At 62.4% G+C, this 43,245-nt stretch carries 34 protein-coding genes and 2 tRNA genes; 18 read left to right on the top strand and 18 right to left on the bottom strand.

The genetic code is table 11. From position 1 onward, the window contains the following. Positions 1 to 142: 142 nt before the first annotated feature. Entirely contained in the window at positions 143 to 1,807 is a 1,665-nt protein-coding gene (locus AC0L3N_RS07150) for an ABC transporter substrate-binding protein (protein WP_473546647.1), read from the bottom strand. A gap of 294 nt (positions 1,808 to 2,101) precedes the next feature. Here AC0L3N_RS07150 and AC0L3N_RS07145 point away from each other — a divergent pair, with 294 nt between their 5' ends. The 3 genes from AC0L3N_RS07145 (at position 2,102) to rbsK (ending at position 4,643) form a co-directional block, all read left to right on the top strand. After that, positions 2,102 to 3,160, top strand: coding sequence for an ABC transporter ATP-binding protein (locus tag AC0L3N_RS07145; RefSeq protein WP_123150056.1), 1,059 nt, complete (start codon positions 2,102 to 2,104; stop codon positions 3,158 to 3,160). A gap of 99 nt (positions 3,161 to 3,259) precedes the next feature. Then, entirely contained in the window at positions 3,260 to 3,712 is a 453-nt protein-coding gene (locus AC0L3N_RS07140) for an RbsD/FucU family protein (RefSeq protein ID WP_473488889.1), read from the top strand. Positions 3,713 to 3,716: 4 nt separating this feature from the next. After that, on the top strand, positions 3,717 to 4,643 hold the full coding sequence (rbsK, locus tag AC0L3N_RS07135) for a ribokinase (RefSeq protein ID WP_473546645.1): 927 nt from the start codon (positions 3,717 to 3,719) through the stop codon (positions 4,641 to 4,643). Between the two features lie 310 nt (positions 4,644 to 4,953). On the opposite strand, the gene AC0L3N_RS07130 is transcribed toward rbsK, so the two are convergent. Further along, on the bottom strand, positions 4,954 to 5,739 hold the full coding sequence (locus AC0L3N_RS07130; protein WP_473546643.1) for an ion transporter: 786 nt from the start codon (positions 5,737 to 5,739) through the stop codon (positions 4,954 to 4,956). Between the two features lie 328 nt (positions 5,740 to 6,067). Here AC0L3N_RS07130 and AC0L3N_RS07125 point away from each other — a divergent pair, with 328 nt between their 5' ends. Beyond that, positions 6,068 to 6,607, top strand: coding sequence for an EF-hand domain-containing protein (locus AC0L3N_RS07125; protein ID WP_473546641.1), 540 nt, complete (start codon positions 6,068 to 6,070; stop codon positions 6,605 to 6,607). Between the two features lie 361 nt (positions 6,608 to 6,968). Here the strand turns inward: AC0L3N_RS07125 and AC0L3N_RS07120 are convergent. Continuing rightward, positions 6,969 to 7,045 (bottom strand) — tRNA-Asp (locus AC0L3N_RS07120). Between the two features lie 215 nt (positions 7,046 to 7,260). On the opposite strand from AC0L3N_RS07120, the gene AC0L3N_RS07115 reads away from it, so the two are divergent. After that, positions 7,261 to 7,336 (top strand) — tRNA-Val (locus AC0L3N_RS07115). A 95-nt stretch (positions 7,337 to 7,431) separates the two neighbouring features. On the opposite strand, the gene AC0L3N_RS07110 is transcribed toward AC0L3N_RS07115, so the two are convergent. After that, entirely contained in the window at positions 7,432 to 8,079 is a 648-nt protein-coding gene (locus AC0L3N_RS07110; protein WP_473546639.1) for a pentapeptide repeat-containing protein, read from the bottom strand. A gap of 647 nt (positions 8,080 to 8,726) precedes the next feature. Between AC0L3N_RS07110 and asnB the strand changes: the two genes are divergently transcribed. The 5 genes from asnB (at position 8,727) to AC0L3N_RS07085 (ending at position 14,966) form a co-directional block, all read left to right on the top strand. Continuing rightward, positions 8,727 to 10,664 carry an asparagine synthase (glutamine-hydrolyzing) gene (gene asnB / locus AC0L3N_RS07105; RefSeq protein ID WP_473546637.1) on the top strand — a complete coding sequence of 646 codons (1,938 nt, stop codon included), beginning with the start codon at positions 8,727 to 8,729 and terminating at the stop codon, positions 10,662 to 10,664. A gap of 20 nt (positions 10,665 to 10,684) precedes the next feature. Next, a complete protein-coding gene (locus tag AC0L3N_RS07100; protein ID WP_123150041.1) occupies positions 10,685 to 10,948 on the top strand; it encodes an acyl carrier protein in 264 nt (87 codons plus the stop codon). 22 nt (positions 10,949 to 10,970) lie between these two features. Continuing rightward, complete coding sequence (locus AC0L3N_RS07095) at positions 10,971 to 12,512, top strand: class I adenylate-forming enzyme family protein (protein WP_473546635.1); 1,542 nt, start codon at positions 10,971 to 10,973, stop codon at positions 12,510 to 12,512. Further along, the gene (gene nadE, locus AC0L3N_RS07090; protein ID WP_473546633.1) at positions 12,509 to 13,516 is read left to right on the top strand and encodes an NAD(+) synthase; all 1,008 of its coding nucleotides are present in this window, start codon (positions 12,509 to 12,511) and stop codon (positions 13,514 to 13,516) included. Before AC0L3N_RS07095 ends, nadE begins: the two co-directional genes overlap by 4 nt. A 211-nt stretch (positions 13,517 to 13,727) precedes the next feature. Beyond that, positions 13,728 to 14,966, top strand: a complete 1,239-nt coding sequence (locus tag AC0L3N_RS07085) for a flavin-containing monooxygenase (protein WP_473546631.1) — start codon at positions 13,728 to 13,730, stop codon at positions 14,964 to 14,966. A gap of 150 nt (positions 14,967 to 15,116) precedes the next feature. Here the strand turns inward: AC0L3N_RS07085 and AC0L3N_RS07080 are convergent, their stop codons facing one another. The 9 genes from AC0L3N_RS07080 to AC0L3N_RS07040 all read right to left on the bottom strand — a co-directional run bounded on the left by AC0L3N_RS07080 (position 15,117) and on the right by AC0L3N_RS07040 (position 23,735). After that, positions 15,117 to 16,232 (bottom strand): hypothetical protein, encoded by a 1,116-nt coding sequence (locus tag AC0L3N_RS07080; RefSeq protein ID WP_473546629.1) that lies wholly within the window; start codon positions 16,230 to 16,232, stop codon positions 15,117 to 15,119. A gap of 317 nt (positions 16,233 to 16,549) precedes the next feature. Continuing rightward, positions 16,550 to 16,687 carry a hypothetical protein gene (locus AC0L3N_RS07075; protein WP_473546627.1) on the bottom strand — a complete coding sequence of 46 codons (138 nt, stop codon included), beginning with the start codon at positions 16,685 to 16,687 and terminating at the stop codon, positions 16,550 to 16,552. After that, positions 16,684 to 17,454, bottom strand: a complete 771-nt coding sequence (locus AC0L3N_RS07070; RefSeq protein WP_473546625.1) for an SDR family oxidoreductase — start codon at positions 17,452 to 17,454, stop codon at positions 16,684 to 16,686. Before AC0L3N_RS07070 ends, AC0L3N_RS07075 begins: the two co-directional genes overlap by 4 nt. Then, positions 17,451 to 18,446 (bottom strand): ABC transporter permease, encoded by a 996-nt coding sequence (locus AC0L3N_RS07065; RefSeq protein WP_473546623.1) that lies wholly within the window; start codon positions 18,444 to 18,446, stop codon positions 17,451 to 17,453. The genes AC0L3N_RS07070 and AC0L3N_RS07065 overlap by 4 nt, the downstream gene beginning before the upstream one ends. Before the next feature lie 137 nt (positions 18,447 to 18,583). After that, positions 18,584 to 19,624, bottom strand: coding sequence for a sugar ABC transporter substrate-binding protein (locus AC0L3N_RS07060; RefSeq protein ID WP_258117658.1), 1,041 nt, complete (start codon positions 19,622 to 19,624; stop codon positions 18,584 to 18,586). 39 nt (positions 19,625 to 19,663) lie between these two features. After that, on the bottom strand, positions 19,664 to 20,428 hold the full coding sequence (locus tag AC0L3N_RS07055) for an ATP-binding cassette domain-containing protein (RefSeq protein WP_473546621.1): 765 nt from the start codon (positions 20,426 to 20,428) through the stop codon (positions 19,664 to 19,666). 17 nt (positions 20,429 to 20,445) lie between these two features. Beyond that, complete coding sequence (locus AC0L3N_RS07050) at positions 20,446 to 21,612, bottom strand: ROK family transcriptional regulator (RefSeq protein ID WP_473546619.1); 1,167 nt, start codon at positions 21,610 to 21,612, stop codon at positions 20,446 to 20,448. Positions 21,613 to 21,791: 179 nt separating this feature from the next. Continuing rightward, a complete protein-coding gene (locus AC0L3N_RS07045; protein ID WP_473546617.1) occupies positions 21,792 to 23,081 on the bottom strand; it encodes a M23 family metallopeptidase in 1,290 nt (429 codons plus the stop codon). A 186-nt stretch (positions 23,082 to 23,267) separates the two neighbouring features. Further along, positions 23,268 to 23,735, bottom strand: a complete 468-nt coding sequence (locus tag AC0L3N_RS07040; RefSeq protein ID WP_473546615.1) for a peroxiredoxin — start codon at positions 23,733 to 23,735, stop codon at positions 23,268 to 23,270. A gap of 96 nt (positions 23,736 to 23,831) precedes the next feature. On the opposite strand from AC0L3N_RS07040, the gene AC0L3N_RS07035 reads away from it, so the two are divergent. Then, positions 23,832 to 27,215, top strand: a complete 3,384-nt coding sequence (locus AC0L3N_RS07035; RefSeq protein WP_473546613.1) for a hypothetical protein — start codon at positions 23,832 to 23,834, stop codon at positions 27,213 to 27,215. A 180-nt stretch (positions 27,216 to 27,395) separates the two neighbouring features. Here AC0L3N_RS07035 and AC0L3N_RS07030 read toward each other — a convergent pair whose 3' ends face one another. Then, positions 27,396 to 29,126, bottom strand: coding sequence for an adenylate/guanylate cyclase domain-containing protein (locus AC0L3N_RS07030; protein ID WP_473546805.1), 1,731 nt, complete (start codon positions 29,124 to 29,126; stop codon positions 27,396 to 27,398). Between the two features lie 593 nt (positions 29,127 to 29,719). Between AC0L3N_RS07030 and AC0L3N_RS07025 the strand changes: the two genes are divergently transcribed. Together AC0L3N_RS07025 and AC0L3N_RS07020 are read left to right on the top strand one after the other, a co-directional pair. Further along, a complete protein-coding gene (locus tag AC0L3N_RS07025) occupies positions 29,720 to 30,169 on the top strand; it encodes a hypothetical protein (protein ID WP_473546611.1) in 450 nt (149 codons plus the stop codon). A gap of 42 nt (positions 30,170 to 30,211) precedes the next feature. Further along, positions 30,212 to 32,638: a hypothetical protein gene (locus tag AC0L3N_RS07020; protein WP_473546609.1), complete on the top strand. Its 2,427-nt coding sequence runs from the start codon at positions 30,212 to 30,214 to the stop codon at positions 32,636 to 32,638. Between the two features lie 489 nt (positions 32,639 to 33,127). Here the strand turns inward: AC0L3N_RS07020 and AC0L3N_RS07015 are convergent, their stop codons facing one another. Then, positions 33,128 to 34,873: an adenylate/guanylate cyclase domain-containing protein gene (locus AC0L3N_RS07015; RefSeq protein WP_473546607.1), complete on the bottom strand. Its 1,746-nt coding sequence runs from the start codon at positions 34,871 to 34,873 to the stop codon at positions 33,128 to 33,130. A gap of 642 nt (positions 34,874 to 35,515) precedes the next feature. Between AC0L3N_RS07015 and AC0L3N_RS07010 the strand changes: the two genes are divergently transcribed. The 3 genes from AC0L3N_RS07010 to AC0L3N_RS07000 are packed head-to-tail and all read left to right on the top strand — an operon-like array spanning position 35,516 to position 38,210. Beyond that, a complete protein-coding gene (locus AC0L3N_RS07010) occupies positions 35,516 to 36,094 on the top strand; it encodes a Spy/CpxP family protein refolding chaperone (RefSeq protein WP_473546605.1) in 579 nt (192 codons plus the stop codon). Positions 36,095 to 36,137: 43 nt separating this feature from the next. After that, positions 36,138 to 36,839 carry a response regulator gene (locus tag AC0L3N_RS07005; protein WP_473546603.1) on the top strand — a complete coding sequence of 234 codons (702 nt, stop codon included), beginning with the start codon at positions 36,138 to 36,140 and terminating at the stop codon, positions 36,837 to 36,839. A gap of 3 nt (positions 36,840 to 36,842) precedes the next feature. Next, the gene (locus tag AC0L3N_RS07000; RefSeq protein ID WP_473546601.1) at positions 36,843 to 38,210 is read left to right on the top strand and encodes a sensor histidine kinase; all 1,368 of its coding nucleotides are present in this window, start codon (positions 36,843 to 36,845) and stop codon (positions 38,208 to 38,210) included. A 533-nt stretch (positions 38,211 to 38,743) separates the two neighbouring features. Here the strand turns inward: AC0L3N_RS07000 and tyrS are convergent. Then, positions 38,744 to 39,997, bottom strand: coding sequence for a tyrosine--tRNA ligase (gene tyrS, locus AC0L3N_RS06995; RefSeq protein ID WP_473546599.1), 1,254 nt, complete (start codon positions 39,995 to 39,997; stop codon positions 38,744 to 38,746). 320 nt (positions 39,998 to 40,317) lie between these two features. Here tyrS and AC0L3N_RS06990 point away from each other — a divergent pair, with 320 nt between their 5' ends. Both AC0L3N_RS06990 and AC0L3N_RS06985 read left to right on the top strand, forming a co-directional pair. Continuing rightward, positions 40,318 to 41,046, top strand: a complete 729-nt coding sequence (locus AC0L3N_RS06990; RefSeq protein ID WP_473546597.1) for a glycosyltransferase family 2 protein — start codon at positions 40,318 to 40,320, stop codon at positions 41,044 to 41,046. Then, positions 41,039 to 41,371 carry a lipid-A-disaccharide synthase N-terminal domain-containing protein gene (locus AC0L3N_RS06985; RefSeq protein WP_095490814.1) on the top strand — a complete coding sequence of 111 codons (333 nt, stop codon included), beginning with the start codon at positions 41,039 to 41,041 and terminating at the stop codon, positions 41,369 to 41,371. Before AC0L3N_RS06990 ends, AC0L3N_RS06985 begins: the two co-directional genes overlap by 8 nt. A gap of 114 nt (positions 41,372 to 41,485) precedes the next feature. Here AC0L3N_RS06985 and AC0L3N_RS06980 read toward each other — a convergent pair whose 3' ends face one another. Further along, the gene (locus AC0L3N_RS06980) at positions 41,486 to 42,178 is read right to left on the bottom strand and encodes an FMN-binding negative transcriptional regulator (RefSeq protein ID WP_473546594.1); all 693 of its coding nucleotides are present in this window, start codon (positions 42,176 to 42,178) and stop codon (positions 41,486 to 41,488) included. After that, positions 42,141 to 42,815: an alpha/beta hydrolase gene (locus AC0L3N_RS06975; protein ID WP_473546592.1), complete on the bottom strand. Its 675-nt coding sequence runs from the start codon at positions 42,813 to 42,815 to the stop codon at positions 42,141 to 42,143. Before AC0L3N_RS06975 ends, AC0L3N_RS06980 begins: the two co-directional genes overlap by 38 nt. Positions 42,816 to 43,245: the final 430 nt, after the last annotated feature.

Below are 43,245 nucleotides of genomic sequence, written 5' to 3'. Positions count from 1 at the left end.
GTCGGCGGCCCTCGTTTTGGGGCCAACTGTGTGGTCTCCCGCGTTGGTGGCCGTTTCACTCTGTTTTTTTTCGCCGGGGGGGGGGTTGGGGGGGGGGGGGGGGGTGTGGGGGGCCCCGCCCCACGGTTCCTAGAATCTCAGCCTACATGCCAAGCGAGGCCTTGTAGAGCTTGATCTGGTTTTCGCGGCCGATCTGGTCGGTCAGCTTCTCCCAGGCGGCCGCAATGGCGTCGGCGCCTTCCTGCGCCGTCATCTTGCCGGCAAATGTGTTGGCCAGGATGTCCTCGGCGGCACTGTAATATTGGAAGATGCCGGGGATGCGCGGCTCGATCGCGGCGTTCGGATGGTTGTAGCTGTCGGCCTCCGACTTCAGATACGAGGTGATGAAAGCCTCGTCGTAACCGGCCGCCACCCATTCCGGAATGTCGAAATGGGAGTTGCGGTAGGGCTGGAATCCGGACGGATATGCCGCGCACCAGAGAGACAGGTCCTTGCCGCCGAGATGGGCCGCGGCCGACCATGCCGCCTTCTTCTTCTTTTCGTCGCTGTCGACCCGGGCCATGACGTAGACGCCCCAGCCGAGATAGGCGCAGTTCGGCGCATGGTTCGGGCCGCTGGCCAGCTTGTCCCACTGGCCGGTCTTGGAATTATAGACGTCGTCCGAGCCTGGCAGGATCGAGAAGCCGGTGACGTCGCCTACGACCGAACTGTCGTTGGTCTTGACGTTGGAGCCGACGTCGCCCCACCAGGTGACCATCGAACCGGTGCCGGCCAGGAATTGCTGGAAGGCGGTGGTATTCGGGTCGGCGTTGATCTGGTCGGCGGGCTCGGAAGGCAGTGCGTCGATCACGTCCTGGATCGCCCGCACCCAGGCCGGATTGTTGATGCGCGGCTTCATCGTATCGGCATCGAACAGCCAAGCCTTGTCGTCAGGATGCTTGGCATAGGCGCTGGCGCGGCTGCCGAGGAAGTAGAAGCCGAAGCCGCCCCACGCCTTGGGCGCGTCGAGATAGCCGAAGACATCCTGGCCCTGGAACTGCTTGCCCTTGAGGAACTTGGTCACCGCCTGCACCTGCTGCCAGGTCTTCGGCACGCCCCATTCGCCCCCGCCGCCGCCTTCCTGCCACGCCTTGGCGAGGTCGGCATCGGCAAACACGTCGGTGCGGTAGTTGAAGTTGTGCGCGTCGCCGTCGACGGTCACGCGGTATTGCTTGCCGTCCCAGGTGCCGACCGGTGGCTGCAGATAGGCCACGACGTCCTTCATGTCGATCTGGTCCTTGACCCAGTCCGGCATTTCGGAAGTGAGACCCTTGCCGCAGACGTCGCCTTCGAACGGCGCGCCCATCTCGATGATGTCGAAATCGACGGTGCCGGTGGCAATCGACTGCTGCAGCCGGGCGTTGTAGTCCGCCTGCGCCAGGTCGATCCAGTTGATCTTGGCGCCGGTATAGGTCTCCCACGGCTTCAAGAAGCCGCGAAACAGCACATTGTGCAGGTTCTGGTTGTTGAGCCCCATGAAGGTGAGCTGGACGCCGGCGAATTCGCCTTCCTTGACGCTGGCCTTGGTCGCCTCCAGGCAGAGCTCGCCGACCTGTTGGAAGTCGGCATCGGTCGGCTGGCCCTTACCGACACCGGGGATCTGCAGGATCTGCGCGCGCAGCTCACCTGCGGCGGAAGCAGGGCGCGTCAGTGCACCAAGCCCGGCGCCGGATACCGCTGCGATCGCGGCCATGCTGGCCGCGCCCTTGAGGACATCGCGGCGAGTGGCTCCCGCGCGCATAAACTGGTTGTAAAGGCTGACTTTCATTTCGTTCCTCCCAGAATCTAAATGGTGATTGTTTCGGGTGTATGGAGCGCTGGACGTGTTCCCCAACAACAGCGACTCCTGGAAATAGGGCCCAATTTTTCCTCCCGCGACACTTCGATTTCCGTAGTCCGAACTAGTGTGCCGGCGCGCCCGGAACAGGGTCAAAACCCGAGCCCTTTCACTATTCTCACAACCAAGTGCCGTGTCAACGAGGATGGGGTTTTTTATCTATAAAAGACTGACTTGCCCTAGCCGTTTGCGTTGTTTAGCTTCACCGCAACGAAAGGGGGGCCGATGGCTCAAGTCGCGATCAGCAATGTGGCCAAGGCGTTCGGAACCGTCAAGGTCCTGCACGATGTCAGCGTCGACATCGCCGACGGGCAGTTCGTGGTGCTGGTTGGCCCTTCGGGGTGCGGCAAGTCCACGCTGCTCAGGATGGTGGCCGGGCTGGAGACCGTTTCCGGCGGCACGATCGCCATCGGCGATCGTGTCGTCAATCATCTGCCGCCGGCCAAGCGCGACATCGCCATGGTGTTCCAGAACTACGCGCTCTATCCGCACAAGACGGTCGAGCAGAACATGGCCTTTGCGCTGAAGCTGCGGAAGACCGATCCGGCTGATGTCGCCGAGCGGGTCAAGCGCGCCGCCGATATCCTCGACCTCAATCCCTATCTCAAGCGCTATCCGCGCCAGCTCTCGGGCGGCCAGCGCCAGCGCGTCGCCATGGGCCGCGCCATCGTGCGCAACCCGCAGGTGTTCCTGTTCGACGAGCCACTGTCTAACCTCGACGCAAAGCTGCGCGTCCAGATGCGCACCGAGATCAAGGAACTGCACCAGCGGCTGAAGACCACCACCATCTATGTCACGCACGACCAGATCGAGGCCATGACCATGGCCGACAAGATCGTGGTGATGCGCGACGGCCGCATCGAGCAGGTCGGCGCGCCGCTGGAACTGTTCGACCGGCCGGCCAATCTGTTCGTCGCCGGCTTCATCGGCTCGCCGTCGATGAACCTGCTCAAGGGCGTGGTGCGCAAGGGCGACAAGCCTGTCGTCGAGATCGCCGGGACGCCGTTTCCAATTGCTGCGAACAGCGCCGTGGAGGATGGGCGCAAGGTGGTCTACGGCGTACGGCCCGAGCATCTCGAAATCCACCCCGACGGCGTGCCGGCGAAGATTTCCGTCGTCGAGCCGACCGGTTCCGAAACGCTGGTCTTCTTGCGCTTCGGCGAGGGCGAGATGGTGGCGCTGTTCCGTGAGCGCCACGATTTCAAGCCGGGCGACACGCTGCATCTGAAACCCCGGCTCGACCAGGTCCATCTCTTCGACTCAGAGACCGGCCGTCGTCTTTAACACTTTGAATTTGCGCATGATCTTATCCGAAAACCGCGAACACTTTTCGGGATCATGCGCCAGGCTTCGCATCAAAAAAAGCCCGTTCGGGAGGGAACTATGCTCAAAGGGATCAATCCGCTGCTCAATGCCGACGTGCTCCAGGCGCTGCGTGCGATGGGCCATGGCGACGATTTGATCATCGCCGACACCAACTTCCCCTCCGATTCGGTGGCGCGCCAGACCGTGCTCGGCCGGCTGCTGCGTATCGATGCGCCGGCCGCGGACGTGGTCAAGGCGGTGCTGTCGCTCTATCCGCTGGACAATTTCGTCGACGACGCGGCCGCCCGCATGGAGATCGTCGGCAAGCCGGACGAGATTCCCGCAGTGCAGACGGAAGTGCAAAGAGAGATCGACGCGGCGGAGGGCAAGGGCTGGCCGATGATCCCGGTCGAGCGCTACGCCTTCTACGAACGTGCCAAGAAAGCCTATTGCGTCATCCAGACCGGCGAGCGCCGCTTCTATGGCTGTTTCGCCTTCCGCAAGGGCGTCGTGCCGCCGGATGCGGAGTAGCAGGATGCCAGGCAAGCCTGTCGTCATATTGGGGGTCTTCGTCGCCGACACCGCTTACCGCGCCGCGCGCCAGCCGCGCATGGGCGAGACGCTCCTTGGCACATCCTTCACGCTTGGCCCGGGCGGCAAGGGCTCCAACCAGGCGGTTGCGGCCGGCCGTCTCGGTGCCGACATCACCTTCCTGACGCGCCTCGGCGTCGATCCCTTTGCCGACATGGCCAGGCAAACCTGGGCGCAGGCCGACGTGAAGAGCGCCGTCATCGACACGCCGGAAAGCTACACGGGTGCGGCTTATATCTTCGTCGAGGAGACGACCGGCAACAACGCCATCATCGTCAGCCCGGGTGCGGCCATGCTGATTTCGCCCGACGACATCGAGGCTAACGCCGGCCTGATCCGCTCGGCCGGCGTCTTCGTCACCCAGCTCGAACAGCCGATCGAGGCGGCGCTGCGGGCGCTGGAGATCGCGCGCGGGGCAGGGGTGACGACCATCCTCAATCCGGCGCCCGCGGCAAGCCTGCCCGAGCGCATCTACACGCTCTGCGACTATGTCACGCCCAATGAGACCGAGGCAGAGGAACTGACCGGCATCAAGGTGTCCTCCATCGACGACGCCCGCCGCGCCGCCGACGGTCTGCTCCAGAAGGGCGTCGGCGCCGTTATCGTGACGCTCGGTGAAAATGGCGCGCTGTTGCACACGGCCAGCCGCTCCGACCATGTCGGCGCGATCAATGCCGGCCCTGTGGTCGAGACCACCGGAGCAGGCGACGCCTTCAATGGCGGCCTGGCCGCAGCACTTGCGAGAGGGGTGGAGCCGCTGCAAGCGGTCCGCTTCGCCTGCGCCGTCGCCGGCATCTCGGTCACCCGGCCCGGCACGGCGCCGTCGATGCCGACGCTGCAGGAGGTCGAGGCATTGCCCGCCAAGGGGTGAGGCCGCGCAGCCTCGCCGGCGCTCTCGACTTTAGTCCGTTCCGACCACGGTGACATATTAGTCACAGTTAATGTAAATCGGAAAACCCATCTTGCGTCATTGGCAGAGGTGTCCCGTAATGGGTCACTGGGTCTGGCGCCGCAATTGCACGGTCAGCGATGCCGGGGGGCAATCTTGACCTGGCAAGGGGGGGTGATTGGGGGGCCCCGCCGCTTCGCAAATGGAGCGGCGGGGTCTTTCACGGCACCACACCATCACAAGCCGCCGACGGATAGGAATGGCTGTGTTTTGCAATGCTCGCGGAGGCGATCTAGCCGTGAACGCCAGACAATTCGCGGACCTCTGCCCGCAGCGCCCGTAACTCCGCGAGGATGATGGCCTGATCGCTGTGCAGCGTTGCCCTGTCGGCCGATTCTACGGCCTCATGCTCGGCCTCCATCGCCGAAACAATCACGCCGATGAACAGATTGAGCACGGTGAACGAGGTCGCGATGATGAATGGGATGAAGAACAGCCAGGCGGTCGGATAGACCTCCATGACCGGACGCACCACGCCGTCCGACCAGCCTTCGAGAGTCATAACCTGGAAAAGCGTGAAGAGCGATTCCGGTATGCCGCCGAACAGTTCGGGAAAGGACGAGCCGTAGAGCTTCGTCGCCATCACCGCAAAGACGTAGAACACCAGCCCGAGCAACAGCATGATCGAGCCCATGCCGGGCAAGGCGGTGATGAAGCCGGTGACGACACGGCGCAGCGACGGAACGATGCTGATCAGGCGCAGGACCCGCAGGATGCGCAGCGCCCTTAACACGGAGAGCGAACCGGTCGCGGGGATAAGCGCGAAACCGACGACCAAGAGGTCGAAGATGCGCCATGGATCGCGGAAGAAATGCGTTCTGTAGACGACCACCCGGATCGCGAGTTCGAGCACGAAGACGCCGAGGATCGCGCGGTCGATGGCCGTTAGAAGCGGACCAAAAACAGCAATCGCATCGGGCGAGGTTTCGAGGCCGAGCGTGACGGCGTTGATCAGGATCAGGACCATGATCGTGAGGTCGAAATGGCGCGATTCGATGAGCGATTTCAGGGCGTCCAAGGCTTCTTCTCCGTTAGAGCATCGGACCCAATGTGGGAACCGGGTTCGGGAAAATCCAATGCTCAAACGCATATGACAGGCTTGGAACGCAACAAATACAAAAAGTTGAAACTCTCAGGAATCCGAAAGTCGAAACTTTTTGTATTAAGGAACCAAGGCCATCCGCGACCTCCAGCGTGACAGGCCCCGGTCGGAAAATGGCCTCTGGCCCGCTGTCAAAGCTAATCACTGCTCTATGTCGCTGTAGGGACTGCGCGAAGGATGAACCGGCACACAGCGATCATCTACCAAGTCGCCAGGAACCATGCGGGGGAGCAGCGGGTTTGGCTTGGATGCCGACACGTTCGGTCCACCATTCTCCAAGGAGAATACGATGACATTAGCAAGCAAGACCACAGCACTTGCCGCGGCGTTGGCTATGCTGGCCTCGCCGGCACTATCCCAGACGAGCTCACCTGCGCCCGCCGCACCTGCGCCAGATCGTGGCTCAGAGCCAGCGCCGAGCGGGCCAACCGAAGACTCCATGCGCAATATGATGCGTGAGATGATGACTGAGATGCTCGAGGAGAGAATGCAGGAGCATCGCCGCCCCCGAGCAGAACGACGAGGTGGCGATCGTTGGCATCGCGATTTCCGAAGAGGTCCGCATGACGGGCGCCGAATGGGAGGCGGGATGATGCATGGCGCACGGATGCGAATGATGTTCGCCATAGTGGACGCCGACGGCGATGGTGCGCTTTCTCAAACCGAGGTGCAGGATTTCATCGGGCGGATATTCAACGCCGTCGACGAGAACGGCGATGACAGCGTCGACAGGGAGGAAATCCGATCCTTCTTCCACGGAGGTGCCGACGAAACGGGTGAATAAATCACTGCAAGTCTTGCGCGTTCCTGGACGAAAATTCGGGAAAGGAATTCGGAAATGGCTGGTCTCGTTGGCAAGTTTGTCGGGAAAACCCGGCGCCTCGCCTGCTCAACGAGCATGAAACCACACGACTGATCGAAACCGCCCTGACGGAGCGTTTGAAGGTACCGACGCCGGCAGATGACGAACTGCCCCAGCTAGCTCAGAACGTCGATCCGCAAGCGGTGATGAGCCAAATCGAACAGGTTTCTGAAAATCAGACCAAGCGCTAGAATTTATCGGGTGCCCAGGGCGACCCAAATTTCTGAATTGCCGGTCCGGCATTCAGAGTTTTTTCATTTCCAATCAGCTAAGTGATTGAAAATGGCGCGAGTGACGGGGCTCGAACCCGCGACCTCCGGCGTGACAGGCCGGCACTCTAACCAACTGAGCTACACCCGCGCAAGACGAGCACGGTCAGCCGTGTTCGTCGTTGGGGCGGTGGATAAGGCGTAAGCCACCGGGTGTCAAGCGGAGCGCGACAGCATAACAGCAAACAGGAGAAGGTTTTTTGACAAGCCGAATTTTGTTGCCGAAAACGACCAGCGGCGAGGGCGTTGTGCGCTCATTTGGCCTTGCGAACCCCGTCCTAACTGCTTAAAGGTCCGGCCCGGAGCGGGCGATTAGCTCAGTTGGTAGAGCGCTTCGTTTACACCGAAGATGTCGGCGGTTCGAGCCCGTCATCGCCCACCATAAAATCAATAACTTCCGCCCAGAAGACGAACTTCCGGGTTCATTGAACTCGGAGGCAATTCAAAACGGCATCCCCTCTCCATCAAATGCCGGGACTAGCAGCCTCTGTTATCTATGAGGCCGTCTGGCATTGTTGTGTTGCAAAGTTTCGCGTCCACAAGCAGCGCCGCGTCTAAGTTTAGCACCAAATGCAAGTTTGCTCCCTCCAGGTTTGCGCCCGACAGCCGCGCTTGCGCAAGGCGCGCGCCCCTTAGGCTTGCGCCAGTCAAGACCGCCCCTGACAGGCTCGCATTTGACAGGTTTGCGCCAGAAAGGCTCGCCTTCGACAGGTTCGCATTCGACAGATTCGCGCCTGACAAATTCGCGTAATTCAGGCTGGCGCCAGATAGTTCCGCGCCGGAAAGATTCGCACCGCTAAGGTCCGCACCATTCATGTTTGCTTCCTTAAGGTCGGCGCCCGTTAGGTTCGCATTGGTCAGGATCGCGCCGGGCAGATACCTCCCCGTCATGCTGGCGCCCGATAGGTCGCAGTCTGCGCATGTTGGCTTGGACCTGAGACGCTCGACCGCATCCAAATCGAACGCAGTCGAGTAAGAAGTGCCCAGCCCAACGGCCAGCACAGTGAAAACTGTCAGTTGTTTTATCCGCCATCCCAACATGTTTGCGGCTCTATTTGGAAAAATGCGACCTGCGGTTGTAATGCCGCAGATCGCCCAGCGTCTTGGCGTCGTTCCTAATGTCACGCCATCTGTCAACGGTGCCTAGAAGCTAGGCGGCGCGCCCAGTCGGTCAACGCGATAGACCACAGGCCATGCCGCCGAATGGTATCACGGGGACCGGCTACCAAACACGATCTCAGGGTTGTTGCGGGCTCTAAACGCGGAACAGATCAGGGGCCGGACGGCGTTAGGCCGCACTGGGATCCCCGAATGACCCCTCCGGGTTCCAGTTGAGCCGGCGGAAATGCCCCTCGGTTCCCTCCGGGACATCTCGCCAGTTCATTCGACTATCAGCGCTTTCAAGGTTGCACGTGAGCAGAGCGACACGCGCTCGCTGACTTCGGGCAGACTGAGGCCTTTTTGGTTTCCGCACGTTTCTCGGGTTAGAGCGGGGCGGCTCGGGATTGCAAAATCCATCGAGCGAACAAGCGATCTGTGACGGCCCCACTGAGCCGGACATGGGCGGCAACACGACTGCGCCACCGTTGCTCGAACAAAAGTTGCGTTTAGCGTTGAAATATACTTCTCTATCTGGACAAGATAATAGAACTAAAAAGTATCATTGTTGTTTAATTATTGTTAACCATGTGTTAGCCGAAATTATCCGGTTAACGCTTGAGGCAACTATTGAGGTTATGTTTCGTACATCGCTGATACATGAGTCGTAGGTAATGTGCGGATTCGGGGGCTATTTCGGTTCGATCCGGGATGCGGAAGCTTTGCTTACGCGCATGATAGCTGCGATCGCCCATCGCGGGCCGGATGAGCAAGGGAAATTTGTAGCACCCGACGCCGGGCTCGGGCATGCGCGGCTGTCCGTGATCGGGATCGGTGATGGCCAGCAGCCGATGTCCGACGTGTCAGGCGATTTGACGATTGCGTTCAACGGCGAGATTTTCAACTACCTGGAACTGCGCGAAGGGCTGATAGCCAAGGGCCGGCGCTTCCGTACGTCGAGCGACACCGAGGTCATCCTGCAGCTGTATGATGAGATGGGCGAAGACTGCCTGTCGCTTCTGAACGGCGATTTCGCCTTCGCGATATGGGATAACAGGCGTCGGCGTATGGTGCTTGCACGAGACCGGATGGGTGTCCGGCCGCTGTTCTACACGAGCAAGGACGGCGTGCTTTACTTCGCGTCGGAGATCAAAGCCCTGCTGAAGGTCCCCGGCGTCTCGGCCGAGATCGATCCGATAGCACTCGACCAGATTTTTACGCTGTGGGCGCCGATCGCTCCCCGTACGGCTTTCCGGAACATCCACGAGCTGGAGCCGGCAAGCGTGATGATCGCGACACCGGGGCAAGTCACGGTCAAACGATATTGGCACCTCGACTATCCGCATCGGGATACGCCGTCTAAGGTCACGAACGAGGACGATGCGGCCGAGGAACTGCAGGCCCTTTTGACCGATGCGGTGAGGCTTCGCATGCGTGCCGACGTGCCGGTCGGTTCTTATCTTTCGGGCGGGCTCGATTCATCCCTTGTCTCGGCGCTTGCCGCCGGCATGACCCCTCTCAAACTGCAGACATTTTCCGTGACGTTCGACAGCGCCGAGCACGACGAAAGCGCCTTCCAGACCGAGATGGCTTCAGCACTTGGCGCCCAGCATCGAACCATTGCCTGCCATCCCGGCGATATCGCCGGCGTCTTCCCCGAAGTCATCCGCTTTGCCGAGCGGCCGATAATCCGCACCGCACCGGCACCCCTCTATCAATTGTCCGGCCTCGTTCGCCAGGCCGGCTTGAAAGTGGTGCTGACTGGCGAGGGAGCCGACGAGGTCTTCGCTGGGTACGATGTCTTTAGGGAAGCGCGTGTTCGGCGGTTCTGCGGACGGCAGCCGGCATCGCGCATGAGGCCGCAGCTGTTCCGCAGGCTTTATCCCTATCTGCCGGGTCTGCAGCAGCAGTCCGTGGAGTACCTGGCTGCGTTCTTCGGCGCCGGCAACACTGCGCTCGACGATCCGCTGTTCTCGCATCGGCCGCGCTTCAAGACCACGGCGGCGGCAAAGATTTTCTTTTCCGGCGACCTGCGTGCGACGTTGAAGGGCTATGACGCGGCCGAGGAACTGGTCAGCCGGTTGCCCCAGGCATTTTCCCTGTGGCACCCGCTGCATCAGGCGCAATATCTCGAAACCCGCTTCCTTCTGCCGGGCTATATCCTGTCCAGCCAAGGCGATCGGATGGCCATGGCGCATGGTATCGAAGGACGTTTCCCTTTCCTCGATCCTCGTTTGGTGGAGTTCGCAGGCAGACTTCCGCCGGAAATGAAGCTGAAGGGATTGGTCGAAAAGCACATACTGCGCAAGGCAGCCAAGCACCTGCTTCCCAGCGCGATCCGGGAGCGCACCAAACAGCCTTACCGAGCCCCGGACGCCAGCTCCTTCGTTGGAGCCGGAGAACTGGACTATGTCCGCGACTTGCTGAGTGAAGCGAGCATCGCTGCCGGCGGACTGTTCAACGCCAAGGCGGTGGCGAACCTTCATGAGAAATGCCGCACGCAGCCGGCGTCCGGGTTCCGCGACAACGCGGCCTTCGTCGGCATCCTATCGACCCAACTGTGGCAGAAGAATTTCACCAGCCAAGAAGTCAGCGCAGCACGAGCGGCCTGAGAAATCCAGGGAAGGAAAAAATGATGATAACAATCAAGGACAAGGTCAGAGCCTTTATCGTTGACAACTTCTTGTTCGGCGACACGTCGTACGAACTTGCAGATACAGCCTCGCTGATCGAGAACGACATCATCGACTCGACGGCGGTGGTGGAACTCGTGGCCTTCATAGAGGACAATTTCGGTATTGTGATGGTCGATTCCGACATTGTGCCGGCCAACCTGGATTCGCTTGACCGTATTTCGTCCTTCATCAAGGCGAAAGCGGGAACGCCGGTAGTCTAGGCGCGATCGGCGAGGAGCGTCCGTGCGGATCGAACATTTTCTGGCCGCAAAGGCCGCTGCCCATCCCGCCAAAACGGCATTGATCACCACGCATAAAAGGCTGTGCTACGAAGAACTGGACGATCTTTCGAGCCGTCTTGCCGCTGCCCTTTTCTTGAACGGCGTCAGGCGCGATGACCGTGTCCTCGTTTTCATGGACAATTGCTGGGAGGCCGCGGTTTCGATTTTCGCCGTCCTCAAGGCAGGGGCGACCTTCATCCCGGTCAACCCATCCACCAAGGCCGACAAGCTTGCCTACATCATTGCCGATTGCGACGCTGCGGCGATCCTCACGCAAGCAAAACTGATGCCCGTGGTCGCTGAAGCGTGCGGCGGCAACACCGGCATCTTCGTGGCTTCGACTGTGGGCGCCGATAGCCAATGCCCGGCTGGGGCGACGTCCCTGGCGGACTGTCTGGCGCTCGAAGCCGGAGAGATAGACCACCGCGGCATCGACGTCGATCTGGCCATGCTCGTCTACACCTCAGGCTCAACGGGCCGGCCCAAGGGCGTGATGATGACGCACCGCAATTTCGACGCGGCAGCGGACTCCATAACCACATATCTGCGTAACACGCCCGATGACATCATTCTGAATGTTCTTCCACTCTCTTTCGACTATGGCCTCTATCAGTTGCTGATGGCCGTCAGGCTCGGCGCCACGCTCGTGCTCGAGAAGTCCTTCGCCTTTCCTCAAGCGATCTTTGAGCGTATCCGCGAGGAAGGCGCCACCGGTTTTCCGCTTGTGCCCACGATGGCAGCGATGATCCTGCAGATGCGTGACCTGACGCCGGGCTTCCTGCCCAGTGTTCGTTATATTTCCAACACGGCGGCTGCCTTGCCGCCGGCTCATATAGAACGTCTGCGGTTCCTTTTTCCCGGTATCAGGCTCTATTCGATGTATGGCCTGACGGAATGCAAGCGCTGCACCTACCTGCCGCCCGAGGAGCTCGATCGCCGGCCGGGGTCGGTCGGCATAGCCATCCCGAACACCGAAGCCTTTGTCGTCGACGACCACGGGCAGAGAGTGCCGCCAGGTGTGGCGGGTGAACTGGTCATTCGCGGACCGCACGTCATGCAGGGTTATTGGCGAAACGAAGCTGCGACGGAACGAGCGCTGCGACCGGGCCCGAACCCGTGGGAAAAGGTTCTCTACACCGGTGACCTGTTCAGGACCGATGAGGACGGCTTTCTTTATTTCGTCGGCCGCAAGGACGACATCATAAAGACGCGGGGAGAGAAAGTGGCCCCGAAGGAAGTGGAAGCCGTGCTTCACGCCCATCCCGGCGTCGCGGAAGCCGTTGTCGTCGGCGTGCCGGATCCGGTGCTCGGGCATGCGATCGGCGCATTCGTCGTACGCTCGGACCCGACGCTCAGCGAAAAAGATGTCATGCGCCACTGCGCACGTCATCTCGAGGATTTCATGGTCCCCAAGGTCATCGAGTTCCGCTTGGAATTGCCAAAGACGGATACGGGCAAGGTCAGCCGTCGGCTCGCGGCAGAGATGATGGAGGCCGCGCAATGACTGTTCGCCCCAGCAATGACGCGCAGACCTTTCTGGCGCAGGCTCTGGCGATCGACCCCGCCGTCGAAACGGACAGGATCGTGACGGCCTTGCGCATTCAGTTGCGCGGCATCCGCAAGCGCGGGCTCGTGCTCGGTCTTTCCGGCGGGATCGATTCCAGCGTTTCGGTCGCCTTGGCCGCGCGCGCCGTCGGCCACCAGAATGTACTTTGCCTCTTCATGCCGGAAAACGATTCCGATCCGGAAAGTCTGCGGCTCGGCCGGCTTGTCGCCGACACTTTCGGTGTTGAGGCTATCGCAGAGGATATCGGGCCGGCCCTGCGTGCGATGGGCTGCTACCAGCGTCGCGACGCTTTCATCCGCGAACTGGTCCCGGAATACGGCGAAGGCTGGGCCTCGAAGATCGTGATTGCGAACGCCCTCGAAGGCGAGGGCTACAATATTTCGTCGCTGGTGGTGCAGGACCCCAAGGGCAAGCAGACCAAAATAAGAATGCCGCTCCCGGTCTATCTCGGTATCGTCGCCGCCACCAACATCAAGCAGCGCACCCGCAAGCAGATCGAATATTTTCATGCCGATCGCCTGAACTTCGCCGTTCTTGGAACGCCCAACCGGCTGGAATACGATCAGGGCTTCTTCGTCAAGAATGGTGACGGCGCGGCGGACGTCAAGCCGATAGCCCACCTCTATAAGACGCAGGTCTATGCGCTGGCGGCCTATCTCGGCGTTCCCGAGGAAATCCGTAACCGGCCGCCGACCACCGATACCTATTCGCTGGCGCAGACGCAGGAGGAATTCTACTTCTCGCTTCCCTATGACCGCATGGATCTTTGCCTTTGCGGCCTCAACAACGGCGTGGCCGCCGAAGTGGTGGGGCAGGCGGCGGGACTAACTGCCTCGCAAGTTGAACGCGTCTGGACCGACATCGCCGCCAAGCGCAAGGCGACGCGCTATCTGCACCTGCGTCCGCAACTTGTCGATGAAGTCGAGGAAGTCAGTACCTGAGCTGGCCCTCCAGCCTCGCCACGGCGAGCGCTTCAGGGTGACCGATGTTCCGCCCCACTCGGGTTCGCCTTGCGCTCTGGCGAGAGGCTGGCGAAGCGGAATGCGCTCGGCCAGTCGGACGGAAATCGGCGGTGCTGGACTCGTTGCCGTGGACAAGGCTTAATGCTGCGCGGCGAGATTGCCGGGGGCGATTATGAGATCACCGCAGCAAATGACCGATGGCGGCGATGTTCTCGATGCTGTCGTCATCGGGGCCGGCTGGGCCGGCCTGGGTGTCAGCTATTGGCTGGCGCGACGGGGCCTGCGCCACAGCGTATTGGAGCGGGGCCGCGTAGGAGAGACCTGGCGCACACAGCGATGGGATTTATTTCGGATGAATACTCCCAACGTGCAGACCGTGATGCCGGGCGATTGCTATGACGGTCCGGATCCGGATGGTGCCCTGACGCGCGATCAGTTCGTCACCCTCCTTGAGGATTTCGCCGGGCGCAACGCGCTGCCGATCGAACCGGATACTGCGGTAAGCGAACTCACGCACGAGAATGGCGCCTATCGGCTGACCACCTCACACGGCACGCTTTGGGCGCGCAATGTGATTGTCGCAAGCGGCAGCCTGAATTGTCCGGTGCGCCCGGTCTGGGCCGCCGCGTTGTCGCCCGCTCTCCGCCAGATCGACGCTTCCGGCTACCGCGGCGCTGCCGATCTGCCCGATGGAGCGGTGCTGGTGGTCGGAAGCGGCCAATCGGGTGCTCAGATCGCGGAGGAATTGGCGGACGCGGGTCGAACGGTCTTCCTTGCGACCAGTCGTGTCGGACGGCTTCCACGGCGCTACCGGGGTCGCGACATCATGGTCTGGCTGCTCGAAAGCGGGTTTCTCGACGTGCGCCGGGAGGAAGTCATTCGACTTGCGGGACGCATCCCGCCGCGTGGTGTGCTCGGGTCGACGCATACGATAAGCCTTCAGGCGCTGAGCGCCCGAGGTGTCGTGCTGCTTGGGCGTCTCACCGGCATCGAGGATGGCGGCAGCCTCTCGTTTGCCGACGATCTCGAAGCGAATGTCCGCTTTGCGGATGAAGCCTCCGAAAATGTCAGACGCCATGTCGACGACTATATCAGCCGCATGGGGATCGATGCACCCGTTGCGGAGCCCGACCCGGCGGAGACGGTCGCGATGCGTCAGCCGAACCCGACGATCGGTTCGCTCGATCTCTCCCGCTCCGGCGTAACGAGCGTGGTGTGGTGCACGGGCTTTAAGGGCGATTTCAGTTGGATGAGGCTTCCCGGTGCGCTCGACAGCGCGGGACAGCCTGTTCACGCGGATGGCGTGGCCGCCCTGCCGGGCCTTTACTTCGCAGGGCTGGACTTCGCCTCCACACGCAAGTCAGGCATCATCTTGGTGATCGCCGAGGAAGCACCTCGCCTTGTCGAACATATCGCAGGGCATTCGTGACCGCCTTTGGCATAGTCAAGAAACTCCTGACAGTCAGGGCCGGGAGATCGTCAGCCACCGCCTTGCGCCGCCCTTAGCGACGTTCCCACTGAGCGAAGGCAAAGGCCTCCAACGATCAGCCATAACTTCGCTCCCGCACGGCTGAATGCTTCAGGTGAAGCCGCCGCCGATCAGCCGGCTCCACTGCTCGCCCGCAAGCCCGTTCAGGAAAGCTTGCGAGTTCTTCATGGCATCCAAAACCTCTGGATCGCGTGAATGCACCACGGTCGAGGCAACAGTCAGGAAAGCTATCCGTCGCCCAAGCATTGCTTCCAGAAGTGCGGGTTGAATGCGTCCGCGCAGGCCGCTGACGCCGCGCGCGGCGGCATGATCGATCAGGCAGTCGATGACGGAACCCGCCTGGCCGGGGAGGGCGAGGATCTGCAGCACGCGACCGATTTCACCCGCCCGCGCGTGATAGGCGAATGCGCCGACATTGCTGCCGACTGGCGATGCTACGGAAACGTAGACAAGCTCGCCCAGCTCCGGCTTTTGTGCCGCATCGGTCAGCATATGATGGAGCTGGCTGTCCGCCCACTTCGGGCGCAGGGCGAACTGGGCGGTCAACGGTTCGACGAGCCTGGCAAATGCGTCGCTGTCGATTTGGGATGTCCGAAAGGCGCCATGGCCTGCCCCGTCCGCCGCCACGCCGGACCAGCGTCGTTCGCTGGACTTCATTCGCCTGCAATACAATCGGTCGAGGGCATGCGCAAACGGATTGAGCATTCGGGCAAACTTCATGCGACTGGCGGAAAGGCCGAGCACAAAGCTCGACGGCCGCATCACGCGTACCCAGTCAAGACTGTATTGCGGCAGGACCACGCCGCGCAGCCGTGTCCACAACCTTGCGGAGATGTCATTGGCCGTCTCGCTGAAGGAGATATCCTGCGGACCGTCCAGGTAAGCTTTCAACAGGCGAGCGCCGGCCATCGGGTCGCGCTCATGATCCTCGACCATCAGCGAGCTGCAGATGGCGGCTCGTAATTGCCGGCCGTTGAACTGCATCGGCAATGCGTGAACGCCGACAAATCCGGAGACGCGGCCGGCGTCGTTGACGTGGACAAGCGACCGCAGATCGCCTCCGCAACCCGGCGCCTCCAGATAAAACCGTCTCATATAGTCGATGAGCGCTGGCGTCGCTTCGGTCCGCTCTTTGCGCAGCACGCGTTGAAACATGCCTGCGACTGCCGGAAGATCGGCACCTTCCAGGGCGCGAATGACGCTCAAGCCAGGCTCCCGGCACCGCAGTCCTGGCCACCATCTTTCCAGACCGTGGCAAGGCCAGGCTTCCCATCGGCGATCGCGGCGAACGTCAGGAGTTTGCAGTGATGCAATCCCCAGTTGCAATCGCTCCGGTGGCCGAAAGGAGAGTTGTAATGCTGCGGCAAGGTAGGACCTTTGCTAGATCATGAAAACGAGCGTCGTTGCTATTACCAACTTCGGGTAAACCGATGTTGAAGTATTGGTAGCGAATCGAGTTTTATCGACGCGACTTGCGCCTTGTTTCCTCGGCGCCGCGGCACATCAGGCCAGGCCTCAACCTGCTACTTCCGACGCCAAGCCAAGCCGCTTTGGCTATCATCCTTGCCCGCGTCGCCGGTCTTGAGACGAACCATCAGTGCTCCATGATCGGCCGCTGTTGCCTGATGCGGGAAAAAACCGGCGCCGAAATCGAGGATCATGGCGGAAGCAGCCGGAAATCCTTGCCTTCGGGCAGCAGCTGCCCGCCGTCGACGATGATGGTCGTGCCGGTGATGTAGCTGGCGTCGTCGGAGGCCAGGAACAGGAAAGCATTGGCCACGTCGCGCGGGCTGCCGAGGCGGCCGAGCGGTATGGAGTCCTCCATGTTCTTTATATAGGCGGCGCCGCGATGCAGCTGGATTGCTTCGGTGAGGATATTGCCGGGTTCGACGCCGTTGACGGTGATGCCATAGGCAGAGAATTCGAGAGCGGCCGAACGGATCAGGCCGTTGATGCCGGCCTTGGTCGCCGAATAGTGGCCGTGACCAGGGCTGGTGACGTGCGGGCCGGTGATGGAGGAGGTGAACAGCATGCGGCCAAAGTGCTGCGCCTTCATCGGAACGAGCGCGGCCCGGGCGGCATTGAAGCTGCCGCGCAAATTGACCGCCATGACACGGTCCCAGTCCTCCGGACTGGTGTTTTCCAGCAACTGCCACGGATAGATGCCGGCATTCTGGACCATGATTTCGAGACGGCCGTGATGGTCGAGCGCCAGCGCAACGGCGGCCTCCGCATCGGCCATCTGCGAGATGTCGGTGCGGATGAAGGCAGCGCCGAGTTCATCCGCGGCCGCTTGCCCGGCCTCGACCTCGGTATCGGCCAGGACCAGTTTCGCGCCCTCTTCGGCAAAGCGCTGTGCGATGCCCTTGCCGATGCCGCGCGCACTGCCGACGATCAGCGCGATCCTGTCTTTGAGCCGCCCGGTCATGCCAGCCTCTGGCGAATGGTTTGCTTGAAAGCGTCGAGCAGCACGGCGGCAAGCACCAGCAGGCCGTGGATCACCTGGGTGAAGTTGGCCGGAAGGCCCATGAGGTTGATCGCCGTGTTGATGGCCGACAGCAAAAGCACGCCGGCATAGACGCCGGGCAGGGTGCCGACGCCGCCCTTCAGGCTGACACCGCCGATGACGACGGCGGCGAAGGCGTTGAACAGCAGGCCGACGCCGAGATTGGCAGTGGCGCCGGAGGTGCGGATCGCCAGCAGCCAGCCGGCAAGGCCGGCGATAGCCCCGGCAAGCACGAAGGCAATGACGAGGTTGCGGCTCACGCGGATGCCGGCGCGGAAGGTTGCAGTCTCGTTGCCGCCGATCATGACGAGATGCCTGCCGAAGGGTGTCTTGGCCATGATCAGCGAGAAAACCACGAAACACGAAATGGCGATCCAGGCGGTGAGCGGCAGGCCAAGAACGCGCTGGATGCCGAACCAGCGGATCGCCGGCGCAAGATCCTGTGCGGAGCGGCCGCCGGAAATAACCAGCACGAGGCCGCGCACCCAGATGTAGGACGCCAGCGTGATGATGAACGCACTCATCTTCACCTTGACGACCAGGTAGCCGTTTATGACGCCGATGATGCCGCCGACAGCAAGGGCAATAAACAGCGAAACCGGAACCATCAGCCATTCCGGATGCAATTGGACGCCAAGGCCGATACCCGCCGAGCAGAACAGGATGCCGACCGCCATGGCGCCGAGCGCCGCCACGGATTCGACGGACAGGTCCATGTGGCCGGTGATGATGACCAGCGCCAGGCCGATCGACATGACGCCAAGCACGCTCGACGCCTCTATGATGTTGGCGAAGATGCCGAGCTGGAAATAGTTCGGAATGGAGATGGAGAAGACCACCAGCACGAAGACCAGCATGAACCAGACGAGGTTGTCGAGGACGAACTCGAGGGCGTGGCGCGTGCGGGGCTTCATGTGCTGATCCGTCTAGCGCATCGATTCTCGGAAAGGATCATGCGCGGATTGAAAATTGCTGCAGCTTCCCTTGCGCGTCCGTTCGACGCGCCGGTTGAGCTTCGGGCCAGCGTGGCCCGAAGCCCTAGGCGACTTTGCTATTCGACCGGCTTCACGGTGCCCGAGGGCGGCTTCAGATTGCCCCAGAAGGCCGGGTTGTCGACGTTTTCCTTGGTGATCGCAGCGCCGGGGATCTTGATGTTCGGTCCCCAGGCTTCAATGGTCACGGTCGACTTCAGGCCGAGCACGTCGTATTCGCCCGGCTTGATCTCCTGCTTGTTGACGACCTTGTCCATGAACATGGCGACGGCGGCGGCCTGAGCGTAGAGCGGCTGCTCGACTTCGACGTTGAGCCAACCCTTGCGGATCAGGTCGAGACCGACCGGCGCACCGTTCGAGCTCATCAGCATGACGTCGCCCGGCTTCTTGCCGGCGGCCTCGAGCGAGGCGACGGCAGCGACCGAGAGGTGCGCCGCATGGCTGAAGATCAGGTCGATATCAGGGTTGGCGAGCATCTGGTCGTTGACGATGGTCCCGGCTGCATCCGCCGCCCATTGCATGGCCGGAACCGAGATGATTTTGACGTCCGGGAACGCCTTCATCTTCTCCTCGAAACCCTTCTGGATGTCGAGCGTGTAGGGGTCGCCAGGATCGCCAAGCACCTGGAGGATCTTGCCTTTCACCGATCCGTGCTTCGCCTTCAAGAGCTTCTCGGCCTGATCGGCGGCAATCTGGCCGATCTCGACCGTTCCCGCCACCGACGTGAAGTCGGACGGTGTCGAGGTGATCTGGCGATCGAACTCGACCACCGGGATGCCGGCGGCGCGGGCGGCCTCGATAGACGGCTTCAACGCATTGAAATCGACGGCAGCGAGAATGATCGCCGACGGCTTGAGCGCGATAACGTCGTTCATTTGCGATTGCTGAGCGTCGGTCTTGTTATCGGCGTTCAGCGTCTTCATCTCGTAGCCGACCTGCTTCAGGAACATCTCCAGAGCGCTCACCGAGCCGGTCTGGAATTCGTCGAGCAATGTCGGCACCAGGTAGTAGACGGTGCCCTTGGACTGGGCGAATGCCGGCGTGAGCGTGGCAAAGGCCAGTGCCAGGATACCGAAGACAGCAAGAAGTATTTTCTTCATGTCGTTCGCTCCTTTTGCGCCGGACCCCTCGTTTGTCCCTCAGCCTGCCGGTCCGGCACCGGCGAGCGTCTCTCCGGTGATCATTTTGATCACCGCGTCGGGACTTGTCTTGTTGCGCGCGACATCGCCCGCCACGACACCTTGCCGGATCACCACGATCCGGTCGGCGACCTGGAAGGCCTGCTGCATGATATGGGTGATGATGACGACGCCGATACCTTGGCTCGCCACCTGGCGGATCATGTCGAGACCGCGCCGCGTCTGCTCGACACCGAGTGCTGCGAACGGCTCGTCGAGAAGCACGAGCTTGCCGCCAAAATGCACGAACCGGTTGAGCTCGATGGCCTGCCGCTGGCCGCCCGAGAGGTGCTCGACATTGGTTCTGAGCGAAGGGATGCGCGTGCCGGCGCTGGCCAGCGCCTTTTCGACCACCTGCTCCATGGCGGGTTCATCGAGCACGGGAACGCCAAGAAATTTCCTGGTGATCTCGCGGCCCATGAAGAAATTGGCCACCACGTCGACATTGGTGCAAAGCGAGAGGTCCTGGTAGACGGTCTCGATCCCCGCGGCCTTGGCCTCGGCGGGAGATTTGGCCAGGAATTCCTTTCCCTCGAACAGCATGTGACCGGAGGTCGGCTCCAGGCCGCCGGCGATGATCTTGACCAGTGTCGATTTGCCGGCGCCATTGTCGCCCAGAAGCGCCACCACCTCGCCCTTGCCGATCGAGAAGCTGATGCCCTTGAGCGCTTCGATCGCGCCATAGTTCTTGGCGACGTTGTCGAGCACCAGCAGAGGTTCACTCATGCCAGGCTGAGCTCCGCTCATGCCGCGATCCCCTTGCCTTGCAGGATATCTCGCCCGCGTTCGCGCTCGGCGGTGAATATCTGGCCGAAGCGTGGCGAAAGCACCCCTGAGACGGCAAGCGCTGCGGCCCCGCGCAGCACCGCATGCTGGCCGCCGCGCGCGACGGTGACACGGGGCGCCGTACGGTCCTTTCGCGCCGAGATCGAGTTGGGAAGGTTCGCAACCGAACCGGCCAGCCGTTCAAGCAGATCGGTGGACGCCAGTCCGCCGAGGATGATGGTTTCGGGATCGAACAGGTTCTCGATGATGGTGATGGCGTTGCGGAAGATCGGCCCGACTTCGCTTACCCAATCGGCGTCGCTGATGTTCCGGCGCCGCAGCGCCTCGAGCGAGAGGTATCTTTCGAGGCAGCCACGATTGCCGCAGGGGCACGGCTCGCCACCAGGCACGACAGGGATGTGCCCGATTTCGCCGGCATTTCCCCAGGCGCCGCGCAACGCGCTTCCGTCATGCACCATGACGCCGCCAAGACCGACACCGAAATAGAGATAGTAATATTCGGAATACCCCGTCCCGAGGCCATACAGGCGCTCGCCCATTGCCGCGGCCGCCATGTCGGTCTCAAAAAACGCGGGCAGCCCGGTCGAGGCCTCCAGCCGCTCCCGAAGCGCCACGTCCTTCCAGCCGGTCATCGTCGTCGGGCCGATAAAGCTCATCGACTCCACCCCGAAAGGGCCGGGCAGCGCCATGCCGATGCCGAGAACGCGACCGCCCGGCCGCAGTCCGGTCAATTCAAGAACCATCGTGCCGATCAGATGGAAGGCATGATCGGGCGTTGCGTTGGGGGCCTCGCGGTAGGCGCTCTCGATCACGTCTCCGCTCAAATTGATCAGCGCCGCATTGATACCCAGCGGGGTGACATGGATGCCGACGGCATAGCCACCCTCCGGGTTGATCCGCAGGGTCGCCGGGGGCAGCCCGCGCCCCCGCGGCTCTTCGCGCATGGACAGAACGTAGCCGTGTTCTTCCAACTCGCGAACGATGGTCGATACCGTTTGCACGGTGAGCCCGACCCGCCGGGCAATATCGCCGCGGGCGATCGGACCGTGAAGGCGGATGGACTCGAGGACGATGCGCCTGTTGTAAGGCCTCCCGAATTCCTGATTGGTCCCCCGCAGTGCCATGTCTTGCATCCCTAGGAGACATTGAGGTTCGCACCGAATATTTATTCAGTCAAATGGAATTCAAAAAGAATTTCGCGCGCGATCCCGGCTAAGTCGCATTCCTTCGCGCCCCCCTCTGTCCTGCCAGCGTCAAAAAAGGCCCTGCACCGACGTAGCGCTCGCAGCCGACAGGCCGGCGACTAAAGATACTGCGCGACCTTCTTGCCGACCCTCAGGAAGCGCAGCGGGTCGAGGGCTTCGCCATTGTGGCGGATCTCGTAATGCAGATGCGGGCCGGTCGAGCGGCCGCTGCTGCCGGTCTTGCCGATGACGTCGCCGGCGTTGAGCCTCTCGCCGACGGTCACGTCGATTTTGCTGAGATGCCCATAGCGCGTCGCAAAGCCGTTGCCATGGTCGACCTCGACCATGCGGCCATAGCCGCCGTTCCAGCCGGCCTTGACGACGACGCCGGGCGCCGTGACCTTGGCGGGCATTCCGGTCGGCGCCCTGAAATCCATCCCCGAATGCAGCGCGGCGGTGCCGAGGAGCGGGTCGGTGCGCACGCCGAACGGGCTGGTGACCGAGCGACCCGGGGCGGGATTGGCGAGCGGCAGCCGTCGCGCCCCTGTCTTGAGCCGGTCGAGTGCGTCCAACGCCTCGTCGAGTTCTCTAACCTTGCTGTCGAACGTCATCGAACTGTCGAGCGGTATCAGCGGACCGCCGGCATCGCTCTTGCCGAAATCGCTGTCGACCGGCAGGCCAGCAGCCTCGAGCGCCTGAGAAATTGCATCGGCGTTTCTGTAGGCGTTGTCGGCAAGCGTGGTGATGCGGGTGAGCTGCTGGCTCTCTATCGCCTTGAGCGACTCGTTGATCGATACGAACAGTCTGTCGGCACGATCGGCCGCCGTGTCGCTCGGCAGCGGATCGGAGCGGGTCGACCACAAGGAGAATGGCCTGGTGTCGCCGGCGCCAAGGTTGGCGCCGACGCCGGCAACCGAATAGGCCTGCGGCTCGGCGTCGGTCACGTCGGCGCGTTTATCGGACTTCGCCGACGCAGCAGTGGCTGCGGCAGGTGGCGTTCCAACGTCGCTCTCGCTGCGTTCGAGGAGAGGGCCGAGGCGGCCATGGCGCAGGCTGAGCTGGGTCTGTCGTTCCAGCAGTTCGCCAACCTTGGTTTCCATGAGCTGCTGGTCGAGAAACTGGCGGCTGGTGATCCGGTCGACCTGGGCGCGTAGTGCCGAGATGCGGTCCTCATAGGCCTGCTGCATGCGCGCCTGCCGTGCCGTGGTCGCGCCGATCAGATCGTCGCGCAGCACGAGATAGGAGGTCGCCAGCAGATAGCCTATCGCCATCGCCGCCAGCGCGGAGCCGCAAAATGCGGCAATCCATGGCCGTATGGTGAAATGCCTTATCTCGTTGCCCCGGGCGATAATGACCGTGTGGGGCTCCTTGCGCCTGCCAAAGACCGTTGACTGACCGGCTACGTTCACGGGACCAAGCTTTCGTTACGACACCAACGACAAGCCTGATTACACATCATTAAGGTTAACGGTCGGTTGCTATCGCCGAGCTTCTTGCAGCCCATGGGTTGCAGCCGGATTGGTGTGAGGGCCTGAGGTGCAGGCTTCGGCGCGTGATGCTCACATGGGGTTATCAGGCCACAGCCGGCGTTGCCGTCAAAGCGCGCGCACGGCCTCCAGCACCGCCTCGGCATGGCCTTTGACGCGAACGTTTCGCCAGATCCTGGCAATCCGTCCGTCGCCGCCGATCAGGAACGTTGCACGCTCGACGCCCATATAGCGGCGGCCATAGAGCTTCTTCTCGACCCACAGATGATAGGCTTCGATCACCTTGCGCTCCTCGTCGGCGACGAGATCGACGGCGAGGCCGTATTTCGATTTGAACTTGTCGTGCTTCCGGACGCTGTCCGGCGACAGGCCGATGACGGCGGCGCCGAGCTTTTCGAATTCCGGCTTGAGCTGCGAAAAGCCGATCGCCTCATTGGTACAGCCGATGGTGTCGTCCTGCGGATAGAAGTAAAGCACGACCGGCTTTCCGAGGAAGGCCGCGAGGCTGAGCGATCCGCCGCCGTCGCGGGGAAGGTCGAACTGCGGCGCCAGATCGCCGACGTCGAGATCAGCCATATCGATGCCCTTGTTTGTGGTTACGCGCCAAGCCGCATCGATATAATGTGAAACTGGGATTCGTCCACCGGTCGAGTTCGTTCAACGGAAAATTGCGTGGATCAGGAGCAGCCGCAGCACGAGAAGATCAGATTCAGGCGTGATGAGATCACCGACCTGGGTGCCTTCCCGTCCGCGTGCCGCGTACCGCCGCTCGGCCAGGCGTCGATCGGCCGCGGCGTTCGTATTCTTGCGCGGCTGTTTGCCGGCCTGGTGGTGCTTGTGCTGTTGGCCGCCGCCGCTGTGTATGCGATCGGCATGTCCGGTTTCGGCACCGAGCGGCTGCGGGCCGAAGCGGAAACGGCCATCGAGAAATTGGCGGGCGTCGACGTCGATGTTGCGGTCGGGCCGGCCAGTCTCACGCTCGACGGATCGAGCTTCATCGCGCTGCAGGTCAGCGACGTCAACCTCAAGACCGCCGACGGCAAGCCGATGGCTGACGCCGGGCGGGTTCGCTTCGGCATAAGGCTGATACCGCTGCTTTCGGGCGAGGTGAGGCTTACCAGCGCCAGGATTTCCGATGCGCGCATCGTGATGGCGGCGATGCCGTCGGGTGGCGACTGGACGGCGGCGCTGCGCAATGAAGACGGCCTCATGGATCCGGAAAGACTGGCCGGCACGGTGTTTGCCAACATCAACCACGCGCTCGATGCGGTGCGGGAGGATTCGATGCGCCAGATCGACCTCCGCAATGTCGACCTCGTTCTGCCCGAGGCTGGGTCGGTCAATCTGGTCAGGATCACTGACGCCACCGTTGCGCAGTCGGGGCCGGGCGGCATGGAGTTCTCATCCAACGCGGATGTCGACGGCAGGGCGCTCACCATCGCTGCCTCAGCCACCCGCGATACGACGACACAGCGCGTGACGGCGTTAGACGCCAGCGTCGGGATAGCGCAGGCCGTCGAGGCTGCGGCAGCGCCAGGCGGGACGTTGGGCGCGATTGCCGTGAAGCTCGCGGGATCGGAAGCATCCGGCGATATCGCGTCGCGGCTGACTGCCTCGTTGTCGTTCGCGGGTTCCGTGCTCGATTTTGGGTCGCGTGGCTCGCTTCCAGCAGACGTCGATCTCGATGCCACACTTGTCGCCGGCGCCAACAAGATCCAGGTGGACCGGCTGCAAGTGAGGACCGGTCGCTCGACCTTCGATTTCGCCGGTTCGATCGGGCCGAAGCCGGCGACAGGAACAGCGGGCGAGGAGCCGTCCTATCGCTACGACCTGACCAGCGACCATTCGACGCTGGCGCCTTCGGAATCCTCCGAACCTGCGCTCGATTTCGTCGCCCGCGTCGCCGGCGTCTACCAGACCAGGAGCCACAAGCTCGTGGCCGAGCAGATCGGGATCAGGTCCGGGGCCGCAAGCGAGGCTCTGGGCACGGCTTCGGTCGAATTCGCTAGGGGAAAGGTGCCGGGCATCTCTGTTGCCTTCAACGTCCACGACATGCCGGTCTCGCACGTCAAGCAGTTCTGGCCCTGGTTTTCCGCGCGAAACGCTCGCCTTTGGGTACTGAAGAACCTGTTCGGCGGCCGTGTCGTCGATGGAAGCCTGCAGTTCCAGGTCGTGCCCGGGCGTCTTGGCAACGGGATCCCGCTTTCATCAGATGAAGTGTTCGGCCGGTTCCAGATCGAAGGATCGCGCTTCGATACGGCCGGCCACATCCCGCCGATTCGCGATGCCGTCGGCGTCGCCGAATTCCACGGCAACGACGTCGACATCGCCTTGTCCTCGGGCAACGTCTATATGGCCAGCGGCCGCACGGTGGCGGCAAGCAACGGCACGATGACGATCAAGGCGGCGAACCGCCCGCCGGTGATCGGCGCGCTCGATATCGACGTCGCCGGGGAAGCGTCCGCGATCGCCGAACTCGCCTCCTACGATCCGATCAATGCCATGCGCCATGTCGGCCTGCTGCCGGAAGACCTGTCGGGCACGGTGACCGGCCACGTCAAGGCGGATATTCCGCTGCAGTCAGGCGTCGACAGGTCGAAACTCGATTGGCTGGTGACGCTCGACTACAAAGACCTGTCGCTGGGCAAGCCGTTCGAAGACCAGACGGTGACGGACGCCGATGGTTCGATCACGGTCGAACCCGAGAAGGCCGTGATATCAGCCAAGGCGCTGCTCAACGGCATTCCAGCCGAACTCGACCTGATCGAACCGCTCAGGGATGGCGGACCGCCACGCAGCCGGAAAGTGGCGCTGATGCTCGACGACAAGATACGTGCCGCCGCCATGCCTGGCCTGTCGGAGCTGCTTTCCGGAACCGTCAAGGTTGAGATCGACAAGAGCGGCACGGGCAATCAGACTGTTTCGGCGGACCTGACCAATGCCAGGCTGGACATTCCCTGGGCGGGCTGGAGCAAGGGGCCCGGCATTTCAGCCAATGTCACATTTGCCATGGCCAAGTCTGGCGACACCACGACGCTGTCCGACTTCGACCTGAATGGAAAGACTTTTTCGATCGACGGCGGCGTGGTGCTGGTCAACGGCGCCCTGTCCTCGGCGCGGTTCAGCAACGTCAAGTTGAACCGGGGAGACGATGTTGCCGTTTCGGTGAAACGATCGGGCAAGGGCTACGCGATCGACATCAGCGGCAGCGCGCTGGACGCGCGCTCGCTGATCAAGCAATTCACGTCCGATGTCGACACCGCCACCAAGGCCACGGGTTCCGACGCGATTTCGGTCAGCGCCGATGTCAATTCCCTGACCGGCTTCCACAACGAGACGCTGTCGAACCTGAAGCTCGACTACAGCGCCGCCGGCACCAGGGTGAACGGGCTCAAGGTAAGCGCCACGGCAAGTTCGGGTGCTGCCATAAGCATCAGCAATAGGACCGGCGCCGGCAGGCGCGCCCTCAATGTGACGTCGGCCGATGCCGGCGCCATCCTGCGGTTCCTAAACATCTACGAGCATATGGAGGGCGGTTCGATCACGCTGGCGCTCGCCGGGGCGAGCGATGGGCCGATGAAGGGCCAGGTCGACTCGCACAACTTCTTCGTAGTCAACGAGCCGAAACTCGCCTCGCTCGTATCGACGACGCCTGCGGGCGACAGCCGCAGCCTCAACGATGCTGTCAAAGCCAATATCGATACGTCGAGAGTGAAGTTCGAGCGCGGCTTTTCCGAAATCGAAAAGGGCGCCGGCTATCTGAAGCTGGCCAATGGCGTGCTGCGCGGCCCGCGTATCGGCACTACCTTCCAGGGCACGCTCTACGACCAGAACAACAAAATGGACATGACCGGCACCTTCATGCCGGTCTATGGCATCAACCGCATCTTCGGCGAACTGCCACTGTTCGGCGTGCTGCTCGGCAATGGCCGCGATCGCGGCCTGATCGGCGTGACTTACCGGCTAAGGGGTGATGCCAACAAGCCGAAGCTGGACGTCAATCCGCTGTCGGTGATCGCGCCCGGAATTTTCAGGTCGATCTTTGAGTATCGGTAAGGTCAAAACCCAATCACTGAGAGCGACCGAGTCTTGACCCTAAGTGGATCGCCCCCGCTGAATTCACGCCCACGACCCTAAGCCGCCCGTCGTTCGGTCATGCCACAAGGTCCGCATCGGGTGGGGGCTGGTCTTTTTTGCCTGCCCCCGATTGGATCTGGTTCGTAGTTACGGGCTTGGCTACAGGTGGGCAATACCGGCTTTCAGCAGTCCTTCGCGGACGTGCTGCACATCAGACTCCTGGGCATAGTGCAGGGTGGCGATAAATGAATCGAGGTCGAATTGGGGATCGAGCGTTCTGATCTTGCCTAGATGCGCCGCGGCCGCGATTTCGTCGCCGAGCCAGCCGTAGCAGGCAGCGGCGAAAGCGTGCTGAACCGAGTCCATGGTTGACAGATGCATGAAAGCTTCGATCGCCTCGCCATACTGGCGCGCGGCGAAATGCGCCTTTCCCAGATGGCTCCAGAACCTCTCCGGGTGGTGCGGGTTCAACTGCATTGCCTTGCGGATCCATTCAATTCCCTCTTCCGGCCTCCCAAGCCACGTCAATAACTCGCCTTGCTGCACCACCACGAGGTCGTAATTGGGATTGAGGGCGAGGGCGCGCTCTTGATGGTAGCGCGCTGTGGTCAGCTCATTGTTGTTCACGTTCACTGCGGCGAGGATGCGGTGGACATCGGCATCGTTGTCGTCCAGCGCCAGCGCCCTGTCCAGCGCTGCCATGATGTCGTTCCAGACGGCATCCCTGTCTTCGCACCAGTTATGGACCCAGGCCTGGCCAAGAATGCAGGCCCGCCAGGCATGGGCATGGGCATAATCGGGGTCGAGCGCAACGGCCCTGCCTATCAAGGTTTGCGCGCGTTCATTATCCGCAATCGTGCTTCGGTGATGCAGCACCTTGGCAGCAAGCACACATTCATACGCGGCCATGTTTGCAGGTTTCGCCCGCGCGAGCTGGTCCCGCTGAGCCGCCTCGACACGACCGGGCAGCGTGGCTGCGATCGCCGCGGTCACCTCATCCTGAATCGCGAATATGTCGTCCAGCTTCCGGTCATATTTGTCTGCCCAAATATGAGCGTCATTCGCCGTGTCGATGAGCTGAACCGTCACGCGCACCCTGTCGCCGATCTTGCGGACGCTTCCCTCCACCAGGTATTGGACGTCGAGTTTCTCGGCCACCTCGCGCACATTCACAGCGCGGTTCTTGTAGACGAAGCTGGAATTGCGCGAGATAACGAATAGCTCATGGTGGCGGGACAGTTCGGTGATGATGTCCTCGGTCAGTCCGTCCGCGAAAAATTCCTGCTCGGGGTCGCCGCTCATGTTGTTGAATGGCAGCACCACTATCGAAGGTTTCGAGATGGATCGCTTTGCCTCGACTTCTGGCAGGACATGACTGTCAAACCCAATGCGATAGAGGCGAACCGGGCGGCTGATGTTCTTTAACGTCTTCTCGCCCAGGTCCTCCATGGCAATTTCGAGACGGTCGGCAATTTGGGTCGCCACCGCTGCGGTCACGCAGATACCGCCGACGTCGGCGAGTTGCTCGATGCGCGAGGCAATATTGACGCCGTCGCCGAAAATGTCCTCATCGTCGAAAATGATGTCGCCGAGATTTATGCCGATCCTGAATTCGATACGCCGTTCTTGCGGCACATCCGAATTGCGCCGTTTCATGCGCTGTTGGATTTCCACGGCGCATTTCACGGCATCGGTCACGCTCTGGAACTCAACGAGCATGCCGTCTCCGGTGGTCTTGATGATCCGGCCCTTGTTCTTCGCGATGGCGGGATCGACCAGTTCTATGCGATGGGTCCGAAGGCGTGCGAGCGTGCCGGATTCGTCGGCCTCCATTAGCCGACTGTAGCCCGCCATATCGGCAGCCAGAATTGCGGCTAGTCTCTGTTCCATCGCTTGAACCAAAAACCAAGCCTATCCTTCCTGGGCTGCCAAATCCAGCAATTTGGGCTTATGGCTGAAACAAGAAGTCTTCCTACCGCAGCAGCAAGAAAGGGCGGATCAGAACCTTCCGCCTTCCGCCAGGTGGCTGCGAACTCGATCGCATCAATGGCGGGAGACGCCCCGATCCGCGCGGCGTCAGACCGGAAACGTCCGATATGAACACGAGTTGGGACCATAGTGGCTGCACTCGCTGACGTCTGCAAATGGCGCTACCTTCCTGTTCGAGAAACCGGAAGGATTGACCCATTCCAGTCGTACTCGACACGCGTCTTGAGCGCCCGCTTTGCGCCTCAATGTCGGCCATCGGGTCAAACTTTGCCTCCGCGCGGAAGCAGACATTGGGAGTGACCATGCTGGAGGTCGCAGTTGCGCCACTTTTCCCGACATGACGGAATGAGTTGCAGAGTGCGCGACTGCCCGATGGTAATGATGCTGGAAGGCAACACAACCACCTGGGCTTGGCATGCGGCGCGTCCACACGGTTGACCTGTTGGATCGGCGCAGGGGTCGGACTATACTGTCCGGCCATGGGAGGTGCTGCCATGGCTCAGTTGCTTGGACGGTTGCGGTCGATCCTGGTCTTTGCGGCGGTCATTGTGTTCGCCTGCGGCGGAGTCGGTTTCGCGCAAGCTGGAACGCCAAAAGGGGATTGGGTTGGCCTCTTCGGCTGCAGTAGCGCCCCAACCTACCTGCGCATGCGGGTCGCCGCCGATGGCGCCGTTGACCTTCTCGCGCAGAACGAACGCCTATCGTATCAGGCAGCGGAGATCACCGCGCAGGGCTTCGAAGCCGCCTTGCCCCAGTCCAGCAAGCGCCGGCGAAACATGCCCACCGGCGTTTCTGCACGTCTCGATCAAGAGCACGACCTGCTGACCGGAACGCTCCCGGGTTGGGGCGATACCCTACACAACTGCACCCACTTCGTCCTGGTGCGGAGGCCAGCCATCTCCCGGCCGGATAATCCGGATGGGCTGTTGTTTGTCCCACCATAGCAGCTCCAGGTTGAGCAGTGTCGTAGCTATGGCAACTGGCTGTTGAGCCGCGAAGCCACCGAGGTCAGGCTGCCGGAGCTGCGCTTCAGCCTATCTCCGTTGCTGCTGGAGCCCGATGAGATGTGGCGAGTGCTCGGCCAGGACCTCGGTGGCTGGACGGACGAGCATGCCAAGCGGCAGATGGCACTGGCAACCACCTGCCGAAACCTCCTGGGCAGGCAGCGTGACGCCGAAACCAAGGAATTAGCCAAGACCGTGCAGCGCACGCAGAAAACGACTGGCGGGTGGCTGCTTGCCCCTCTCGGCGAGTCGCAGGAGAAGCGCATCGCGTCGTGGACCATCGCCGCGGTCTTCACCCGACTTGATGCCATTGAGGCTCTGGATAAGACGCTCGCCGAGGCCAACGCTGGGCGGTTCGATCCGCCTCCTCCACCCGATGGCTCCCGGCATCTCTATGGGTACTACGAGTGTGAGGGCGGGCCGGTATTCCTGAAGCTCGCCATCAATGCGGATGGGACGTCAGGACGGATGGAGTTCGGCAGTTCCATGGTGCGGTACTATCCGGCAGGCATCCTCGAGGTAACTCCCGTGTCGCTGGACGCAGACGGGCTGCGCATCGATCCGTCCGCCTGGGTGCTGCAACCCACGATGGAAGGGCGCACGCCGATTACACTTGAGGGACGACTGGATGCCTCCACGGGAGAGTATTCAGGTCAGGTTCTTGGGGTACAGGGTTGTACGAGCTTCGCACTCGAGCCCGAACCGCCGAAGCCGAACCGTACGCAGAACTTCGATGGCCTGCTGTTCCATGTCCGCAGCCAGCGCGACCACGACCTCGATGCGCCCCGTTGCCGGACCTATGCCGAATGGCTGGCCGAGCAAACCCTGCTCCAGTTCGGCGCCGTCAGGGCCCTCTCGAGCGCCATCACCGACGTGGACGGCATGCTCCGGGTGCTGGGCAAAGCCCCTGAACACTTCCGGCCGGGCGACAGCATGACTATCAACACCCTGGCACAGATCTGCCGCCATATGCTGACGGAGAGCATGGACGCTGCCGATCGGACATTGGCCTCCAAGGTCCAGGACTGGGTGCCTTCACCCCTCCGGGCTTCGCTGAATAGTGCGGGCGGCTATGAGGACTGGCTGATCGCCGAGCAGGTACCGCTTGTCACGAGGAAGCAGCAGCAAGCTGTGGACGACAAGCTCGCGGAGATCGCGGCACTTCCGGCACAGCCACAGAGCCTGGAGCTTGCGGATCGCGAGCGCGAGCAGACCCTGCGCAACACGGAAGGCTGGCTTCGGTTGCTGAGTCCCCCCGATCGTAAGCAATTCGAGGCACAGCTTCTCGACGCTCGGCGAGGGCTTGAATTGCGCATCGCCGAAGGCATGACCAGGAATTTCGCTTCCCTGCCATCGACGTACGAGGCGTTCGAGCAGCTGGACGGCATGCTCCGTGAGCATCAGCAGGCGCTCCAGCCCTATCAAGCCAGAGCCGGCGCCGCAGCACTTCAGGACGCGTACGAGGCCGCCGCTGCCGAACGTGCGGGACTGCTGTGGCCGGGCTTTCTCGACGAGGCTGAGGCGACGCTCTCCGACAATGCTGACGCCGGCTATGAAGCTTTCGGACACCTCGCCCGTTTCGACGACATCGGCGACCGGCTCCAGCGGCATGCGAGACCGATGGATGACCTGTCGCAAAGGCACACCGCATACCGCGATCGCTCCCGCGCCCTGTCGCTCGACATGGTGCGTCGCTCCGAAGCGAGGCTGAGCGAATGGGTCGAGCAACTGCCTCCGTCCGTCGCTGGCAGGGATGCGCTTGCCGCGTTTACGCGCAAAACGTTTGAAGCCGATGCAGTTCCAGCAGAGCTCAGTCGCCTAAGAACTGCCGTCGAGGCGTACCGCGAACGGGAAAACCCATTGAACCTGTCGCGCCCGGACATCACCCAGGCCTTGCTCGACCGGCAATGGCAGGATGTGGCCTGGCAGGGCTTTGACGACATGGCCTACTACCAGACGACGCTGGAACGCATCAAAGATCAGTGCCCTGGAGTCGTACCCCAAGGTGGAGGCTCGGGGGACGCCACGTCGATCGTGGGCTTCTTCACTCGCATGGCGCAGGTTTCGACCGCGCGGGCGATGAGTGGGGAGGCCGACAATCAGGAGGATGCCGAGCGGGCAGTGCTCTTTGGGCTCAACGCGATCTTGAACAGGCCGGGCTGCGTCGTCGACCAATGGGGCAATGTCGTCGGGGTATGCACAACCGAGGAGGAGTTCAATGGTGCCCAGCAGGCGATCATGACTTCCTCAGCCGCCATCTCGGATGTCGGCATGTTGCTCGCTGATGGCTGCGAAGGCCAACCGGCGATCCTGATGCGCAACTTGGCGGACTTTGCTGCCTTGGGGGGTTCGATACCTGCAGGCGAGCCGATTGCCACACCGCAGGACTACGTCGCGGCTTTCAAGTAGTGATCGAGAATCCGCTCTGCCATGCTGGTGCCCGACAAGGGAGGTTCCGCTCTCCCGTTGGCTTCCGAGCGCGACTAGTTAGGCGCGTTGATTTGGGCTTCAATTTTCCTTGGCTCGTGGGTACCCCTCGAACCGTGCGATTGTATTTTACGTGCAAAGGCTATCCGTCCGCTTCGTGCCCCAAACTCGGTCGTTGGGGGGGTACTTTCGCTGCTTCTGAAAGCCGACATTCCAAACGGGTCACGCTTGCCGACGTGTTTTGACCCAACGGCGACATTTGTCTGGACCGTCGGTAGGTCTCGTCAGGGTGGAAACCGGAGTTCGACGCGAGCCTAACACAGAGCTCGCCGGCTGTTCACGGCTGCTCTACGCGCTCAGTCCTCGGACAAGCCGGCCAGAGAACTATCCTTCCAGAAGCGACGCGGGATCAAGGGACGTCGCCTGGCCGGACGTGACGCGCAGGAGAGGGCATCTTTGCAACCGCGACGATCACTCCGGCACGCCGGAGATGCCCAGCGCCTCGACGTAACTCTCGGCGAACACCTTGTCCCGCCACGGGTTGATCTGTCTCTGCAGGGTGAGCGTGTAGGTCGGGAATGCCTCCATCAGCCGCCGCGCCGCCGCCTGCGCCTCGTCCAGCCGGTTGAGTTTGACCAGCGCCATGATCACCACCCGGTGCGAGGAGCCGTAGTTCGGCATCTCGTGCAGCGCGCGTTCTCCCCATGCCAGCGCTTCTTCGTAGCGCTCGAGCATCAGGTAGCTCATCCCGATGCCGGAGAGCGCGATGCCCTTCTCGGGGTCGACCGGGCTCAGCCGCATTGCCCTGTGAAAGTGCTCGATCGCGACGAGCGGGCGGCTGGAATGTGCGTTCACCCAGCCGCTGCCCGTATGGCCCTGCGCCGAATTGGGGTTGAGCAGCAGGGATCGTTCAATCGTGCCCAGCGCCATCTCGTAGTCCTTCGCGCTGTAGGCGATCACCTGCGCGGCGAAGCGTAGGCTCGTGGGGTCGTCGCGCGCTTCCGCCAGTACCTCGCGCGCCATGCGCGCGGCGACTCGGATATCGTCGGGCTCGTGCCAGCACTGGCTCACGGATAGGCTGCGGATATAGGCGCCGAGTGCCTTCGCCAAGTTGAAGCTAGGGTCGATGCTGAGCGCCTCGTTGGTGAGCCGGCGCACGTCGGCAAAGCCTTCGCGCGTCATGCTGTAGAAGCGCGGCAGCGCGCGAAGGTAGAGGTCGTAGGCGCTGATGTAGTCGGTCGGCTTCATGCGCGCCTGCTTGATCTCCTCCAGCCGGATACTCGGCTCGACGGCGCCGACGACGCTCTCGGTCACCTTGTCCTGCAGGTCGAAGATGTCGCTTACGTCGCCCTCGAAGCGGTCGGCCCAGACATGGTGTCCGCTGATCGCGTCCACCAACTGCCCACTGATGCGCACCCGCGATCCTGCTCTGCGGATGCTGCCTTCGAGCACGTAGCGGACGCCCAGTTCGCGCCCGACCTGGCGCAGGTCCACCGCCCGGCCCTTGTAGGTGAAGGACGAGTTGCGGGCGATCACGAAGAAGGAGTTCACCCGGCTCAATCCCGTGATGATGTCCTCCACCAGCCCGTCGGCGAAGTATTCCTGGTCGGGATCGCCGCTCATGTTGGTGAAAGGCAGAACCGCGATCGAGGGTTTCTCCGGGAGGGGAGGCAGTGCAGCCACCGAGGCGCTGGCGTCGGTCTCGACGCGGTAGGCGCGCACAGGCCGCTCGATGTTCTTGAGGCGCAGGGCGCCGAGCGGCGTGAAGCCGCAGTCGAGCTTGCCCTGAAGGTGGTCGTAGGCGGTGCCCGAGACGACCACGGTGCCGGGGTCGGCGATGCTTTCGAGGCGGGCGGCGATGTTGACCCCGTCGCCGTAGAGGTCGCCGTCCTCCTCGCAGACCACGTCGCCGAGATTGACGCCGATGCGGAAGCGAATCCGCTCTTCCTCAGGCGTCTCCGCCTCGTGTTCTGCCAGGGCCTGCTGGATCGCCATCGCCGAGGTCACCGCGTTAACGACGCTCGCGAACTCGCACAGCATGCCGTCGCCGGTGAGCTTGACGATCCGACCCTGGTGCTCGGAGACCAGCGGTTCGAGGAGGTCCTTGCGGTAGATCTTCAGCCGCTCGAGCGTGCCGCGCTCGTCGCGCTCCGTCAGGCGCGAATAGCCGACCACGTCGCAAGCCAGGATCGCTGCGAGGCGGCGCTGCGTGGTCATTGCACCGCTCAGCCAGGCGCCTGCACGCGGGCCGCCCCGCGTCCATGTCCTGCCAACTTCCGGACGCCCTACGTGCATGGTATCCATCTCTCCCAGTCGCCGCCCGTCGCCGATACAGAACGCAGAACGCAGCTTGACCTTGCCTTCACGAGACTTCGCTATCCCCGCTTGCGAGGCGTGGAGCGTTCCAGTCGCCGCGCTAACAGCCAACCGACGACACGCACGCAGCCTCTGGGGACGCTGACCACTCCCAGAAGGCCGGAGATATTTCCTGCTCTGTGTAACCGGTTGACGCCACCGTGGCGGTGCTTTTGTCACCGCGATGTAACAGCGAGATGCCCTACGAACGCCCGCATCGGGCATCACACCAGACGTTCGCGCTTAGAGGTGCTGAGGTCGGCAAGTGGCGCATCCTTCAGCAAACCGTAAAGATTGACCCTTACGGCCACATCGATCAGATCAAGCTCAAGAGGCGGGGTTTCGGGTAGGGTGGAGAACCACCGCAGCACTCCCGCTGCCCCGCCGCAATAGCGCCTTGCCGGCTTCACACAACTTTACATTCGCCCGCAACGGCCGAAACATTGCGCTCCTAGTCTGGCCCAGTCGCGGCGGAGATGCCGCATTAGCGAAAGGACCAGCATCATGGAAACGAACCATCAGGAACCGGCCGGCCTCTCCGGCACCCCGCAGAAGAAGAGCTGGGGCAAGCGCATCGCCATAGGCGGCATTGCGATAGCGGCGCTTGCCGGCGTCGGCGTCGCCGGCGCGCTCAGCCAGGATTACGGGCGCATGCAGCGCTTCGGCATGGGCGAGAGCGACGGCGGTCCCGGCATGCACATGCAGGCCAATTTCCGCCACGGCATGGGGTTTGGCGGCCCAGGTTTCGGCGGCCATCACTTTGAGCGCATGCTCGATGAGGTCGACGCCACACCCGAGCAGGAAGACAAGCTGGAGGCGATCATGGACAAGCTCCACGACGATGTCCGCCCGATCATGCGCGGCTTCCGCGACACGCGAGACGATGTCGCCAAGCTGCTCGGCGCCGCAACCATCGACCGCGAGGCAGCGGAGAAGCTGCGAGCCGAGCGCATCGCGGCGGTCGACGAGGCCTCGCGCAAGCTGACGACGGCGCTGCTCGACGCCGCCGAGGTGCTGACGGCCGAGCAACGGGCGGAGCTGGTCGAACATTTCGAGGATCGCGGCTGGCACCGCCGCTGGTAAGCTCTGTACCGGCACAGTTTCGAATCGGAGCAAACAAACGAGCATGGCGGACCAGGTTCTCATCGTCGACGACGACAGGCGCCTGTCCGCCATGCTCGCGGAATATCTGACGGGCAACGGCTTTCGTGTGGGAGCGGCGGAGACGGCGGGTGCAGGCATTGCCGAGATCGCGCGGCGGTCGCCCGATGCTGTGATTCTCGACGTCATGCTGCCTGACATGGACGGCTTCGAGGCGCTCAAGCGCATCCGCGCGAACTTCGATGTGCCGGTTCTGATGCTGACGGCGCGAGGCGACGAGACCGACCGCATCGTGGGGTTGGAAATAGGCGCCGACGATTATCTGCCGAAGCCGTTCAATCCGCGCGAGTTGCTGGCGCGGCTGAAGGCAATCCTGCGCCGCCGCAACGCCGGCGCGAACGCCTCCCCGCGCATCCTCCGCTTCGGACGGCTGGAGATCGACCCTTCCTCGCGCTCGGCCCGCGTCGAAGGGCGCGACTGCCCGATGACCAGCTACCAGTTCGACCTGCTGGTGGCGCTCGCCGAAAATGCCGGGCGCACGCTGTCGCGCGAGCAGCTCATGGACATGGTCAAGGGCGAAGAACTGGAAGCGTTCGACCGGTCGATCGACGTGCATGTCTCGCGCATCCGCGCCGCGATCGAGACCGATCCGAGACATCCTCGCCGCATCCTTACGGTACGCGGCGCGGGCTATGTCTTTGCCCGTTTCCAGGACGGTGACAGATAAGCCATGCGCAGCAGCCTTTTCGTCAAGATCTATCTCACCGTGCTCGTCAGCCTCGCCGTAGTGGCGATCGCCAGCGCGATCTTCGTACGCATGGGCCAGGAACGCGAACATGCCGGCTGGAGTGGCCGGCGCGACGCCTTCATCGAGGCGATGCTGCCGGCAGACTCCGACCCCGCCTTGCTGCAGGCGACGGTCGAGCGGCTTTCGGCGGCCTTCGATGCCGACATCTCCGTCTACGGACCGCAGGGTCGGCTGCTTGCAGCGGCCGGTCGGCCGATCCCCCCGCAAGAGATCGGATCGCGGCGCAGGATGCGTCCCGGCGGGCATCACCTGCTGATCAGCCGGCAGCCGGACGGAAGGGTGATCGCGGCGCGGCTGAGAGTGCCGTTCGGCCCGGCCGGGCGCAGCCCACTTGCCTTTCTCGCGCTGATCGCCGCGGTGATAGGGCTTGCCGCCTTTCCGGTCGTGCGTCATCTTACACGCCGCCTTGAAGCATTGCGCCAGGGCGTGGATCGCTGGGGCAAAGGCGCCCTCGACACGCGCGTCGCAGTGAGGGGCAACGATGAGGTTGCGGCGGTGGCGGCGAGCTTCAACCGCGCCGCCGAGCAGATCGAGCGGCTGCTTGTCGCGCACCGCTCGCTCCTTGCCAATGCCAGTCACGAGTTGCGCTCGCCGCTTGCGCGCCTGCGCATGGCGATCGACCTCAACGCCGACGGACAGAGCGGCCCGATGCGCGACGAGATCGTGCGTGACCTCGCCGAACTCGATGCGCTGGTGGAGGAAATCCTGCTTGCCAGCAGGCTCGACCATATCGAGAAGCTGGAACGGGTGGAGCCGGTGGATCTGCTGGCGCTTACGGCCGAGGAAGGCGCGCGCTCCGGCGTCGACGTGTCGGGCGAACCCGGCATCGTGTCGGGCGACCCGACACTGCTCACGCGGCTGGTTCGCAATCTCATGCAGAACGCGCAGAGACATGGCAGCCCGCCGGTCAGCGCGCATGTGGGAACCGAAGGCGGCTCTGTGGTGCTCAAGGTGCGCGATCACGGACCGGGCCTGCCGGAAGGTACCAGCGAGCGCGTCTTCGAGCCGTTCTTCCGACCACAGGGCCGCAGCGAGATGGCCGGCGGCTGGGGCCTCGGACTGTCGCTGGTGCGCCAAATCGCCTTGCACCACGGCGCAACTGTGCACCACAAATCGCCGTCCGGCGGCGGCGCCTGCTTCGTCGTCACGTTTCCGGCAATATCCTTAGTACGGCGGGCGCATACCCTTGTGAAAGCAGCCCCCTCGGCGGGGCGGAAGGAAGGTATGATTAACGCACGAATTCCCGACGGCGAGATCATCGACGGAAGAGCCAGGGTTTCGCGCATCTGAGCGGTAACTCGCGAGGCCCTTCTTATGCGGTCGCTAGAGCGCCGGGTCCTTCGCCTACACAATATACGCGAAGCGTATGCGTCCGCGCACTTGCTCTCGAACATGCAAGTTTCCACCGCGTAAAAAGTTGGGGCCTATGGCCTATCACGTCGGCTCTTGCCCCCCTTCCACGACACCTGACCATCATCACAGGCTCAAAGGCGGCTTTCCACTCGATGGCGGCCGTTCGTGCGCCAACTGAATGTCTTGGAGGGTCAGGGTTTGACGGTGCTCTTGCCTCGGGGCGGAGGTCTGTAACGGCGGGCCGCGACGTACGGGACCACTTCGAGAAGGTCTGGAGATTGCGCTACCTGCTCGTTCCGATCGATGAGACGATTGGCAACCCATCTCGGCCATTCTCAGTAGCTACCTGATTAAGTTTTACCTAGGCCGTGATCCCGAACCGAAGGTCAGCGCAGCAAGAAGTGAAACCGGTTTCGGAAAAGGGCTAATGGAGCCCCATCCCGATTCCATCGGCATCGATCAGGCGCTGGTCAGACTGGCCGCACCAGAACGTGTTTTTTCTTGCCGAGCGACAGTTTTACGACTTGTTCCGGGCCGAGATCCTGAAGTGTCACCAACCGGCGATCATCGGAAACGGACTGGTCGTTCAGCCGCACAGCGCCGCCCTGGATGTGTCGCCGCGCCTCGCCGTTGGACGCAGCCAGCCCGGCGGCAACGAACAGCGACAATATGCCGACGCCGCTTTCCAGATCGGCCTTGCCGACCTCGACGGTCGGCAGCGTTTCGGCCAGCGCGCCTTCTTCGAATGTCTTGCGCGCGGTTTCCCCGGCTTGCTCGGCTGCCGCGCGGCCGTGCACGATGGCCGTCGTTTCCGTGGCCAGGACCTTCTTGGCCTCGTTGATCTCGGAGCCGCCAAGGGCGGCGAGCCGCGCGATCTCGGTGAGCGGCAGGCGGGTGAAAATCTTGAGGAAGCGCGTGACGTCGGCGTCCTCGGTGTTGCGCCAGTACTGCCAGAAATCATAGGGCGAGTAGAGATCGCCGTTCAGCCAGACCGCGCCCTTCGCCGATTTGCCCATCTTTGCGCCTGACGACGTCGTCAGCAGCGGTGTGGTCAGGGCATAAAGCTGCGGCGTACCCATGCGGTGTCCGAGATCGACGCCGTTGATGATGTTGCCCCACTGGTCCGATCCGCCCATCTGCAGGCGGCAGCCATATCGCCGGCTGAGCTCGACGAAATCATAGCCCTGCAGGATCATGTAGTTGAATTCGAGGAACGACAGCGATTGTTCGCGCTCAAGCCTCAGCTTGACGCTGTCGAAGGTCAGCATGCGGTTGACCGAAAAATGCCGGCCGACATCGCGCAGGAATTCGACATAGTTGAGCTTCATCAGCCAGTCTGCATTGTTGACCATGATCGCGTCGTTCGGACCGTCGCCGAAACGCAGGATGCGGCCAAAGATGCGTTTGATGCCTTCGATGTTGGTGGCGATGGCCTCAGGCGTCAAAAGCTTGCGCTGGTCGTCGCGGAAGGACGGGTCGCCGATCATCGAGGTGCCGCCGCCCATCAGCGCGATCGGCCGGTGGCCGGTCTCCTGCAGCCAGTAGAGCATGGTCGCGGAAATCAGATTGCCGATATGCAGGCTGGTCGCCGTGGCGTCGTAGCCGACATAGGCGGTCACCGTTTCCTTGGCGAAAAGCTGGTCGAGGCCGGCATCATCCGAAATCTGGTGGATGAAACCGCGCTCGCTCATTATGCGCAGGAAATCGGATTTGAAGGCGGACATTTTTTCTTTCCCGAAAGCGCCCAACCGAAGCGGATCGGGCGTGGTATGCGTGAACGCGGGCGTTTAGCATCCAAGCGCGATCAGCAAAAGGGGAATCCGGTTTTGCATCCGGTCGCGTTTTACATGACCGGTTCGGTGCGAACGCAATCACGAGCCTTGAAACGGCGCAAGCTCGCCTTCCGGCTGCATCCTTGCTTCATCGTTTGGGCTGGCGTAATGAGGCGCCGCGCCAGCGGGTTCTCGCCGCACATGACCCGCTGGAAGGGCACCGCACGGCATCGAATCGAATGCCAATATCCTGTGACAGAGCCCGACGCGAAATGCCGGAGATATCCATCGTCATTCCTTGCCGGAACGAGGCGGCGAACCTGCCGCTTCTGCTCGACGAGATCGGGGCGGCGATGGCCGGGCGCGCCTTCGAGGTGATCGTCGTCGATGACGGTTCGACCGACGGGACCACCTCGGTGCTTGCCGCCCAGGCAATGCTTCGCCCGTTTCCGCTTCGCCACCTCCGGCATGAGAAATCCGCCGGCCAGTCTCTCTCTGTGCGTTCGGGCGCATGGGCGGCCCGCAGCGATATCGTCGCCACGATCGATGGCGACGGCCAGAACGATCCCAAATATATTCCGGTGCTGGTCGATGTCCTGCGGCAGGCCGGTCCCGGTTTCGGCGTTGCGCAAGGGCAGCGGCTGAAGCGTCGCGACAGCAAGATCAAGCAACTGGCGTCCCGTTTTGCCAACTGGCTGAGAAAGGCCGTCCTGCATGACGAGACCCGCGACACGGGCTGCGGTCTGAAGGCGATCCATACCGACATCCTCAGGAAATTGCCGTTCTTCGACGGCACGCACCGCTTTGTTCCGGCCCTCGTCATCCAGGAGGGGTATCGCGTCGTGCATTGCGACGTGGTCGACCGCTCTCGCCGCCACGGCAAGTCGAATTACGGGATTTTCGATCGCGGCCTGCAAGGGGTGCTTGATCTCGCCGGTGTCTGGTGGCTGCGCCGCCGGCGTCGCAGAATGCCAAAAACAGAGGAAATCCGGCATGGCTAACGTGCTTCAGGAACTGGCGACCTGGCTTCACGACGTCTTCGTCAAACAGTTCGATACGTGGATTCTGCTCGGCTTTGTCGCCCAGTTCTTCTTCAGCATGCGCTTCGTCGTGCAGTGGGTCGCATCGGAAAAAGCCAAGCGCAGCGTCGTGCCGATCGCTTTCTGGTTCTTTTCGCTGTTCGGCGGCAGCCTGCTGCTGATCTACGCCATCCAGCGGCAGGATCCGGTGTTCATCGCCGGCCAAGCCCTGGGCCTGTTCATCTACATCCGCAACCTGTGGTTGATCGCCAACGAGCACAAGGCGGCGATGACGAAGGTCGATTGAGCGACCTGCCTCTCAGCGCGACGTGGCGCAAGCCGGCAAGGTCGACACCGATGCGTTCCTGGCCACAGCAAATCCCTGGGAGACTCCGGGCTGCGACCTTGCACAAGGTCGGTGCTATCCGTCGTCCAGTCCGCCGTAGGATCGTACCAGCCGGACCATGTCGGGCGAGTTCGGGCCCTCGCTCTCGAGCCCCTCGGCGACACCGCTACGGTCGGCGATAGGCCGGTTCTGGCTGACCTTCCACTTGCCTTGCATGTCCGTGATCTCGATTTCCAGCCCGATAATGCCCTTGATCTGCGACTGGATGAAGGGGGCTGGTGCGTCGGTCACAGCCCAGGGTGCTTCGCGAGCGGCTTCCTGTGATACCGTCAGATCGGAAATCTGCTGGGCCAGCCAATCCTGGTCCTCGATCACCCTGACGGCACCGCGCACCTGGACAATGGCGTAGTTCCAGGTCGGCACGACCTTCCCGGTTTCGCGCTTGGTCTCGTACCAGGACGGCGTCACATAGGCATCGGTGCCCTGGAAGACGACCAGCACGGGCGATGCCGGGCTGTCGGCCAGCAGGCGCCATTGCGGGTTGGCTCTCGCCAGATGGGCGCGCAGCCTGCCGTTCGGTGGCACTTCGGCGTCGAGCAGGAACGGGATCGCGTTCGCGACCGGCCCCTCGGCTCCATTTGAAATCAGCAGCCCAAGCGGATGCGCCCGGATCAGCCCGTGCAGGACGTCCTGTCGCGTTTCCTGGAAATGCGGGGCTGGTACATCGCTGCTATCGCAACCGTTTCGGCCGCGGGTCGGACAATTCACCGGCCAGCCGGCGATCGAGATAGTCCGCGCATTCCTGGAGCAGGAGGTCCGCATCGTTGGAGAAGAAATGGTTGGCGCCGGGCAAGGTCTTCTGGGTGATGGTGATGCCCTTTTGCGTGTGCAGCTTGTCGACCAACCCCTGCACGTCCTTTGGCGGCGCGACCTTGTCGGCGTCGCCATGGATGATGAGGCCTGACGACGGGCAGGGCGCCAGGAACGAGAAATCATAGGTGTTGGGCTGCGGCGCGATCGAGATGAAGCCTTCAATCTCCGGCCGGCGCATCAGAAGCTGCATGCCGATCCACGAGCCGAACGAATAGCCGGCGACCCAGCAGCTTTTGGAATCCGGATGCAGCGATTGCACCCAGTCAAGTGCCGCGGCCGCATCCGACAATTCGCCGGTGCCGTGGTCGAATTCGCCCTGGCTGCGACCGATGCCGCGGAAATTAAAGCGAAGCGTGGTGAAATCCCGCTTCTGGAACATGTAGAAGAGGTCGTAGACGATCCTGTTGTTCATCGTGCCGCCGAACTGGGGGTGCGGGTGCAGGATGATGGCAATTGGCGCGCTCTTTTCCTTGGAAGGCTGGTAGCGACCCTCCAGGCGGCCGGCCGGACCGGTGAAAATGACCTCAGGCATAAAATACTCCACATGGCATAAGAATGCGCGGCGCCCGGAACAACTCTTCCTCTGGCCTTGACGCAGGGCGAGCGTCTTTCTAGAAGCTAGTTTAGAATTGTTCAAAACTGGGTGGCCAAACGTAATGGCTCGGCTACCCACGCCGCACGCCGCGTAAATAGGACGTCTTGCCTTGCAATTTCAAGGAAATTACGCGCTATCCTCGCGGAACGGCTTTTGACGGGACCAGTTGAAGCGAAAATGGCCGGACCACGCGCCTATCTCGACTACAATGCCAGCGCGCCGCTGCTTGCCGCGGCGCGGGGGGGGGGGGGGGGGGGGGGGGGGGGGCGCGCCCGCCCCCCCGCGGGGGCGGGGGGGGGGGGGGGGGGGCCCGCCCCCCCCCCCCCCCCCACAAAACCGCGGGGGGAGGGGAGAGCGTCAACGGGGC

This window comes from Mesorhizobium sp. WSM4807 (assembly GCF_055811615.1).
The sequence above is the reverse complement of the archived record's forward strand: the minus strand, read 5'-3'. Positions and strand labels throughout refer to the sequence as shown.

Coding starts and splice junctions, on each gene's coding strand:
- AC0L3N_RS07150 (WP_473546647.1), bottom strand. CDS start 1,807: ATGAAAGTCAGCCTTTACAACCAGTTTATGCGCGCGGGAGCCACTCGC.
- AC0L3N_RS07145 (WP_123150056.1), top strand. CDS start 2,102: ATGGCTCAAGTCGCGATCAGCAATGTGGCCAAGGCGTTCGGAACCGTC.
- AC0L3N_RS07140 (WP_473488889.1), top strand. CDS start 3,260: ATGCTCAAAGGGATCAATCCGCTGCTCAATGCCGACGTGCTCCAGGCG.
- rbsK (WP_473546645.1), top strand. CDS start 3,717: ATGCCAGGCAAGCCTGTCGTCATATTGGGGGTCTTCGTCGCCGACACC.
- asnB (WP_473546637.1), top strand. CDS start 8,727: ATGTGCGGATTCGGGGGCTATTTCGGTTCGATCCGGGATGCGGAAGCT.
- AC0L3N_RS07100 (WP_123150041.1), top strand. CDS start 10,685: ATGATGATAACAATCAAGGACAAGGTCAGAGCCTTTATCGTTGACAAC.
- nadE (WP_473546633.1), top strand. CDS start 12,509: ATGACTGTTCGCCCCAGCAATGACGCGCAGACCTTTCTGGCGCAGGCT.
- AC0L3N_RS07085 (WP_473546631.1), top strand. CDS start 13,728: ATGACCGATGGCGGCGATGTTCTCGATGCTGTCGTCATCGGGGCCGGC.
- AC0L3N_RS07075 (WP_473546627.1), bottom strand. CDS start 16,687: ATGATCCTCGATTTCGGCGCCGGTTTTTTCCCGCATCAGGCAACAGCG.
- AC0L3N_RS07070 (WP_473546625.1), bottom strand. CDS start 17,454: ATGACCGGGCGGCTCAAAGACAGGATCGCGCTGATCGTCGGCAGTGCG.
- AC0L3N_RS07065 (WP_473546623.1), bottom strand. CDS start 18,446: ATGAAGCCCCGCACGCGCCACGCCCTCGAGTTCGTCCTCGACAACCTC.
- AC0L3N_RS07060 (WP_258117658.1), bottom strand. CDS start 19,624: ATGAAGAAAATACTTCTTGCTGTCTTCGGTATCCTGGCACTGGCCTTT.
- AC0L3N_RS07055 (WP_473546621.1), bottom strand. CDS start 20,428: ATGAGTGAACCTCTGCTGGTGCTCGACAACGTCGCCAAGAACTATGGC.
- AC0L3N_RS07050 (WP_473546619.1), bottom strand. CDS start 21,612: ATGGCACTGCGGGGGACCAATCAGGAATTCGGGAGGCCTTACAACAGG.
- AC0L3N_RS07040 (WP_473546615.1), bottom strand. CDS start 23,735: ATGGCTGATCTCGACGTCGGCGATCTGGCGCCGCAGTTCGACCTTCCC.
- AC0L3N_RS07030 (WP_473546805.1), bottom strand. CDS start 29,126: ATGGAACAGAGACTAGCCGCAATTCTGGCTGCCGATATGGCGGGCTAC.
- AC0L3N_RS07025 (WP_473546611.1), top strand. CDS start 29,720: ATGGCTCAGTTGCTTGGACGGTTGCGGTCGATCCTGGTCTTTGCGGCG.
- AC0L3N_RS07015 (WP_473546607.1), bottom strand. CDS start 34,873: ATGACCACGCAGCGCCGCCTCGCAGCGATCCTGGCTTGCGACGTGGTC.
- AC0L3N_RS07010 (WP_473546605.1), top strand. CDS start 35,516: ATGGAAACGAACCATCAGGAACCGGCCGGCCTCTCCGGCACCCCGCAG.
- AC0L3N_RS07005 (WP_473546603.1), top strand. CDS start 36,138: ATGGCGGACCAGGTTCTCATCGTCGACGACGACAGGCGCCTGTCCGCC.
- AC0L3N_RS07000 (WP_473546601.1), top strand. CDS start 36,843: ATGCGCAGCAGCCTTTTCGTCAAGATCTATCTCACCGTGCTCGTCAGC.
- tyrS (WP_473546599.1), bottom strand. CDS start 39,997: ATGTCCGCCTTCAAATCCGATTTCCTGCGCATAATGAGCGAGCGCGGT.
- AC0L3N_RS06990 (WP_473546597.1), top strand. CDS start 40,318: ATGCCGGAGATATCCATCGTCATTCCTTGCCGGAACGAGGCGGCGAAC.
- AC0L3N_RS06985 (WP_095490814.1), top strand. CDS start 41,039: ATGGCTAACGTGCTTCAGGAACTGGCGACCTGGCTTCACGACGTCTTC.
- AC0L3N_RS06975 (WP_473546592.1), bottom strand. CDS start 42,815: ATGCCTGAGGTCATTTTCACCGGTCCGGCCGGCCGCCTGGAGGGTCGC.